Source organism: Geobacillus sp. BK01 (genome assembly GCF_052220245.1).
GTDB lineage: Bacteria > Bacillota > Bacilli > Bacillales > Anoxybacillaceae > Geobacillus.
On record NZ_JBQPTH010000009.1, the window covers coordinates 1 to 56,652 of the forward strand.

56 protein-coding genes, 1 tRNA gene, 1 other RNA gene and 1 pseudogene are annotated in these 56,652 nt (G+C 56.0%); 9 read left to right on the forward strand and 50 right to left on the reverse strand.

The features are described from left to right. The 7 genes from ACTVDO_RS10780 to secG all read right to left on the reverse strand — a co-directional run. On the reverse strand, positions 1 to 279 hold a 279-nt coding region (locus tag ACTVDO_RS10780; RefSeq protein WP_442901495.1), incomplete at its 3' end, for a helix-turn-helix domain-containing protein. Positions 280 to 628: 349 nt separating this feature from the next. Further along, a complete protein-coding gene (locus ACTVDO_RS10785) occupies positions 629 to 2,296 on the reverse strand; it encodes an IS1634 family transposase (protein WP_020961450.1) in 1,668 nt (555 codons plus the stop codon). 1,015 nt (positions 2,297 to 3,311) lie between these two features. Continuing rightward, positions 3,312 to 3,663: a transfer-messenger RNA gene (gene ssrA / locus ACTVDO_RS10790) on the reverse strand. Between the two features lie 223 nt (positions 3,664 to 3,886). Then, the gene (smpB, locus tag ACTVDO_RS10795) at positions 3,887 to 4,354 is read right to left on the reverse strand and encodes an SsrA-binding protein SmpB (protein ID WP_063164804.1); all 468 of its coding nucleotides are present in this window, start codon (positions 4,352 to 4,354) and stop codon (positions 3,887 to 3,889) included. A 79-nt stretch (positions 4,355 to 4,433) separates the two neighbouring features. After that, entirely contained in the window at positions 4,434 to 6,704 is a 2,271-nt protein-coding gene (gene rnr / locus ACTVDO_RS10800; protein WP_442901496.1) for a ribonuclease R, read from the reverse strand. A gap of 23 nt (positions 6,705 to 6,727) precedes the next feature. Then, a complete protein-coding gene (estA, locus tag ACTVDO_RS10805; protein WP_020961177.1) occupies positions 6,728 to 7,468 on the reverse strand; it encodes a carboxylesterase in 741 nt (246 codons plus the stop codon). A gap of 74 nt (positions 7,469 to 7,542) precedes the next feature. Continuing rightward, positions 7,543 to 7,779 (reverse strand): preprotein translocase subunit SecG, encoded by a 237-nt coding sequence (secG, locus tag ACTVDO_RS10810; RefSeq protein WP_020961178.1) that lies wholly within the window; start codon positions 7,777 to 7,779, stop codon positions 7,543 to 7,545. A 204-nt stretch (positions 7,780 to 7,983) separates the two neighbouring features. Here secG and ACTVDO_RS10815 point away from each other — a divergent pair. Then, positions 7,984 to 8,106: pseudogene (locus ACTVDO_RS10815) on the forward strand (oxidoreductase); the annotation flags it as partial. A 303-nt stretch (positions 8,107 to 8,409) separates the two neighbouring features. Then, a complete protein-coding gene (locus ACTVDO_RS10820) occupies positions 8,410 to 8,625 on the forward strand; it encodes a hypothetical protein (RefSeq protein WP_020961180.1) in 216 nt (71 codons plus the stop codon). A gap of 112 nt (positions 8,626 to 8,737) precedes the next feature. Here the strand turns inward: ACTVDO_RS10820 and ACTVDO_RS10825 are convergent, their stop codons facing one another. Continuing rightward, positions 8,738 to 10,237: a carboxylesterase/lipase family protein gene (locus ACTVDO_RS10825; RefSeq protein ID WP_020961181.1), complete on the reverse strand. Its 1,500-nt coding sequence runs from the start codon at positions 10,235 to 10,237 to the stop codon at positions 8,738 to 8,740. 175 nt (positions 10,238 to 10,412) lie between these two features. On the opposite strand from ACTVDO_RS10825, the gene ACTVDO_RS10830 reads away from it, so the two are divergent. The 4 genes from ACTVDO_RS10830 to ACTVDO_RS10845 all read left to right on the forward strand — a co-directional run bounded on the left by ACTVDO_RS10830 (position 10,413) and on the right by ACTVDO_RS10845 (position 13,855). After that, positions 10,413 to 11,405: a sulfonate ABC transporter substrate-binding protein gene (locus tag ACTVDO_RS10830; RefSeq protein ID WP_020961182.1), complete on the forward strand. Its 993-nt coding sequence runs from the start codon at positions 10,413 to 10,415 to the stop codon at positions 11,403 to 11,405. Between the two features lie 16 nt (positions 11,406 to 11,421). Further along, positions 11,422 to 12,204, forward strand: a complete 783-nt coding sequence (gene ssuC / locus ACTVDO_RS10835; protein WP_020961183.1) for an aliphatic sulfonate ABC transporter permease SsuC — start codon at positions 11,422 to 11,424, stop codon at positions 12,202 to 12,204. A gap of 15 nt (positions 12,205 to 12,219) precedes the next feature. Next, positions 12,220 to 12,975 carry an ABC transporter ATP-binding protein gene (locus ACTVDO_RS10840; protein ID WP_020961184.1) on the forward strand — a complete coding sequence of 252 codons (756 nt, stop codon included), beginning with the start codon at positions 12,220 to 12,222 and terminating at the stop codon, positions 12,973 to 12,975. A gap of 223 nt (positions 12,976 to 13,198) precedes the next feature. Continuing rightward, the gene (locus tag ACTVDO_RS10845; protein WP_442901497.1) at positions 13,199 to 13,855 is read left to right on the forward strand and encodes a YitT family protein; all 657 of its coding nucleotides are present in this window, start codon (positions 13,199 to 13,201) and stop codon (positions 13,853 to 13,855) included. A gap of 514 nt (positions 13,856 to 14,369) precedes the next feature. On the opposite strand, the gene ACTVDO_RS10850 is transcribed toward ACTVDO_RS10845, so the two are convergent. The 10 genes from ACTVDO_RS10850 to ACTVDO_RS10895 form a co-directional block, all read right to left on the reverse strand. Further along, a complete protein-coding gene (locus tag ACTVDO_RS10850; protein WP_051391602.1) occupies positions 14,370 to 15,650 on the reverse strand; it encodes an MFS transporter in 1,281 nt (426 codons plus the stop codon). Between the two features lie 150 nt (positions 15,651 to 15,800). Further along, positions 15,801 to 17,093 carry a phosphopyruvate hydratase gene (eno, locus tag ACTVDO_RS10855; RefSeq protein WP_442901498.1) on the reverse strand — a complete coding sequence of 431 codons (1,293 nt, stop codon included), beginning with the start codon at positions 17,091 to 17,093 and terminating at the stop codon, positions 15,801 to 15,803. Between the two features lie 51 nt (positions 17,094 to 17,144). Then, a complete protein-coding gene (gpmI, locus tag ACTVDO_RS10860; RefSeq protein WP_442901499.1) occupies positions 17,145 to 18,680 on the reverse strand; it encodes a 2,3-bisphosphoglycerate-independent phosphoglycerate mutase in 1,536 nt (511 codons plus the stop codon). Then, positions 18,673 to 19,434, reverse strand: coding sequence for a triose-phosphate isomerase (gene tpiA, locus ACTVDO_RS10865; protein ID WP_020961189.1), 762 nt, complete (start codon positions 19,432 to 19,434; stop codon positions 18,673 to 18,675). The genes gpmI and tpiA overlap by 8 nt, the downstream gene beginning before the upstream one ends. 80 nt (positions 19,435 to 19,514) lie before the next feature. Further along, entirely contained in the window at positions 19,515 to 20,699 is a 1,185-nt protein-coding gene (locus tag ACTVDO_RS10870) for a phosphoglycerate kinase (RefSeq protein ID WP_442901500.1), read from the reverse strand. Positions 20,700 to 20,820: 121 nt separating this feature from the next. Then, the gene (gap, locus tag ACTVDO_RS10875; RefSeq protein ID WP_442901501.1) at positions 20,821 to 21,828 is read right to left on the reverse strand and encodes a type I glyceraldehyde-3-phosphate dehydrogenase; all 1,008 of its coding nucleotides are present in this window, start codon (positions 21,826 to 21,828) and stop codon (positions 20,821 to 20,823) included. Between the two features lie 44 nt (positions 21,829 to 21,872). Then, positions 21,873 to 22,892: a sugar-binding transcriptional regulator gene (locus ACTVDO_RS10880; RefSeq protein ID WP_020961192.1), complete on the reverse strand. Its 1,020-nt coding sequence runs from the start codon at positions 22,890 to 22,892 to the stop codon at positions 21,873 to 21,875. Positions 22,893 to 23,015: 123 nt separating this feature from the next. Continuing rightward, a complete protein-coding gene (locus ACTVDO_RS10885) occupies positions 23,016 to 23,261 on the reverse strand; it encodes a glutaredoxin family protein (RefSeq protein WP_020961193.1) in 246 nt (81 codons plus the stop codon). Between the two features lie 59 nt (positions 23,262 to 23,320). Next, positions 23,321 to 24,628, reverse strand: a complete 1,308-nt coding sequence (rpoN, locus tag ACTVDO_RS10890) for an RNA polymerase factor sigma-54 (protein ID WP_442901502.1) — start codon at positions 24,626 to 24,628, stop codon at positions 23,321 to 23,323. A gap of 328 nt (positions 24,629 to 24,956) precedes the next feature. Then, a tRNA-Arg gene (locus ACTVDO_RS10895) sits at positions 24,957 to 25,028 on the reverse strand. 283 nt (positions 25,029 to 25,311) lie between these two features. On the opposite strand from ACTVDO_RS10895, the gene clpP reads away from it, so the two are divergent. Further along, positions 25,312 to 25,953, forward strand: a complete 642-nt coding sequence (gene clpP / locus ACTVDO_RS10900; protein WP_256380465.1) for an ATP-dependent Clp endopeptidase proteolytic subunit ClpP — start codon at positions 25,312 to 25,314, stop codon at positions 25,951 to 25,953. Between the two features lie 95 nt (positions 25,954 to 26,048). On the opposite strand, the gene ACTVDO_RS10905 is transcribed toward clpP, so the two are convergent. The 20 genes from ACTVDO_RS10905 to lgt form a co-directional block, all read right to left on the reverse strand. Next, on the reverse strand, positions 26,049 to 26,306 hold the full coding sequence (locus ACTVDO_RS10905; RefSeq protein WP_020961196.1) for an HPr family phosphocarrier protein: 258 nt from the start codon (positions 26,304 to 26,306) through the stop codon (positions 26,049 to 26,051). 16 nt (positions 26,307 to 26,322) lie between these two features. Further along, positions 26,323 to 27,285, reverse strand: a complete 963-nt coding sequence (gene whiA, locus ACTVDO_RS10910; RefSeq protein WP_020961197.1) for a DNA-binding protein WhiA — start codon at positions 27,283 to 27,285, stop codon at positions 26,323 to 26,325. Between the two features lie 121 nt (positions 27,286 to 27,406). Then, positions 27,407 to 28,360 carry a gluconeogenesis factor YvcK family protein gene (locus ACTVDO_RS10915; RefSeq protein ID WP_020961198.1) on the reverse strand — a complete coding sequence of 318 codons (954 nt, stop codon included), beginning with the start codon at positions 28,358 to 28,360 and terminating at the stop codon, positions 27,407 to 27,409. Beyond that, positions 28,357 to 29,253 carry an RNase adapter RapZ gene (gene rapZ / locus ACTVDO_RS10920; RefSeq protein WP_020961199.1) on the reverse strand — a complete coding sequence of 299 codons (897 nt, stop codon included), beginning with the start codon at positions 29,251 to 29,253 and terminating at the stop codon, positions 28,357 to 28,359. The genes ACTVDO_RS10915 and rapZ overlap by 4 nt, the downstream gene beginning before the upstream one ends. 18 nt (positions 29,254 to 29,271) lie before the next feature. Beyond that, a complete protein-coding gene (locus tag ACTVDO_RS10925; RefSeq protein WP_442901503.1) occupies positions 29,272 to 29,748 on the reverse strand; it encodes an NUDIX hydrolase in 477 nt (158 codons plus the stop codon). Positions 29,749 to 30,005: 257 nt separating this feature from the next. Further along, positions 30,006 to 30,962 carry a thioredoxin-disulfide reductase gene (gene trxB / locus ACTVDO_RS10930; protein ID WP_442901504.1) on the reverse strand — a complete coding sequence of 319 codons (957 nt, stop codon included), beginning with the start codon at positions 30,960 to 30,962 and terminating at the stop codon, positions 30,006 to 30,008. A 75-nt stretch (positions 30,963 to 31,037) separates the two neighbouring features. Continuing rightward, entirely contained in the window at positions 31,038 to 32,510 is a 1,473-nt protein-coding gene (locus tag ACTVDO_RS10935; RefSeq protein ID WP_442901505.1) for a tetratricopeptide repeat protein, read from the reverse strand. 272 nt (positions 32,511 to 32,782) lie between these two features. Further along, the gene (gene hisIE / locus ACTVDO_RS10940) at positions 32,783 to 33,436 is read right to left on the reverse strand and encodes a bifunctional phosphoribosyl-AMP cyclohydrolase/phosphoribosyl-ATP diphosphatase HisIE (protein WP_020961203.1); all 654 of its coding nucleotides are present in this window, start codon (positions 33,434 to 33,436) and stop codon (positions 32,783 to 32,785) included. Continuing rightward, the gene (gene hisF, locus ACTVDO_RS10945; RefSeq protein WP_020961204.1) at positions 33,433 to 34,191 is read right to left on the reverse strand and encodes an imidazole glycerol phosphate synthase subunit HisF; all 759 of its coding nucleotides are present in this window, start codon (positions 34,189 to 34,191) and stop codon (positions 33,433 to 33,435) included. The genes hisIE and hisF overlap by 4 nt, the downstream gene beginning before the upstream one ends. Next, positions 34,188 to 34,922 (reverse strand): 1-(5-phosphoribosyl)-5-[(5-phosphoribosylamino)methylideneamino]imidazole-4-carboxamide isomerase, encoded by a 735-nt coding sequence (hisA, locus tag ACTVDO_RS10950; RefSeq protein WP_020961205.1) that lies wholly within the window; start codon positions 34,920 to 34,922, stop codon positions 34,188 to 34,190. The genes hisF and hisA overlap by 4 nt, the downstream gene beginning before the upstream one ends. Beyond that, positions 34,922 to 35,563 (reverse strand): imidazole glycerol phosphate synthase subunit HisH, encoded by a 642-nt coding sequence (hisH, locus tag ACTVDO_RS10955; protein ID WP_041268006.1) that lies wholly within the window; start codon positions 35,561 to 35,563, stop codon positions 34,922 to 34,924. The genes hisA and hisH overlap by 1 nt, the downstream gene beginning before the upstream one ends. A 131-nt stretch (positions 35,564 to 35,694) precedes the next feature. Then, a complete protein-coding gene (hisB, locus tag ACTVDO_RS10960; protein ID WP_020961207.1) occupies positions 35,695 to 36,282 on the reverse strand; it encodes an imidazoleglycerol-phosphate dehydratase HisB in 588 nt (195 codons plus the stop codon). A 3-nt stretch (positions 36,283 to 36,285) separates the two neighbouring features. Beyond that, a complete protein-coding gene (gene hisD, locus ACTVDO_RS10965) occupies positions 36,286 to 37,560 on the reverse strand; it encodes a histidinol dehydrogenase (RefSeq protein WP_442901554.1) in 1,275 nt (424 codons plus the stop codon). 152 nt (positions 37,561 to 37,712) lie between these two features. Beyond that, entirely contained in the window at positions 37,713 to 38,336 is a 624-nt protein-coding gene (gene hisG, locus ACTVDO_RS10970; protein ID WP_020961209.1) for an ATP phosphoribosyltransferase, read from the reverse strand. Positions 38,337 to 38,561: 225 nt separating this feature from the next. Further along, positions 38,562 to 39,749: an ATP phosphoribosyltransferase regulatory subunit gene (locus ACTVDO_RS10975; RefSeq protein WP_442901506.1), complete on the reverse strand. Its 1,188-nt coding sequence runs from the start codon at positions 39,747 to 39,749 to the stop codon at positions 38,562 to 38,564. A gap of 67 nt (positions 39,750 to 39,816) precedes the next feature. After that, positions 39,817 to 40,029, reverse strand: a complete 213-nt coding sequence (locus ACTVDO_RS10980) for a hypothetical protein (RefSeq protein WP_020961212.1) — start codon at positions 40,027 to 40,029, stop codon at positions 39,817 to 39,819. Between the two features lie 18 nt (positions 40,030 to 40,047). Then, positions 40,048 to 40,545 carry an acyltransferase gene (locus ACTVDO_RS10985; protein ID WP_041268007.1) on the reverse strand — a complete coding sequence of 166 codons (498 nt, stop codon included), beginning with the start codon at positions 40,543 to 40,545 and terminating at the stop codon, positions 40,048 to 40,050. Positions 40,546 to 40,586: 41 nt separating this feature from the next. Continuing rightward, positions 40,587 to 41,231 carry a pyrophosphatase PpaX gene (gene ppaX, locus ACTVDO_RS10990; protein WP_020961214.1) on the reverse strand — a complete coding sequence of 215 codons (645 nt, stop codon included), beginning with the start codon at positions 41,229 to 41,231 and terminating at the stop codon, positions 40,587 to 40,589. Continuing rightward, positions 41,228 to 42,166 (reverse strand): nucleoside recognition domain-containing protein, encoded by a 939-nt coding sequence (locus tag ACTVDO_RS10995; RefSeq protein WP_442901507.1) that lies wholly within the window; start codon positions 42,164 to 42,166, stop codon positions 41,228 to 41,230. The genes ppaX and ACTVDO_RS10995 overlap by 4 nt, the downstream gene beginning before the upstream one ends. A 74-nt stretch (positions 42,167 to 42,240) precedes the next feature. Then, complete coding sequence (gene lgt / locus ACTVDO_RS11000; protein WP_442901508.1) at positions 42,241 to 43,050, reverse strand: prolipoprotein diacylglyceryl transferase; 810 nt, start codon at positions 43,048 to 43,050, stop codon at positions 42,241 to 42,243. A 26-nt stretch (positions 43,051 to 43,076) separates the two neighbouring features. On the opposite strand from lgt, the gene ACTVDO_RS11005 reads away from it, so the two are divergent. After that, complete coding sequence (locus ACTVDO_RS11005; RefSeq protein ID WP_235183437.1) at positions 43,077 to 43,217, forward strand: hypothetical protein; 141 nt, start codon at positions 43,077 to 43,079, stop codon at positions 43,215 to 43,217. Positions 43,218 to 43,283: 66 nt separating this feature from the next. On the opposite strand, the gene hprK is transcribed toward ACTVDO_RS11005, so the two are convergent. From hprK to ACTVDO_RS11040, 7 genes are all read right to left on the reverse strand, one after another. Continuing rightward, positions 43,284 to 44,219 carry an HPr(Ser) kinase/phosphatase gene (gene hprK, locus ACTVDO_RS11010; RefSeq protein ID WP_020961217.1) on the reverse strand — a complete coding sequence of 312 codons (936 nt, stop codon included), beginning with the start codon at positions 44,217 to 44,219 and terminating at the stop codon, positions 43,284 to 43,286. Positions 44,220 to 44,537: 318 nt separating this feature from the next. Further along, entirely contained in the window at positions 44,538 to 44,900 is a 363-nt protein-coding gene (locus ACTVDO_RS11015; protein WP_023817743.1) for a phage holin family protein, read from the reverse strand. Between the two features lie 122 nt (positions 44,901 to 45,022). After that, the gene (locus ACTVDO_RS11020) at positions 45,023 to 45,349 is read right to left on the reverse strand and encodes a DUF4870 domain-containing protein (protein WP_442901509.1); all 327 of its coding nucleotides are present in this window, start codon (positions 45,347 to 45,349) and stop codon (positions 45,023 to 45,025) included. A 461-nt stretch (positions 45,350 to 45,810) separates the two neighbouring features. Continuing rightward, complete coding sequence (uvrA, locus tag ACTVDO_RS11025) at positions 45,811 to 48,678, reverse strand: excinuclease ABC subunit UvrA (RefSeq protein WP_442901510.1); 2,868 nt, start codon at positions 48,676 to 48,678, stop codon at positions 45,811 to 45,813. A 7-nt stretch (positions 48,679 to 48,685) separates the two neighbouring features. Continuing rightward, complete coding sequence (gene uvrB, locus ACTVDO_RS11030) at positions 48,686 to 50,665, reverse strand: excinuclease ABC subunit UvrB (RefSeq protein WP_442901511.1); 1,980 nt, start codon at positions 50,663 to 50,665, stop codon at positions 48,686 to 48,688. A 176-nt stretch (positions 50,666 to 50,841) separates the two neighbouring features. Next, complete coding sequence (locus ACTVDO_RS11035) at positions 50,842 to 51,063, reverse strand: CsbA family protein (protein WP_020961223.1); 222 nt, start codon at positions 51,061 to 51,063, stop codon at positions 50,842 to 50,844. Positions 51,064 to 51,079: 16 nt separating this feature from the next. Next, positions 51,080 to 52,252: a PDZ domain-containing protein gene (locus ACTVDO_RS11040; protein WP_442901512.1), complete on the reverse strand. Its 1,173-nt coding sequence runs from the start codon at positions 52,250 to 52,252 to the stop codon at positions 51,080 to 51,082. A gap of 217 nt (positions 52,253 to 52,469) precedes the next feature. Here ACTVDO_RS11040 and ACTVDO_RS11045 point away from each other — a divergent pair, with 217 nt between their 5' ends. After that, a complete protein-coding gene (locus ACTVDO_RS11045) occupies positions 52,470 to 52,988 on the forward strand; it encodes a MerR family transcriptional regulator (protein WP_020961225.1) in 519 nt (172 codons plus the stop codon). A gap of 82 nt (positions 52,989 to 53,070) precedes the next feature. On the opposite strand, the gene ACTVDO_RS11050 is transcribed toward ACTVDO_RS11045, so the two are convergent. From ACTVDO_RS11050 to ACTVDO_RS11070, 5 genes are all read right to left on the reverse strand, one after another. Further along, complete coding sequence (locus ACTVDO_RS11050) at positions 53,071 to 54,516, reverse strand: S41 family peptidase (RefSeq protein ID WP_442901513.1); 1,446 nt, start codon at positions 54,514 to 54,516, stop codon at positions 53,071 to 53,073. Positions 54,517 to 54,805: 289 nt separating this feature from the next. Then, on the reverse strand, positions 54,806 to 55,516 hold the full coding sequence (locus ACTVDO_RS11055; protein WP_442901514.1) for a pirin family protein: 711 nt from the start codon (positions 55,514 to 55,516) through the stop codon (positions 54,806 to 54,808). 400 nt (positions 55,517 to 55,916) lie between these two features. Continuing rightward, positions 55,917 to 56,180 (reverse strand): hypothetical protein, encoded by a 264-nt coding sequence (locus tag ACTVDO_RS11060; RefSeq protein WP_020961229.1) that lies wholly within the window; start codon positions 56,178 to 56,180, stop codon positions 55,917 to 55,919. Positions 56,181 to 56,218: 38 nt separating this feature from the next. Beyond that, a complete protein-coding gene (locus ACTVDO_RS11065; RefSeq protein WP_081713476.1) occupies positions 56,219 to 56,377 on the reverse strand; it encodes a glutaredoxin family protein in 159 nt (52 codons plus the stop codon). Next, a complete protein-coding gene (locus ACTVDO_RS11070) occupies positions 56,323 to 56,586 on the reverse strand; it encodes a hypothetical protein (RefSeq protein WP_442901515.1) in 264 nt (87 codons plus the stop codon). Before ACTVDO_RS11070 ends, ACTVDO_RS11065 begins: the two co-directional genes overlap by 55 nt. Positions 56,587 to 56,652: the final 66 nt, after the last annotated feature.

Below are 56,652 nucleotides of genomic sequence, written 5' to 3' on the forward strand. Positions count from 1 at the left end.
TTCCTGCTGTTCTTCGGTGAGAAACGGCTCCCGCCCGGGGGCGAAATCCCGATGAAGCAAGAGCTCCAGACCGCCTTCGTTGAACAGCGACACATAATGGGAAACGGTTTGTCGGCACACGTTGACCATGGAGGCCACCTCTTTGCCCAAATAGCCTTCCATGACCAGGCGAACCGCCATCACCCGTTGGCGAAGAAGGGTGTTTTTGATTTTCCGTTCCTGTTTGCGAAGTGTCCGAGGTGTCCATCCGTGATCGTTGGTGATTTTGAGACGTTTCATGCAGAATTCCGCTCCTTTTCCATGCTTTTCCTTAGGAGCAGTATAACCGGAGTGGGAACCACTTATACGAAGGTTAACTTTTCAATGAGCATATATATAGTTATATGACCAAGTCTCAAATAGCTAAAGCAGGTCAGTTTGCCTGGGATGTCACATATGCGGCAAAAGAATATATATTATTGCAAGCAGCAGGGGGAGACCCTATCACATGGTCTGGACTAGTTAACGCTATTTGGAATAAGGCTAAAGGATATCTACCCGAGTTCGACAGTGACTAGGCAAACAAAATGCCTCTCGCCCCTTGATGCAAAAGGGACGAGAGACATTTGGGCACACTTCGGGCGTGTATCTAGGCGCGGGGATGGATGCCTAGGATCTTCGGAGGAGGCTCCAGCCCTAGAGCCGTAAAGAGTTGCGCTTGTTTGGCCGTCAGCTCGGTTCGTTGATAAAGGTCGCCGTTTTTGGAAGAAAAATGTCCAAGCATAAGACGCTCACATTCATCCCTTACTTTCGGCCACGATTCATGAGTCCGGATCTCCACGATCCGAACTAACAAGAGGGCTAGCCAACTGAGCAGCACATGCGCCCGGATGCGGTCTTCCAAGCGATGATACATGGGACGCAGCTCAAGTGTCGATTTCAACGTCCGAAAGGCCTGCTCGATATCCACCAGCTGCTTATACCCAGTGGCGACATCTTCGGCAGACAAGGTGTCATCAGAGGTTCGGATGAGATATTTGCCGTCGTACTTTTCCGCGTCACGAACCGCCTGCTTGTCGATGCGAAGGGTTCCATCCTTCAATTGACGCAAGTATTTTCCGTAGGACGGATGGGAACGCAGCCGGCAGGTGGCCTTATGATGAGTTTCATTAGGGAGTTGGCGAAGCCCCTCCAACTCCTCTTTCAGCGATTCGAGCAGCGTTTCCCGTTCTTTGCGTTGGCGTTCGGCTTCGCTGGGATTGTACACGAGAACATAGCGTTGACGGGCTTCTCCGTCACCCACGATGATTTCTTTGATATGCAAGTTTTCGCGAACTTGTTGGTAGCGCCCGCGGCGGCTCAATGCCTCTTCGACGGCGGCTTTGCCGGACCGCATTTTTTCGCCGACAATGTAGTGTCCGCCGGCCTGTTGCAAGATTCGCAAATTCTCTTCAGAGGAAAAGCCGCGGTCCATGACGCTGATCACACGTCCAAGCTTCCAGCCAATCAAGTCTTGTTTCACCTGTTTGATGACCGTCATGTCCATGGTATTGCCAGGCCATACCCAAGCGCGAATGGGGACTCCTTCCCGGGTGACGGCCAGTCCAATGACGATTTGGACCAAGTCTGGGCGTTTGTCTTTCGAGAATCCTTGTTTTCGAAGTGATTCTCCTTCCGGTGTTTCAGAGGGATCCACTTCGAAGTACGACGAAGTCGTATCGAAGTAAATCAAGTCGACTTCCAAATTCAATAAATCGGCCACGGCATGGAACACTTGGCGCTCCAATTCCGGCTGTACGGCCAGCAGCTCATCCATCGCCCGGTATAACTGGTGGCTGGCGGCTTGAGGAAGGTGAGGGATATACACGTCTTTCTCCACCCACTCCTCCATCGCCAACTTGCTTGACGGATGAAGGGCGCGATTCGCCACCATGGCAAAAATGAGCCGTTCCAACGGAATTTGATGATGTCGGGAGGCAAACAAGGAGTGGAGAATCTCTCCCAACCCCAGTTGTCTCCAGAGCTGATCCAAGAGCCAGACGCCGCCGAGGTGTTTGCATGACTGGAATTGAAAGTCATCGGAGGCTTCTTCTGTCAACCTTTCGACTTCCCAAGCCTGCTCAGGAGAAAGGAATCGCGAAATGCTTTTGGCCAGACGCTCCAAGACGGCGCGATCCACTTCATCTTCGCGCCCGAATGAATAAATCACCTTCGCTTTCGCATATTTGGCCTTTGGATCCCATTCATTGTGAGCAAGCTGGAGATAAGCAACGGTCGTTCCGTCTTTGTTTTTGCGTGTGACTCGTCGTATGTACATGCCTATATTATAACGTATAAACTTTATATTTAAAAGAAAAAATTAATAAATCGTGTGCCTATGAAATTCGGCATTTTTTCCTAGGATCCACATTACGAAACCCTTGATATAACAGCATTTTGGTCATTTCCATTTGCCTAAAATGACCTCAAAACTGTCGAACTCGGGATCTAGAAGGCCGGTGAATTAGTGAAAAGTCGCGAAAAACGGACTCTTCTCAAATTGAGAAGTCCTGTAAAATCAACGCCTCTCTTTCACCCAAAAGCAACGGATTCGGCGAAATCGGTCGTTTTTCACCAGTTCTCTAGGTTTTTTAAAGAAATTAAAGTAAAATACTTTAATTATATAAAGGAGTTGTTATGTTTATCTTATTTGCGGCAAGTATGGTGCTGTTATCGGGGATAGCTCTTCTTTATTGGACAATAAAGCACTTAAATAACGAGATTCATAAACAGAACGAATATATAAATGATCCCACTCCAGAATCTTTTAATAAAGTTGTTATAATGTATTTTTTAAATATAATCCTAAGAATGTTGCCAGTAAACATTATAAAAGGAATATTAGTCATATTTTCGATCGGTTTAATATTTTTGTCAGCATTCTTTTTTTCTCTACTGTAGGTGAGCAAATTAGCTAACATAAATTTACAGCCGAACCAAAAAAGCGACATGGACTCGATTCCTTGGTTAGAATAGACAAGTGCAGCTCTTGGCGGCGCTAGAGTTGAGGCCGCCTCCGAAGATTGTAGGCATCCATCCTCGCGCCTAGATACACGCCGGAAGAATGCCCAAATGCCTCTCGTCCCTTTGGCCTCAAGGGATGAGAGGCATTTTGTTTACTTGGTCACTGTCGAACTTGTATACAATGCAAGGCAAAAAACACGGTGCAAAATCCGCGCAAAATTTTCGCCCATTCGCTGGCTTCTTTCGGATTCTTGAAAAAGCAAAAACGACCGCAAACACGGTCGCATCAAGCGGTTCACCATTTTTCATCCGAAACAGCAACATGTTGGAAATGGAGACGGTGGGAGTCGAACCCACGTCCAGAGGCATCGCCACTTAAGCATCTACGAGCGTAGTCGGTATATTTCGCTTCGCCGTCCGTTCCGCCTACCGACAGGCCTCCCGGCGGCTAGCCTGGTTCGTCTCTTCCCTCATCCTCAGGCGGCGGATTTGGGCGTAGCCCGCTTCATATGAGCCCCTCGAACGCCACGCGGGCGATGGCGGGAGGAGCTAGCTGCAGCAATTAAGCAGCTAAAGCGTAGTTTTGTTTGCCAGTTATCTTTAGGTGACGTTTTTACGAGGACGTCCCCCTCGGCTCGCCGCTTAAGCTCGACCTACCCCTGTCGAATCCGGATCGTCCCCGCGGTGCGAAGAGATCGGAACAGCTTAAGCTCTTGGTAACTGGCTGTTGCACTTTTTATTATACCATGGTTTTGCGCATTTTCAATGGGAATGTTTTCAACGTCGGTGAAAACCAATGGTTTTTTCCAAAAGGATGGAATTCGCTAGGAAAGAAGAGCCGATGTTTCAAGGCTTCCCCACTTGAGAAACATCGGTTTTGACTTTTTTATACGTCGCTTGCTCCCTACAGCTTTTGCCGCTCGCGGAACACCCGCTCGATTTCGCGCTGCGCTTCTTTCCGTTTCATGTCTTCGCGCTTGTCGTATTTTTTCTTCCCTTTGGCGACGCCAAGCTCCACTTTGGCGAAGCCGTTTTTGATGTACAATTTCAGCGGCACGAGCGTATACCCTTGCTCTTTCGTGTAGCCGATCAGCTTGTTGATTTCACGGCGGTGCAGGAGGAGCTTGCGCGTCCGCAGCGGATCATGGTTGTAGCGGTTGCCTTGTTCATACGGGCTGATATGCATATTATGGAGAAATACTTCCCCTTTTTCCACTTTGGCGAACGAATCTTTTAAGTTGACGCGCCCGTTGCGGATCGATTTAATTTCCGTCCCTTGCAAAACGAGACCCGCTTCATACGTTTCTTCAATAAAATAATCATGGCGCGCTTTTTTGTTTTGCGCGATCACTTTTCCTTCCCCTTTTGGCATACACGTCCTCCTCCTCATCGTAGCGCTTTTATTGTACCAAAAACGAAAAAGAAGGAAAAGCCGCCTGCTCGGCTTTCCCTTACCGTTTTTTCTTTTTCTTCTTTTTTGCTTTGGCGCCGCGATTCGTGTTGTGATTCTTTTTCGCTTCTGCTTTTGCTTTCTTTTGCTTTTTCCCTTCGATGACGACCGGAGCGGCTTTCGCTTTCGACGGGCGGCGTCCTTTCATGCCGACGACTTCAAAGTCGACGATCCGCTCGTCTTTGTTGACGTTGATGACGCGGACGGTGATTTCATCGCCGATGCGGTACATTTTCCCCGTCCGCTCGCCGATCATCGCGTAGCTGCGCTCGTCGTAGCGGTAATAATCGTCCGTTAAATAGCTGACGTGCACCAATCCTTCGATCGTGTTCGGCAGCTCAACGAACAAGCCGAAGTTCGTCACCGAGCTGATGATGCCGTCAAATTCCATCCCGATTTTGTCTTCCATAAACTCGGTTTTCTTCAGATCGTCCGTCTCCCGCTCCGCCTCAACGGCGCGCCGCTCCATATCGGAAGCGTGTTCGGCAATTTCAGGCAACTTTTCCGCCCATTTTTGCTGGGTGTCAAGATCCATCTGGCCGTTGATGAGATACGTCCGGATCAACCGATGGACGATCAAATCCGGGTAGCGGCGGATCGGCGACGTAAAATGGGTGTAAAACTCAGTCGACAGACCGTAATGGCCGAGGCTCTCGGCGTCATAGCGCGCCTGCTTCATCGACCGAAGCATGACGGTCGAAATGACCATCTCTTCCGGCTCGCCGCGCACCGCTTCTAAAATTTGCTGGAGGGCGCGCGGATGGATTTGGTTGCCCGTTCCTTTCACGACATAGCCGAAGTTCGTGATGAACTCCAAAAAGCGCTGCAGTTTTTCCGGCTTCGGATCCTCATGGACGCGGTACATAAACGGTACGTTCAGCCAATGGAAATGCTCGGCGACCGTTTCGTTCGCCGCCAGCATAAACTCTTCAATGAGCCGCTCGGCGACCGAACGCTCGCGCAAGACGACATCGTACGGTTTGCCGTTTTCATCGACGAGCACTTTCGCTTCCTTGAAATCAAAATCGATCGCCCCGCGCTTCATCCGCTTCGTGCGCAAAATGTCGGCGAGCTCGGCCATCAGCTCAAACATCGGCACGAGCGGCGCGTATGTTTCCCGCAACGCTTCGTCTTTGTCCACCAAAATTTTATTGACATCGGAATACGTCATCCGCTCCGTCGTGCGGATGACGCTTTGGAAAATGTCGTGGCGGACGACTTCGCCTTGCGGGGTGATTTCCATCTCGCACGACAGCGTCAGCCGGTCGACTTTCGGGTTGAGCGAGCAAATGCCGTTGGACAGCCGGTGCGGAATCATCGGAATGACGCGGTCGACCAAATAGACGCTCGTGCCGCGCTCGTACGCCTCGCGGTCGATCGGCGACCCTTCTTCGACGTAATGGCTCACGTCGGCGATGTGGACGCCGAGTTTATAGTTGCCGTTCTCAAGCTTCGTCACCGTCACCGCATCGTCCAAGTCTTTTGCATCCTCGCCGTCAATCGTGACGATCATCTCGCCGCGCAAATCGCGCCGCCCTTCCAAATCTTGCTCGGTAATCACATCGGGCACGCGGTTCGCATGCTCGATGACGTCATCGGGAAATTGAAGCGGCAGGCCATGCTTATAGATGACCGCCAAAATGTCGACGCCCGGGTCGTTTTTATGGCCGAGAATTTGCACGACTTCCCCTTCGGCGCTCATCCGCCCTTCCGGATACGAGGTGAGCCGGACGACGACTTTATGTCCCTCAACCGCGCCGTTGGCGGCGTTTTTCGGAATGAAAATGTCGTTGACGATTCGCTTGTCATCCGGGATGACGAAGCCGAAATATTTGCTTTCGGTGTATGTACCGACGACTTCTTTCACCCCGCGCTCCAAAATGCGGACGATCGTCCCTTCGCGGCGCGCCCCGGATGAATCGGCCTGGACGCGCACGAGCACGGTGTCGCCGTGCATGGCGTTTTTCAATTCGGACGGCGGGATGAAAATATCGTCCATTCCCGGCTCTTCCGGCGCGACAAAGGCAAATCCTTTCGGGTGGCCAATCACTTTGCCGCGCACGAGGTTCATCCGCTCGGGCACGCCATAGCGGTTGCTGCGCGTCCGGACGATGAGCCCTTCCTCTTCCATGGCGACAAGCGTTTTGACAAATTCCTTAAACCCGTCCGCATCCTCAATCCCAAACGCCTCTTCCAGCTCCTCAACCGTCAGCGGCTTATACGCCTCATCGCGCATAAACGTTAAAATTCGTTCGGCCAATGCGTGATCCATCGGCCATCCCCTCCTTTCCGCCGTTACCAATCCAACGACTCCAAAAACGCATAAACATCTTCGTGCAATTGTTCTTTTTCTTCATCAAGCGTAATGACATGGCCGGATCGTTCGTACCATTTGATTTGTTTCACCGGTGATTCAATTTCGTTATAGATAATGTTGGCGCTGTCCGGGTTGATCATCTTATCGTGGCGCGCTTGCACGACAAACGTCGGGGCGTAAATCAAATCGAGATGGTTGCGCACATCGGCGATCAGCTCTTGCAGCGCCTTTAACGTCTTCATCGGCGTCTGCTTGAACTGCTCCATCTCCTGTTCGATTTGCTCCTCTGCTTTTCCTTCCCGCTTTTTATACTCGCGCGCATACTCGAGCACGCCTTCGTACATCGTTTCCACGCTTTTGATGTACATCGGCGCGCACATCGTCACAATGCCCTCTATAGGTACAGTGTAACCTAATTTCAATGAAAATACGCCTCCGAGCGACAGTCCGGCGACCGCAATTTTTTCATAGCCTTTCCCTTTCAAAAACTGATAGCCGTTCATGACGTCTTGCCACCAGTCATCCGGCCCGGTGTGGACGAGCTCCTCGGGCGGCACACCGTGTCCTTTGTAAATCGGCGCGTGGCATGTGTAGCCTTTCGATTCTAAAAAACGGCCGAGCATCCGGACATCAGCGGAATTACCGGTAAACCCGTGCAAAAGCAGCACCGCCCGCTCCCCGGCTTCAAAGAAAAACGGTTTTGGCGGAACAATTTTCATCATGCGTTCTCCTTCCTCTCTCGCTGAAATAGAAAAGGCAGCCCGTTTCGTTTTGGACCGCCCCCGCGTTTCGCTTATGATGGTTGCACATAGGCGACGACAATCGCCAACACAAAGAACAAAACGGCCAACACGACCGTGACGCGCTGAAACACCGCGTCGAGCCCGCGCGCTTTCTGTTTACCAAACAGCTGTTCGGCGCCGCCGGTAATCGCCCCGGACAGCCCGGCGCTCCGGCCCGACTGCAGCAACACGACCACAATAAGCGCAACCGACACAATGACAAGCAGCGTCACAAGCAAGGCATGCATGCCTGACACCTCCAACGACCAACATTGCAATAGTTTTACTATACCATAGATCGGCGTTGGCGGCAACTGACGAAGCGGGTCAGAGTCAGTCAAGACTGTGTGGAAACTTTTTTGACAAGGCCGTGCTCCAATTCCACACAGAGAAAGCTCTACTCTCTCGACAAATTGGGCCAAAATGAAGGGCGACAGGAGCGAAAGGGGAGAATGATCACGGTTCGATTTGCAACGACCGGCACAAACTGGATCACCGAGTCGTTCATTGATGCCGCGCGGTTGGTCGACTCGTTCGAATTCGCCGCCGTCTACTCGCGAGCTGAGGAAACAGCACATGCCGCTGCATCAACAGACACATAGATTCCTCCAAAGAACGGCTTCGGTCATCGGGGAACAAGCGAGCTGATCGAGTCGCTGCCAACGGTGTTAAAGGAAAGACTGCGTTTCCTGCCTTTGCGAGACAGCTGAATCGAAGGGCGGAGTCCAAAAAATTCCTCCCCCTTTGCCTAGATGAAGGAACGTTTTCTCCTCCGTCTGTTTGACGCTCCCACGCCTCGGGTGCGGGCTGGTCATTGTCGTCCGCCGCTGAAATGCGTTACAATAGAAAGCAAATGAGCAACGACTGGAGGGACTTCAATGGCAAGACCGGACGAACGAGTCGTCATCGCGATTGACGGCTATCAATTCAAGCGGGCGCGCGAGGCGAAGGAAGGGAAAATTTTCGTCACGTCGCCGATCGGGGCGAACTTTACGTTCGATGTCAACGTCATGCGCAAGCTCATCGAGGCCATCGACCGCGACCCGGCGCTGGCGGAACAGTTCGGGCTTCCTTCCCGGGGGGCGAACGAATAACAAAGGAACGGCGCGATGGCCGTTCCTTTTTGTTTTGATGAAGAAACGTCAGAACTCCTTTTTCGATGACGGACATGCTCTCAGACGTTCGCCCCGCCGCTGGCCGGATCGTTCAAACGCGCCCTTGCCACGCCGCCCGCTCGCGGCCGAACGGATCGTCTTCCGCATGGCTTGCGGCCGAAAAGACAAAGGCCGCTTTGCGCTCGCTCGTATACGCCGGCCACGCTTCCGGCAAATGAGCGCCGTTTGGATCGCCGGTGCGGGCGAACGAAAGCCAAGCATAATGCATTTCGTTGGCGATCGCCTCGCGCTCCGGGCGGGCGCCGACGAAATTCGCGACGCCCGGCTGGTGGAGGTTATGAAACACAAACGGCAGCTCGAGCGCGTGGCACGCTTTCAGCCGGCCGCCGAACACCGGCGTTTCATAGTCAAACCGGTACATGTACACATCCGCCCCGTGCGCCGCCTGAGCGTCCGCCGTCCGCAGCATCCCCTCGACAAACACGCGGTACGTCATGATGCGAAGCCATTTCTGCCAGGCGGGCGCCGACGGCTCGGCCGTTTCCGCATAATAGCGGATCGCCGCTTCCGGCACCGGTCCGACTTCCCGGCTGATCCGGTCGAGCAGTTCGCGTTCGCCAAGCTTCGTCCACGACAGATCGGTCAACGTAAACAAGTTGTATTCGTCTTTCGTCACGCCGATCAAAATCGGAACGCCGCCGGCCGCCCCGTCTTGGAGCGCCTCGATCGGATGGCGGCGCAGCACGCGCCCGTCTATGACCGGGCCGTACATGACTCCGGGGCCGAGCGACAGCGCCGCTTGCAGCAGCTCCCCGGCCGGAATCGACAACAGCCGGCCGCGGTCGCCCGGACGGATGCCGGCCCGCTCGAGAATGCGCTCGGTCGCCGCCATCGCCGTCTCCGGCGAACGAAGGAGAAGCGACCCCGAACCGCTTTGCAAAATGGCGCGCTGAAACAGCCCCCTTGCCTCCGGCAGCGACAACAGCACACCGACGCTCGCCGCTCCGGCCGATTCGCCGAAAATCGTCACATTGTCCGGATCGCCGCCAAACGCCGCGATGTTCTCTTTCACCCAGCGCAGCGCCGCCACTTGGTCCAAAATGCCCAGGTTGCCGGATGAAGCGTACTCGCCGCCAAACAAATCCCCAAGATGCAAAAAACCAAACACGTTCATCCGATAGTTGATCGTCACGACGACGACATCGCCGTGTTTCGCGAACGCCGTCCCGTCATACCACGGCGAAGAGCCGGACCCGAACAAAAAGGCGCCGCCATGAATCCAGACGAGCACCGGCCGCTTCTTCTCATCCGCCGCCGGCGACCAAACGTTCAAATACAGCCCGTCCTCGCTCGGCGCCTCATTCATCCGCCCGAGCAATCCGCTGAAAATCGGATCCGACGGCTGCATGACGACAGGGCCAAACGATATCGCCTCCCGCACCCCATCCCACGCCTCGGGCGGTTCCGGCGGCAGAAACCGCCGCTCGCCGACCGGCGCTTTCGCATACGGGATTCCTTTCCAAACGAAAACGCCTTCATTCATTCCCCCGCGCAACCGTCCATACCGCGTCTCGACAATCGTTCGTTCCATTCCCTCACTCCCTATTGTTTTCGAACTATTCAAACATATTATAACCTGCGGGGCGGCGAAGTGGCAAATATTCCCCTGTTTCCCAACCGGTACACGCACGATCTTTTTTGGGCGTCATACACTAGTGAGCAGTGCTGCACCAGCGCATCTTGAACGAAAAAGGGGGTCTTACACAATGCGGGCGAAAGTGCTTTTGTCATTGCTTGGCGCTTGGCTTCTCGTCTGGCTTTCGGCGTGCGGACAGCCATCTCCCTCCAAAAGCGGCGGGTCAAACGGAAAAACGGCGCACGTCATCCGCATCGGCTACCAAAAAAACGGGCCGCTCATTATGTTAAAGGAGCTCGGCACGCTGGAAAAGCGGCTCGAACCGCTCGGCTATCGAGTGGAATGGTCGGAATTTCAAGCCGGGCCGGCGCTTTTGGAAGCGTTGAACGCCGGAAGCATCGATTTCGGGCGGACGGGCGATTCTCCGCCGATTTTCGCCCAGGCGGCCGGCTCATCGTTAGTGTACTTGGCCGCCGGCAATTCGAAAGCGCGCGGGTCCGCCATTTTGGTGAAAGCGGATTCTCCCATCCAAACGATAGCCGATCTGAAAGGGAAAACCGTCGGGTTTGCCAAAGGATCAAGCTCCCATTTTCTTCTCATTCAGGCGCTTGCGAAAGCCGGCTTGTCATATGGCGAGATCAAACCGGCGTTTTTAGCCCCGGGGGACGCGAGAGTCGCCTTTGAACAAGGGGATATTGACGCGTGGGTTGTGTGGGACCCGTTCGCCGCTGATGCCGAACGGTCCGGCGGGGCGCGGGTGTTGACAAATGGAGAAGGATTGACGTCCGACCGCGACTTTTTCCTCGCTTCGGCCTCCTTTGCCCGCGAACACGAAGCGTTGTTGAAAGTCGTTTTGGAAGAAGTGCAAAAGGCGTGCGATTGGGTGAACACCCATCACGATGAAGCCGCCGCCATGCTGACCGAGATCCTCGGCATCGACCAAGAAGCGGTGCGCATGGCGCTTGAGCGGCGCGTATACGGGATCGGGCCGATGACTGATGAGATCATCAACGAGCAGCAGCAAATCGCTGCCACCTTTTACGAACTCGGCATCGTCCCGACGAAAGTGAACATTCAAGAAAACATCTTTGTCTGGAGCGAAAACGTGTTTACTTGGAACTAAAGGGGGATGGTGACAGATGCGCCGTTTGCTTGTGAACCGAAAATGGCTGCCATGGGGACTTCCGGTTCTTTGCCTCATCGCCTGGCAAGTGTTCGCGAAAGCCGGGCTCATTCCGGCCCGCATCCTCCCGGCGCCATCGGACGTTTCGGTTGCCGCGGCGGCTCTCGTCCAATCCGGGGAGCTGTTCCAACACATTTGGGTCAGCCTTTGGCGGGCGTTGGCCGGATTTCTCATCGGCGGGACGATCGGTTTTGTGCTCGGCCTCGTCAATGGGCTGTTCCGCACGACCGAGATGCTGTTTGATACATCGGTGCAGATGCTCCGCAACATTCCGCATTTGGCGCTTATTCCGCTCGTCATTTTGTGGTTTGGCATCGGAGAAAGCGCGAAAATTTTCCTCGTTTCGCTCGGCGTTCTTTTTCCGATTTACATCAATACGTACCACGGCATTAAGTCGGTCGACCGCGGGCTGATCGAAATGGGGAAAATGTACGGGTTAAACGGGCCGGCACTCTTTTTCCACGTCATTTTTCCCGGGGCGCTGTCGTCCATTCTTGTCGGCGTCCGCTTCGCCCTCGGCGTCATGTGGATGACGCTCATCGTCGCCGAAACCATTTCGTCCACCTCCGGCATCGGCTATATGGCCATGACGGCGAGGGAATTCATGCAAATGGATGTCATTGTGCTCAGCATTTTGCTATATGCCTTGTTTGGCAAACTATCCGATGTGATCGCCCGATTTTGCGAGCGCCAATGGCTGCGCTGGCATCCGAACTATCAACCTGACAACCGCCCATAAAAGGAGGAACGCCCAGTGAAACGGAAACCGCTGCACCCGCACGTGCGGCTTGCCAACGTCCGGAAATGCTACGGGACGGCGGCCGTGTTGAACGGACTTGACCTGGACATATACGCCGGGGAATTTCTCGCCATCGTCGGCAAAAGCGGCTGCGGGAAAAGCACGCTGCTCCGCCTCGTATCCGGTCTCGAAACGCCGGATGAAGGGGCCATCGTCATGGACGGCAAACCGCTTGATGGCGTAAACGCGCACGCCCGCATCATGTTTCAAGACGGGCGGCTGCTGCCGTGGAAAACAGTGCTCGACAACGTCTCCCTCGGCCTCGGCCCGGGCGGCCGGGAAGCGGCGGCGGCCGCGCTGCAAAGCGTCGGTCTCGGAGAACGGCTCCACGACTGGCCGGCCAACTTATCGGGTGGACAAAAACAGCGGGTCGCCTTAGCCCGCGCCCTCGTCCATGAGCCGCGCCTCCTTTTACTTGACGAGCCGCTCGGCGCCCTCGATGCGCTGACACGGCTGGAAATGCAGGCGCTGATTGAAGACATATGGATAGAAAAACGAATCACCTCGCTGCTCGTCACGCACGATGTCGAGGAAGCGGTGGCCTTGGCCGACCGCGTCATTTTGCTGCAAAACGGCGGCATCGCCCTTGACCTGCCCGTCCCGCTCCCGCGGCCGCGGGAACGAAGCCATCCGGCGTTTTCCGCCCTTGTCGGCCACCTGCTGCGGCAAATCATGGGCCGCCAAACAGAACAGCCGCTCACGATTTATTAACGCCCCCGGACGCGGGGCGTTTTTTCTGTCTGTTCGCAAACCCGTTGTGCTGAACCGGAACAACAACGACCGGCGTTTTCGCCGCCTTTTTCTGCCTGTTCGCAAGCCATCCTGTCCAAGTGCTAAACAACGGTTGACAAGCATAAGAACATAGTAGCCTTTCCGCTGCCGCCGCATAGGAAAAGCAAAAGGTTTTCAACATTCGGAAACAAGGATGGTCGTTGTGGACAAACAACTCGTCAGCTCCCCATCGTCTGTGGCGTATATTTTAGGCAAAAAATATTTGCTTGTCGTGATCGGAAGCATCATTCAAGGGGCGGCCATGGGGGTGTTCCTCTTTCCCAATGCCATTCCGTCCGGAGGAGCCGGCGGCATCACCGTGTTGTTGAACCACCTGTTCCGTCTGCCGACAAGCATCGGGCTTTGGATCGTGAACGCATCGGCGCTCCTTGTCGCCTTTAGGTATTTAGGTGGCGCCAGCGCCGTCGGCACGGTCATCAGCATCACGGTCACCTCCGTTTCCATCCAGTTTTTTGAGACGCATTGGCATACACCGCTCCCAAACGTCTGGACCGATGCCGCAGCCGGCTCGATCGTTCTTGGCGTTGGAATCGCGATCCTGCTCCGGCAAGGCGTCTCCCACGGCGGCATCGGGATCATCGCCTTGCTCATCGCCCGATCGAAGCACGTCAACCCCGGGCGGCCGCTCTTTTGGATCAACGGCGCCATTTTTCTGCTGATCGGCTACATCATCGACTGGCATCTTGTCCCCCAAGCCATCGGCTGCCAATGGCTGTCCACCCGCGTTGTCGACTGGCTGTACAGCACGCCGATGCCGCGCCGCATTTCAACAGCCGCGCTCGGCTGGCGAAAGCGGTAGGCTTCATTCTGCCCTCCTGGGGCCGGCCGCAGCCATGGACAAGGCGCGGCGGCCGACAAGGCGGGCGTCCCTTCGCCGCAAGCCGGCGACTGACGGAAGGTCGCTAAGGGACACCGCCTCCCCTTTCGGCTACGGGCTGGCGAACGACGGTCTCTAGGGGCGCCGCTCGGTTCGGTCCCGCCTTTGCGAAAACGTCCGGCAAACAACACGAGGCCTCGAGAAGGCACCTCGCCTCATCCGGCCTTTGCGAAAACACCCGGCCGCTTCCGGTGAACTCCGGGGAGCCGCCTCGCCTCATCCCGCCTTGCGAAAACACCCAGCCCTCTCCGAAGGACTACGGAGAGCCCCCCGCTCCACTCCCAAAAGCCGGCCGAACACGCCCGACAAGCCGCAAGGGAGCTCGAAAAGCCCCTTCTCTCCGCCCCGCCTTTGCGAAAACGTCCGGCCACTTGCAGAAGACTCTGGGGAGCGCCCCGCTTCGCCCCCCGCAAGCCGGGCGAAGACATTCGGCGACCTACAGAAGGCCGCCGCCGGAAGGGAGCAGCTCGTTCAAATCATCATCGCCTAAGCGCCGGCCGCGGTTCGGTTTCCCCCCTGGCTGCCGCCCGCTCCCGTCGACGCGAATCATCGTCAACGCCAGCACACCGACAAGCAACGTCAAGGCGGCGACCGACCAAAACATGCCGGCTTTCGACCAATCCATTAGCCGCCCGAAAACCGGCGGGCCGGCGGCGACGCCCAAAAAGCGGACCGAGCCGTACAGCGAAGTGACAAACCCGCGCCGCTCCTTGCCGACTGCGTTGGTGATGAAGCTGTTGATGCACGGGAGAACAAGCCCGGTTCCGATGCCGCCAAGCGCCAAAACAAGCAAAAACGGAACGAGGCGGGACGGAAACACAAGCGCCGCATACGAGGCCGTCATGAGCGAAAAGCCCGTGACGATCAGCGTTTTCATGAGCCGCTGCCGCCGGCCGATTTTCGCTCCGGTCGTGTACGACGTCGTGCACATGGCCAAAAGCGGGATGGCGAGGATCAACCCTTTTTTCACTCCGTCGATGCCGTACTGCTTTTCCAAGACGTCCGACAAATAAAACAGCATGCCAAACAGCGTAAACAAACATACCGCTCCGGCCAAATAGGCGGTCAGCAGCCACCGGCCTTCGCGGTGAAACACAGTTGCCAGCCCATGGACATAGTTCCGAAACGGCGGCGGCTCTTTCCGTTCCTTTTTCTCCTTGATGCACACCCAGACGAGGATAACGGAAAGAAGGCAAAACGCCGGAAAGGCGAAAAAGACGCCATACCAGGCGAGCAAGGCGATGAGCGAGCCGACAATCGGCGACAGCACCTTGCCGAAGCCGTTTGAAGCCTCAACAAGCCCCAACACCCGGCTTTCTTCCTTTCCTTGAAACAAGTCGCCGGTCAGCGCCATGGCGATCGGCGCCGTGCCGGCCGCCCCGATGCCTTGCAGCGCCCGGCCGACGAGCACCCACATGTACGCATGGGCGAACGCGCTCGCCGCCAATCCGGCGAGCAGCCCGCCCGCGCCATACAGAAAGAGAGCCGGAAGCATCACCGCCTTGCGCGAGAAGCGGTCGGACAAGTAGCCGAAAATCGGGATGAAGACAGCCGCTGTCACGGAAAAGACGGTGATCGTCAAGCTCACTTGAAACTGCGACAAATGAAGCGCCGATTTCATCGCCGGCAGCACCGGAATCAACATCGAGTTGCCCAGCGTCATAATGAGCGGAACCGAGCCGATCGCGGCCACCGCCAGCGGAGACGGACGTTGCATGGTGTTTGACAATGGCTTGCACCTTCCCTAAAACGTAATGAGTCCCCATTTAGCATCTCCGCGCGCCATGCCCGCTATCCCCGGCCGCCGCGAAAAAAGGCACCTTTCTTGGCAAACAGCCGAAAGGTGCCTCTCATCTTCCACTGTCGGTTATTGTTTCAAATTGTAAAACGAGCGGATGCCTTGATAAATCGCCGTGCCGCCTAATTCATCTTCAATGCGGAGCAATTGGTTGTATTTCGCGACGCGGTCGGTGCGCGACGGCGCGCCCGTTTTGATTTGGCCGGCGTTCGTGGCGACGGCGATGTCGGCGATCGTGCTGTCTTCCGTTTCGCCGGAACGGTGCGAGACGACAGCCGTATAGCCGGCGCGCTTCGCCATTTCGATGGCGTCAAACGTTTCGGTGAGCGTGCCGATTTGGTTCACTTTGATCAAAATCGAGTTGCCGACGCCTTTTTCAATGCCTTCGGCCAGCTTTTTCGTGTTCGTCACAAACAAGTCGTCGCCGACGAGCTGCACTTTTTTGCCGAGCCGCTCGGTGAGCAGTTTATGCCCTTCCCAGTCGTTTTCATCGAGCCCGTCTTCGATCGAGATGATCGGGTATTTTGAGACGAGTTCTTCATACCAAGCGACCATTTCTTCCGACGTTTTGACGACGCCTTCGCCTTCGAGGTGGTACTTGCCGTCTTCTTTGTTATACAGCTCCGACGACGCCACGTCCATCGCGAGCATCACTTGCTCGCCCGGCTTGTAGCCGGCTTTTTCGATCGCTTCGATGATCGTTTGCAGCGCTTCTTCGTTCGATTTCAAGTTCGGGGCAAAACCGCCTTCGTCACCGACCGCGGTGTTGTAGCCTTTCGCTTTCAATACCGCTTTTAAGCTATGGAAAATTTCCGCCCCCATGCGCAGCGCTTCGCGGAAGCTTTCCGCCCCGACCGGCATGACCATGAATTCTTGAATGTCGACGTTGTTGTCGGCGTGCGCGCCGCCGTTTAAAATGTTCATCATCGGCACCGGCAGCGTTTTGGCGTTAAAGCCGCCCAAGTATTGGTACAGCGGCAAGCCCACTTCATCGGCCGCCGCGCGGGCGACAGCGAGCGATACGCCCAAAATGGCGTTGGCGCCAAGCTTCCCTTTGTTTTCCGTGCCGTCCAATTCAATCAACGTGCGGTCAATCGCCACTTGATCGGTCACTTCCAGACCGATGATTTCCGGCGCGATCACTTCGTTGACGTTCTCAACCGCTTTTAACACCCCTTTGCCGAGGTAGCGGTTTTTGTCGCCGTCGCGCAGCTCGACCGCTTCGTACTCCCCGGTCGACGCGCCGCTCGGCACCAAGGCGCGGCCGAAGCCGCCGTCTTCCGTATACACTTCCACTTCCACCGTCGGGTTGCCGCGCGAATCCAGCACTTCGCGGGCGTAAACATCGATAATGGCAGACATGTGAACCCACTCCTTTTCTTTCCTTTAGTTATCGTTTCGTGCAACCGTTTGTTATTTGACAATCAACGATTTCCCCGTCATTTCTTTCGGCTGCGGCAAGCCGAGCAAATCGAGCATCGTCGGCGCCAAATCGCCTAAAATGCCGTCTTTGCGCAATTCAAGGCCTTTTTTCGTGACAATGACCGGCACCGGATTTGTCGTATGCGCCGTTTGCGGCTCGCCGTCCGGCGTCAGCACTTCATCGGCGTTGCCATGGTCGGCGGTGATGATGGCAATGCCGCCCTTCTCTAAAATGGCGTCGACGACTTTGCCGAGGCATTCATCGACCGCTTCGACCGCCTTGATCGTCGGCTCGAGCTTGCCGGAGTGGCCGACCATATCCGGGTTGGCGTAGTTCAAAATAATCGCGTCGTATTTGTCGGCGGCAATTTCCTTGAGCAGCGCGTCGGTCACTTCATAGGCGCTCATTTCCGGTTTCAAGTCATACGTCGCCACTTTCGGCGAGTTGATCAAAATCCGGTCTTCGCCCGGAAACTTCTCTTCGCGGCCGCCGCTCATGAAAAACGTCACATGCGGGTATTTTTCCGTCTCGGCGATGCGCAGCTGGCGCAAACCGTGCTGTGACAACACTTCACCGATCGTGTTGTCAAGGTTCGTCGGTTTGAAGGCGACATAGCCTTTCACCGTTTCGCTGAAATGCGTCAAGCAGACGAAAAACAAATGGTTCGGATGTTTCGGGCCGCGGTCAAATTCGCGGAAATCTTCGTTCGTAAACGTGTTCGAAATTTGGATCGCCCGGTCGGGGCGGAAGTTGTAGAAAATGATCGCATCGTTGTCTTGAATCGTCGCCACCGGCCGGCCGTCTTCGCGGACGATGACCGACGGCAGGACGAACTCGTCGTAAATGCCGTGTTCATACGAGTCCTCAATGCACTCGAGCGGATCGCGGTACGTCGGGCCTTCGCCGTACACCATCGCCCGGTACGCCTTCTCGACGCGGTCCCACCGTTTGTCGCGGTCCATCGAGTAGTAGCGGCCTGACAAGGTGGTGATTTCGCCGACGCCGTATTCCTTGATTTTTTCTTGCAGCTCTTTGATGTATTGCGGCGCCGTTTGCGGGCCGACGTCGCGGCCGTCCAAAAAGCCGTGGATGTACACCCGCTTCACGCCTTCTTTCGCCGCGAGACGCAACAGGGCGTACAGGTGGTGAATATGGCTGTGCACCCCGCCGTCAGACAGCAGTCCGAACAAATGCAAACTCGTTCCGTGTTGTTTGACATGGTTCATCGCCGCCAAAAACGTTTCGTTCCGCTCAAACTCACCTTCGCGAATGGCGATGTTCACCCTTGTCAAGCTTTGGTACACAATGCGGCCGGCGCCGATGTTCAAATGCCCGACTTCCGAGTTGCCCATCTGCCCTTCCGGCAGCCCGACCGCCTCGCCGCACGCTTTTAGCGTCGCATGCGGATACTCGTTCCAATAGCGGTCAAAGTTTGGCTTATGGGCTTGGGCGACGGCGTTGCCGTACGTCTCTTCGCGCAATGCAAATCCGTCCAAAATGATGAGGGCAACCGGCTGTTTACTCATGGCGCCCCGCCTCCACGAGCTGCAAGAACGAAGCCGGCTCAAGGCTCGCGCCGCCGACTAAGGCGCCGTCAATGTGTTCTTGCGCCAAAAAGTCGCGGATGTTGTCCGGTTTGACGCTGCCGCCGTATTGGATGCGGACCGCTTCCGCCGCATCGCTGCCAAATTGGCGGGCGATGACGGAACGAATATGGCCGCACACTTCGTTCGCATCTTCCGCGGTCGACGACTTGCCGGTGCCGATCGCCCAAATCGGCTCGTAGGCGATGACCGCCTGCTTCACTTGGTCCGGCGTCAAGCCGGAAAGCGCCTTTTCCACTTGCGACGCCACAACCGCATTCGTCTGCCCTGCCTCCCGCTCCTCAAGCGTCTCGCCGCAACAAATGATCGGCACAAGCCCGCGGGTGAAAGCGGCCAACACTTTTTTGTTCACCGTTTCATCCGTTTCGGCGAACATCTGCCGGCGCTCGGAATGGCCGATAATGACGTACGTGACGCCGAGATCTTTAAGCATCACCGGGCTCACTTCGCCGGTGTACGCCCCTTGGTCGGCAAAATGCATGGTTTGCGCCCCGATTTTCAAATCGGTGCCGGTTGTATTTTGCACCAGCCGGTCCAAAAACAAAAACGGTGCGCAAACGACAGACTCCACTTCGTTTGCCGGTGGGACGAGCCGTTTCACTTCTTCCACAAACTGAACGGCTTCCGCCATCGTTTTATGCATTTTCCAGTTGCCTGCAATGATCGGTTTTCTCATCGTTCACCTTTCCTTTCGCTAGGCGGCGGACAACCGCCGTGCGCCGGCCGTTTCCCTAGCACGGCGCCTTTAGGGGCATCTTACTTATCGTTTAACGCCACAACCCCTGGCAGCTGCTTGCCTTCCATAAACTCAAGCGACGCGCCGCCGCCTGTGGAAATATGATCCATTTTGTCCGCCAAGCCGAATTTCTCGACAGCTGCGGCCGAGTCTCCACCGCCGATCACCGAGTATGTATCAGCAGCTTCAGCGAGCGCTTCGGCGACCGCTCTCGTCCCGTGGGCGAATGTGTCCATTTCAAAGACGCCCATCGGGCCGTTCCAGACGACGAGCTTCGATTGGCGAATGACGTCGCGGTACAGTTCGCGCGTTTTCGGACCGATGTCAAGCGCCTCCCAATCGCCCGGAATAGCGTCAATCGGGACGATGTTCGTGTTGGCGTCGTTCGCAAACCGGTCCGCGACGACGACATCGACCGGCATGTAAAAGCGGACGCCTTTTTCTTTCGCCTTCTCCATAAACGATTTCGCCAGCTCGATTTTGTCTTCCTCAAGAAGCGACTTGCCGACGTCATGCCCAAGCGCCTTGACGAACGTGTACGCCAACCCGCCGCCGATGATCAAGTTGTCGACTTTCTCCAACAAGTTGTCAATGACGCCGATTTTGTCTTTCACCTTCGCCCCGCCGATAATCGCCGTAAACGGTCGGTCCGGGTCCGAGAGCGCCTTGCCGAGCACTTCGATTTCTTTTTCCATCAAAAACCCGGCCACCGCCGGCAAGTAGTGGGCGATCCCTTCTGTCGACGCATGGGCGCGGTGGGCGGCGCCGAACGCATCGTTGACGTATAGATCGGCAAGTTCCGCAAACGCTTTGGCGAGCTCAGGATCGTTTTTCTCTTCACCGGGATAAAAGCGGACGTTCTCCAACAGCAGCACATCGCCTTCCTTCAAGTTCGCGACGGCTGCCTTTACCTCATCGCCGACCGCTTCGTCTGTTTTCACAACCGGACGCTCAAGCAGTTCGCCGAGCCGCTTGGCGACGGCATTCAAGCGCAGCTCCTCGACGACTTTTCCTTTCGGGCGGCCGAGATGGCTTGCCAAAATGACTTTCGCCCCGTGTTCGACCAAATAGCGGATCGTCGGGAGTGCGGCGCGAATGCGCGTGTCATCGGTGATGGCGCCATCTTCCATCGGAACGTTAAAATCGACGCGGCAAAACACGCGCTTCCCTCTCACCTCGACGTCGCGGATCGTCTTCTTGTTCATCGTTCCAGCCCCCTTTAGTGACAGTTTTGGCAAAGGAAAAGGAGTGGGGATCATTTCCCCGCTCCCCTCCATTTTCCTATTATAGACTTGAATGAATGGAAAACTCAATGCCAAGCTCGCCTTATAGTCCTTTTGAAGCAATGTAGGCAGCCAAATCGACGACGCGGTGCGAATAGCCGGTTTCGTTGTCATACCACGAAACGACTTTCACCATTTTCCCTTCGATGACCATCGTCGAGAGCGCATCGATCGTCGACGATGCCGGGTTGCCGTTGTAGTCGCGCGAGACGAGCGGCTCTTCGCTGTACGCCAAAATGCCTTTCAACTCGCCTTCCGCCGCCGCTTTCAACGCGGCATTCACTTCTTCGGCCGTCACTTCTTTTTCCAGCTCAGCGACCAAGTCCACGACCGATACGTTCGGCGTCGGCACGCGCATCGCCATGCCGTTCAATTTTCCTTTCAATTCCGGCAAAACAAGCGCGACGGCTTTCGCCGCCCCGGTCGTCGTCGGAATGATCGATTCCGCCGCGGCGCGGGCCCGGCGCAAATCTTTATGCGGCAAGTCTAAAATTTGTTGGTCGTTCGTATACGAGTGAACGGTCGTCATCATGCCGCGGACGATGCCGAATTTTTCATGCAGCACTTTCGCAAACGGCGCCAAGCAGTTCGTCGTGCACGACGCGTTCGAGATCACATGATGGTTTTTCGGATCGTATTTGTCTTGGTTGACGCCCATCACGATCGTAATGTCTTCGTTTTTCGCCGGGGCGGAAATGATGACTTTTTTCGCGCCCGCTTCCAAATGTTTCGCCGCATCTTCGCGTTTCGTGAAGCGGCCGGTCGATTCGACCACGACCTCAACGCCGATCTCGCTCCACGCCAAGTTGGCCGGATCGCGTTCTGCTTTCACGATGATTTCTTTGCCGTTGACGACTAAATTGTTGCCGTTCACCGACACCTCAGCATCAAGCGGGCCGTGAACCGAGTCATATTTCAACAAATGCGCAAGCGTGTTCGCATCCGTTAAATCGTTGACTGCCACGACTTCAATGTCCGGGTTTTTCAATGCGGCGCGAAACACGTTGCGCCCAATACGGCCGAAACCGTTAATCCCAACTTTTACTGTCATCGTGTTTTCCTCCTTACAATGGATGATTGTATCGGCAAGGGATGTCACTCCCCTACTAACGCTTTGGCGGCGCCTTCGTCCGTCACCAACAGCGAACGGGGGGCCTGCTTCATGTAGGCGCGAATGGCCTTCGCTTTTGACGCCCCTCCGGCGACGGCAATGACATGTTCAACGTGCGGGAGGTTTTCGAGCTGAATGCCGACTGTTTTTACTTTGTGGACGACGTCGCCATGTTCGTTGAAATAATAACCGAACGCCTCGGCGACGGCATGGCGGGCGATGATGTTTTCCATCTCCGAAGGCGGCGTCCTCCGCCGTTTCGCCATCGTCACCGCTTCCCCGATGCCATGGACGACCATGCGGCACGATTGAATAAGCTCGAGCACTTCCTTCACCGCCGGCTCTTCGATGAGCGATGTGTACGCCTCGCCGCTCAGCTGGTCGGGCACATGGAGAAGCCGATAACGGCCGGCTGCTTTTTCCGCCATTTTGGCGCAAATCGTGTTCGCCTGGTTTTCGACATCCTCACCAAGCCCGCCGCGCGCCGGGACGAACAACACATCACCGAGCTTGGGATCCGGCGTCATCATTTCCGCCACCGCCGCCATCGTCGTCCCGCCGGCCACCGCGACAATATCTCCAGGTCGGAGCCGTTCTTTCATGCAGGCGACACACGCTCTTCCCATTTCTTTTTTTACCCAAGGAGAATGGTCGCTATCCCCGGCGACTACCACCACGTGCTCCACATTCAACAGCTGTTTCAGCGCCGTTTCCAGTTCCTTAAGCCCAAGCGCTTCCCGCATCACGTCATTGAGCGTGTGAAGCAGCGTTCGGCCTTCTTCCGTTAACCGCATGCCTGACACATCGGCGGAAAGCAAGTTTTGTTCTTTTAAAAATTGCGTTTCCGACCGAAGCACCCGCTCGCTCATGCCGAGGCTCGCGGCCAGCACCCGCCGCCCGATCGGCGCCATAAGCGAAATGGAGTGCAAAATTTGATATCGCTTTTGCATAACGTCGAGCAAGTCCGGCGATAATTTTTTTAATGCCTCTAATAACGGTTGCATCGATCCTTTCTCCCTGACCGAACTTAGGGACATTATATGTCCCGGCGTGACATATTGTGTCCCGCCAATCGATAAAAAATTCCTCCCGCGCCATTTTCATTATAGCAGGAGGAGGATTGCCGTTCAACCGTTTCGCGCCTGCCGCAACCGCTTTCTTACCACTTCTTTTTCAATCATCCCGTAGCCGATTTCTTCCCCGTCCAATTCGACGACCGGAATCATTAACTGGTATTGCTCAAGCAACGCGTCATCTTGATAAATATCGATCTCTTCCATCGTAAACCGATAGTCTGCCTGCAGCTCCGTTAAAATTGCTTTCGCTTTGTCACAAAGCGGGCAGTTCATTTTTGTATACAAACGGATGTGCATCGGTTTCTTCCTTTCTTTCTCACAGCGTTTGCCGTTCGTTTCTTCCCTTTTGACCGCCTTTACAGCAGGCCTGTATATTGTTTCCGTTTCGCTGATGACGGAATGCGCAGCTGTTCACGGTATTTGGCGACCGTGCGGCGGGAGATGGCAATGCCATGCCGTTCGCGAAGCAAATCGGCCAGCTGCTGGTCGGAAAACGGCGCCCGCCGGTTTTCAGCGGAAATGAGCGCCCGAATGATCTCTTTCACTTGAACGGAAGAGACTTCCTCCTCTGCCCCGGCCGTCGCCGCACTCGAGAAAAAGCGGCGCAGTTCGATCGTGCCGAACGGCGTTTGCGCATATTTATGGCGCACCGCACGGCTCACCGTCGATTCGTGCACCCCCAGTTCCTCGGCCACCTCGCGCATCGTCATCGGTTTGAGCGCGGAAAGCCCGAATTCCAAGCACGGGCGCTGGCGTTCCACGATGACCGCCATTAGCTGAAGCAGCGTCTGCTTGCGCTGTTCAAGGCTTTTCGCAAGCCACGCAAACTGCCGGTATTTTTCTTTGATAAACTGTTCGGCCTGCCGGTCGCCGGATGCGGCAATGCGCTGCTCGTACCCCCGGTTCCAACCAAGCTCCGGATAGATGTCATCATTGTAAACGACCATCCAGTCCCCATCCGCCCCCCTGGCGACGATCACATCCGGCACCACCAAAGGCGGTGTTTCGCTCGAATAGTGAATGCCTGGCCGCGGCTCGAGTGTGCGAATGAGCTCGAAGACGCGTTGCAGTTCGCCGAGACTGACGCCGAGTTGCTTGGCGAGCGCCTTCCACGACTTTTCGGCAAACGGAAGAAAATGATCGCGGACGATCATCTCCGCCAGCTCGTCACGCTCAGGAAGACGTTCAAGTTGCAGCAAGAGGCATTCCGCCAAATCGCGGGCGCCGACTCCCGGCGGGTCGAGCGATTGTACGAAACGCAGCCCGCGCTCAACCTCCTGTTCCGTTACGGAGAAACGCGCCGCCAGCTCGGCAAGCGGCACACGCAAATAGCCGTCCTCATCAAGCGCCGCGATCATATGACGAACAATGCGCTCTTCCTTCCCCGACAACATCAGCCCGGGCAGCTGCGCAAGCAAGTGGCTGGCCAGCGTCTCCGTCCGGGCGCTGATGTTCTCGAGCCATTGCTTTCGGTCTTTGTCCGTCCGGCCTGGTCGCTGCCGCGTTCGATCACGGCGGATTTCCAAAAACGGGTTTTCCAGCGACTGTTCATATAAAAACGCTTCCAAATCAAGCGCCGAATATTGCAGCAGTTCAATCGCCTGCACAAGCTCTTTGGTCAGCGACAACTGCAGCCGCTGCTCTTGCCATAACTCCGCCCTCATCGTCACGCCCCCTTTCTTTTATTGTACACGACAGAGGCGGGAGGGGGTAGGAGAAATTTTTGTCGACTGCCTGCAGGCAAAACAAAAAGCATCCGATCATTGCGGATGCTTTCCTGATCTCCTTGCAGCGAACATCACTGCGCCTTACACCGTCTGTTTTCATGTCCAGGCGGGGAGTCGAGCGTGCTTCTTGATGATGGCTGTATGGCTACGGATTCTCCCAACCTTAAGAGGCGGCTTGCTTGGCCAATTCAGCCCTCATTTCGCGGCATGGCGGCGCCATTGCCGAAAATGAAAAACGGCTGCTAACGCAACCGTTCTGTCGAAACGCCCTCGGCAGGATTCGAACCCACGCTAAGAGAACCGGAATCTCTCGTGCTATCCACTACACTACGAGGGCATATTATGTTGTTTCGTTCCCGTCGCATGTTCTATTATAGCAGGATCGAAAAAAAATGCAAGGGAAAAATGCAATAAAAAAAGAGGAAAAATTGGGCGCTCATTCCGCACCTGATTTCCTGCGCCGGCGGCGCGGTTCTTCGTCCCGTTGCAGAAGCGGCGGAAAACCGTGGTTTAAAAAATGAAAAAGCGGTTATGATGAAAAGAGGGATGTTCGCTGTTGTTCGCGAATATATATAAATGGGCGGGAAGAGGGCATTTCGTTTGACCTTCATTGACCATTCATGTATGATGAAGGCGTACATATTTATGAAAGGGAAAAGGAGGCGTTTTCCATGCATTTAATTCCAACGGTCATCGAGCAGACGAACCGCGGGGAGCGCGCGTATGACATTTATTCGCGGTTGTTGAAAGACCGGATTATTTTCCTTGGCAGTGCCATCGACGACCAAGTTGCCAACTCGATCGTGTCGCAGCTGCTGTTTTTGGCAGCGGAAGACCCGGAAAAAGACATTTCCCTGTACATCAACAGCCCGGGCGGCTCGATCACGGCCGGCTTGGCGATTTACGACACGATGCAGTTCATCAAACCGGATGTGTCAACGATTTGCATCGGCATGGCCGCATCGATGGGAGCGTTTCTGCTGGCGGCCGGCGCCAAAGGAAAACGGTTTGCTCTTCCGAACAGTGAAGTAATGATTCACCAGCCGCTCGGCGGCGCCCAAGGGCAGGCGACGGAAATCGAAATCGCCGCGAAGCGCATTTTGTTCTTGCGCGACAAACTGAACCGCATTTTGGCGGAAAACACCGGCCAGCCGATCGAAGTGATCGAACGCGATACGGACCGCGACAACTTTATGACCGCAGAAAAGGCGCAACAATATGGCATTATCGACCGGGTGCTGACGCGCTCAGACGAGAAGTAAAAGCAAAGGCTGCTTCCGCAACAAACGGAGCAGCCTTCTTTGCTGTTCGCCTTCCTCCGGTGAAACCGCGCGCATCGTCCGCGCAGACGCACCGCTCACTTTTCTTTTTGCACATAGGCGCTGAGCTTTTCAACCGCTTCCCGCTCATCCGGCCCGTCGGCGATCAACGTGATGACCGCGCCATGGCCGACCGCCAGGCTCATCAAGCCCATAATGCTTTTCGCGTTCACCCGTTTGCCGTCTTTCTCTAAAAAGACGTCCGCCGAAAACCGGTTCGCTTCTTGAACGAACAGCGCCGCCGGACGCGCTTGCAGTCCGGTTTTTAGCTTCACTTCGACTTGTTTTTCGACCATTCCCCATCTCCCCCCTTTACAGCGATTTGTGGAAATCGACCGGCTTTCCGGCCCGCAGCCGTTCGGCGATTTCGTCGATTTTGCGCAGGCGGTGGTTGATGCCAGATTTGCTGATTTTTCCACCGGTGACCATCTCGCCGAGTTCCTTTAACGTGACATCTTGATGCTCGATGCGGAGCCTGGCAATTTCCCGCAGTTTCGCCGGCAATGAATCCAGACCGATCGTTTCATCGATGTAGCGAATGTTTTCCACTTGGCGGAGCGCGGCACCGATCGTCTTGTTTAAATTGGCGGTTTCACAGTTGACAAGCCGGTTGACCGAATTGCGCATGTCGCGGACGATGCGAATGTCTTCAAAGCGGAGCAGCGCCTGATGGGCGCCGATGATGTTCAAAAACTCCGCAATTTTTTCCGCCTCTTTTAAATACGTAATAAACCCCTTTTTCCGTTCCAACGTTTTCGCATTTAAAAAAAAGTGACTGTTCATTAATTCACATAACGACCGATTATGTTCCTCGTACAGCGAAAAAATCTCCAAATGGTACGAGGACGTCTCCGGATTGTTGACCGAACCGCCCGCCAAAAAGGCGCCGCGCAAATACGAGCGCTTGCAACACTTTTTCTTGATGAGCTCCGGAGAAATATCGTGGACGAACGAAAAATCGCCGTTCCAAATATGAAGCTCGCGCAGCAACGGGGCGGCACCGTCGGTAATACGGACGATATACACGTTATTTTTCTTTAAACGCATTTTTTTGCGGACAAACAGCTCAACGGCGACATCATACCCTTTTTTCAACAATGTATAAATACGCCGGGCGATCGCTGCGTTTTCCGTCTGAACATCGACCGTCATCCGCCCTCCGGAAAACGACAGCGAACCGTTCATGCGCAATAGCGCCGACAGCTCCGCCCGCAGGCAACAACGCTTGACTTCTAAATGGGTCAGTTCTTTTTTCGTTTCTGACGCAAAAGACACGATCGCTCCACCTCCATTCGTTCCCCGCATCGGCCGGTTGGAGATGTCCCAAAACCTCGGTGCGGCCACTTGCCGCCTCATTCCGGCGCTTCATAACCATGCCTGACCGCCCGGCGCCTGCCTAGCGGCGGGGAAGCAGCCCGAGAAGAAGGGCGGCGACTTTCGCTGTATTATGACGAATGACCCCATCTTCATACGTAACAATGTCGTCGTGAATGACTTGGACGCTGAGTCCGCTGCTGTCGTCCCGCACCGGTTCGGCCCGCTCCTCCTCGTAACGGCGGCGGATGACTTCCGGAATCGCCCCGCTGTTGACGATCACCGCATCCAAAAACGGACCGCCAAGATGGCGGTGAAGCGCCTTCACATGGTCGCTCACCGTATAGTGCGGCGTCTCGCCGGCTTGGGTCATAATGTTGCATATATAGATTTTTTTCGCCTTCGCCTTGCATACTTCCTGCCCGATTTTCGGCACGAGCAAATTCGGCAAAATGCTCGTATATAGGCTTCCCGGCCCGATGACGATCAAATCGGCTCGGCGGATGGCGGCAATCGTTTCCGGCAGCGGTTCAATATCTTCCGGGGTTAAAAACACCCTCTTAATTTTTTTGCCCGCATTCGGAATTTTGGACTCGCCAGAAACAATGGAACCATCTTCCATTTCCGCATGCAACACGACGCTTTTGTTCGCTGCCGGCAACACTTGACCGTGCACGTTCAATACTTTGCTCATCTCGCGAATCGCTTTCACAAAATCGCCGGTGATCGATGTGAGCGCCGCCAAAATCAAGTTGCCAAGCGAATGGCCGGATAAGCCGTTGCCGTTTTGAAACCGATGCTGAAACAGCTCGACAATGAGCGGTTCGACATCAGACAGCGCGGCGAGCACATTGCGTACATCCCCGGGCGGCGGGATGCGCAGCTCATCCCGCAGCCGCCCGGAACTCCCCCCGTCATCGGCGACGGTGACAATGGCAGTCAAGTCGAGCTCATATTGCTTAAGCCCCCGCAACAAGACGGGCAACCCGGTGCCGCCGCCGATGACGACGATTTTTGCTGCTTGTTCGTCTCTCATCGATGCGCTTCCTTTCTCCTCTCCATGTCCCGGTGCGAGACAGCCGTTTTGTAATCAGCGGAAAAATGGCGGGCGATATACTCCGCCAGCGCCACCGAGCGGTGTTGCCCGCCCGTGCAGCCGATGGCGATCACCAGCTGGCTTTTCCCCTCGCGCTGGTAATACGGCAACATAAACGTCAACAAGTCAAGCAACTTTTCTAAAAATTTTTGTGTTTCTCCCCATTTTAACACATACGATGATACTTCGTCATCCAGTCCGGTTTTCGGGCGCATATGCTCAATATAATGCGGATTCGGCAAGAAGCGGACATCAAACACTAAATCAGCATCAATCGGAATGCCGTACTTAAAGCCGAACGACATGACGTTGACTGTAAACCCGGACTGGGTGTGCGACGAAAACTGGCGGACGATTTTTTCCCGCAGTTCGCGCGGCTTAAGTCCGGTCGTATCGTAAATGATTTGCGCCCGCCCTTTAATCTCCTCGAGCAGTTTCCGCTCCAGGCGAATCCCTTCAAGCGGCGGCTCGTTCGGCGCGAGCGGGTGCGTCCGACGCGTTTCTTTGTAGCGCGCAACAAGCGTGGAGTCTTGCGCGTCTAAAAACAAAATTTGCGGCACAATCCATGCCTGCTCGGACAATTCGTCGAGCGCCGCGAACAAATGGTCAAAAAAGTCGCGGCTGCGCAAGTCCATGACGAGCGCGACTTTATTCATTTTATTCCCGGACTCTTTCACCAGCTCCAAAAACTTTGGCAACAACGTCGGCGGCAAATTGTCAACGCAAAAAAAACCGAGGTCTTCAAAACTTTGGATCGCCACCGTTTTCCCCGCCCCGGACATGCCGGTAATAATGACGAGCTGGATCGGCTGCACCGTCCCGTTTTGCCCCATCTTCTTCTCTCCTCTCCGTTAACTCGGATCAAGGCGATACGAAAGCAGCTCAAATTCCTCCGTATACACAAATGCTCCGTACAAGATTCCTCGGCCTTTTAAAGCGTAGTCTAAAATATGGTAGTCGCCAGGGGCCATCGGCAGCGTCGAAAGCGTCTCAACCTCATGCCAGGCGAGTGTCCCTTCTTCGGAAGACGGCACGTTTTCGCCGATGAAGTCGTCGGCGAAAAACGTAAACATCATCCACTCCGACACCGTTTCATCCCCATTTTTCATCACGATCGTAAAAACGCCTTTCAACTCCGGATTTTTTAAATAAATGCCCGTCTCTTCCCGGTATTCGCGAATGCAAGCTTCGCGCACCGTCTCTCCGGGCTCCATTTTGCCGCCCGGGGCGACCCACCACCCGCGTTTTGGCTTTTGCAAAAGCAGCACCCGGCCGTCTTTATATAGTACGCAATTCGTTACCCGTTGCAATTCGTTCACCCCAAACATGGCCCAAACCTAGCCATCGTCATCTTCATTTTACCATAAATAGTTAAGCCGCTCCAACCTACAAACCGTTGGAAACAAAACCGCCGTCGCGCGGCAGTCATCAAAAAAAAGGCGCGGACAAACGCCCGCGCCGCTCCATAAAAGGTCTATATAAAAGGGGGTCAATTACTTATCTATAGCATACAAAATCTTTATTGCATTCATGTTACATCTGGATTAAATAACCATTACGGTTCGGTTGCGGTTTGGTTACCGGCTTAGCTGACCCCTTGCGTATTTAATTTTTCTTTCAGTTCTTCAACATAATGTTGGGCGCTTTGGGCGGCGATGCTGCCGTCGCCGGTCGCCGTGACGATTTGCCGGAGCGTTTTTTCGCGCACATCGCCGGCGGCGAAAATGCCCGGCACTTTCGTTTCCATCTGCTCGTTCGTCACAATATAGCCGTTTTCGTTTGTAATGCCAAGGCTCGCAAACGGTTTCGAGAGCGGCACCATCCCGATGTAAATGAAGACGCCGTCGCACGGGAATTCACGCTCTTCCCCTGTTTGCGTATGCACAAGCGTCACACTGCCGACTTTTCCGTCCTTTTCATTGATTTGTTTCACTGTATGGTTCCAGATGAAATCGATTTTCTCGTTGGCAAACGCCCGGTCTTGCAAAATTTTTTGCGCCCGCAGCTGGTCGCGGCGGTGAACGATCGTCACTTTATTGGCAAAGCGCGTCAAATACACCCCTTCTTCGACCGCCGAGTCGCCGCCGCCGACAACAACCAACTCTTTTCCTTTAAAAAACGCCCCGTCGCATACGGCGCAGTACGAAACGCCGCGGCCGCCGAGCTCCGCTTCCCCCGGCACGCCGAGCTTTTTGTATTCGGCTCCGGTGGCGATGATGACCGCGCGGGCCTTGTACTCTTTGTCGCCGACGATGACCGTTTTGTACGCCTCGCCATCGATGATTTCTTTCACATCGCCGTAAGCGTATTCCGCCCCAAACTTTTTCGCATGTTCAAACATTTTGGTGGCTAATTCGGGTCCTAAAATCGTCTCAAAGCCCGGATAGTTTTCCACTTCTTCGGTATTCACCATCTGCCCGCCCGGGACGCCGCGCTCGATCATCAAGGTCGACAAATTGGCGCGCGATGTATAGACAGCCGCCGTCAGCCCTGCCGGCCCGGCCCCGGCAATAATCACGTCATAAATTTTCTCGTCCGCCACAACGTCCACTCCTTCGCTCCAAAATGATTCCATCTCCATCGTATAAAAGTCGGCGCACGGCGTCTATTGATTTGCTCACGGCCATAGCCGACGCACTTTTCGCACGTACTTTTGCACCGTCGTCACGGAAACGCCGTATTTGGCGGCCAGCGCTTTTTGCGTCACATGTTCCCCTTGCCGCTGGCGCCAAACGTATTCAATCGCGGCCGCCCACGCCGCTCCGTTCGCAAACCGTTCGCCCTCGGCCAACGGATGGACGGCAGTCGCGAACGCAAAGCGGCAAAGCGCCTCCTTTTCCTCATTATTTGCCGAAAGGGCATCGACCATGCGGCCGATATTCGCCGCCTGGGCGGACGAGCCGGCGGTTAAGCCAAATAAAAACGAGTCGATGAACGGACGCAAGCGCGGATCAGCCGGCAGCAAGCGGGAGACGGCCAACGACAGCGCCTGCTCCTCCGCTTGCTTCGAACGGCTGAACAAATACAGCCCGTATAGCCGGTCGACAAGCTCCTCCCCTTCAAACAGCTGAACAATGTGGAGAATTGTTTCATCCAACAGCATAGGGGCAGTCCACGGCTCTTCGCCGCGCTTTTCCGGGTGAAGGGCGGTGAGCGTTTCCCACACTTGCCGCGCCAACGATTCGTGCCCGGTATAGTACGCGGCGTAAGCGAGCCAGTAATAAAACGGCCCGTCGCCCTCAAAACCGTTCTTATACAGGCGATACAACCAGCGAAACGCCGAGTCGAACCGCCCGACAAGGGCAAAGGTGGCCCCGAGCTTGTATTGGTGCTCGCGGAAAAGCGGGTAAAGAGCCGCCAACGTCTCGCAAAGAGCGGCGACCTGTTCTTGGTCGTGCAAATAATAGGCGAAGACGAGCGCATTGCAAAGCGCATGCAAGTTGCCGGGGTCGCGCTTCAGCACATCCAACAGCTTCTGTTTCGCCTTTTCAACGTCCCCGCTGTAAAAATAGGCAAGCGCCAAGTTGTTGTGCGCCGACCAAAATTCCGGGTACCGGGAAACGATCGCCTCTAACGCCTCGATCGCCTCCGCAAACTGCTCCTGCTCAAGCAAATACCGGGCCCGCTCCTGCATGGTGATCAGCTGTTCTTGCTCCTCGCTGACATCATGCCGGTCGAGCTTGAGCAGTTCCAACAAATCGGCCGCATCGTCAGCAAACTCCCCGTCCGGCTCATGCGCCAAATACTGTTCCGCATATTGTCCTGCCTCACGGAACAAACCGAGACAGGCGAAATTGTTCGCCAAAAAATACAAACAGTCGTCCATCGTTTCGTCGAGATCATGAATAATTTTGAACAGCCATTGGTTCGAAAACTGGTATTCGCCAAGCTCGGACAATACAAGCGCCAGCTGCAGGGCAAACGACGCATCGCGCTCATCCAAACGGACGGCGCGCTCGAAATATTTTCTCGCCTTATGCAAATCGCCCCGCTCGTATGCTTTCATCCCTTTTTTGAAAAAATACTCTCCGTTCTGGATAAACGGTACAATCGTCGCCTTTCGTGATGATCGCTTCAGTTGTTTTCCCATTCTGTCCTCCGTCGTCCGTAAAATTCGTCGAACAACAGTATATCATATTGGCCGCTGAAACAGACAACAAAACTCGGCCAAAAAAGATGGCAGCCGCACCATCGCCGTCCGCCAAGCTTCGGAGACGTCAAAAAAGGATGCCCCACCCTCCGGCTGCCTCCGCGGTTCGCTCACGCGAGCCACGAGCCCCGCAGCCTGAGTGGCGGGCATCCCGTTTTCCCATTTCTCCGTTTCCAATCGTTCCCGTGAGCAGGCCTTCGCCGCCCATCAGCTTACGATTGGGGTTGTTCCGCCGCTTCCGTTTTTTGCGCGTGCCGCTCGGCAAGCGTCGCAAGCACGGCGTCAAGCGGCAGCTTTTGTTCGCGCAGCAAAACAAGCAAATGGTACAACAAATCCGCCGCTTCCCATTTCAGCTCGTCATGGCTCCGGTTTTTTGCCGCGATGATGACTTCCGCCGCTTCTTCGCCGACTTTTTTCAAGATTTTGTCGACGCCTTTTTCAAACAAATACGTCGTGTACGCCCCTTCCGGCCGTTCGGCGTCGCGCTTGGCGATGATCCGCTCCAGCTCGTTCAAAATCGCAAACCGGTCGGCCGCCGGCGTGCGCGCCGCGCCGTCAAGCGAGCGGGAAAAGCACGAGTACGCCCCCGTATGGCACGCCGGACCGGCCGGCTCAACGAGCACGAGCAGCGCGTCGGCATCGCAGTCGTAGCGGATGTCGACAACGCGCTGCACGTTCCCGGACGTCGCCCCTTTATGCCACAACTCTTGGCGCGAGCGGCTGTAAAACCACGTTTCCCCCGTCTCGAGTGTTTTTTTGAGCGACTCTTTATTCATATAAGCAAGCGTGAGCACTTCTTTGCTTTGCGCATCTTGAACGATCGCAGGCACAAGCCCGTTGCCGTCAAACCGGATGTCCGCTGTCACCGCACGTTCACCCCTTTTTCTTTTAAGTACGCTTTCACTTGCCCGACCGACGTCTCTTTGTAGTGGAAAATGGAGGCCGCGAGCGCCGCGTCTGCTTTCCCTTCCACAAACGCTTCGAGAAAATGCTCCGCCTTGCCGGCGCCGCCTGAGGCGATGACCGGAACCGACACCGCTTCGCTCACCCGCCGCGTCAAGGCAATGTCAAAGCCGTTTTTGCCGCCATCGGCATCCATGCTCGTCAGCAAAATCTCCCCGGCGCCCAAACGGACCGCTTCCTGCGCCCAAGCGACCACTTCCCACTCGGTCGCGTTGCGGCCGCCGTGCGTATAGACGCGCCAGGAGCCAATCGTTTCATCGTATTTCGCGTCAATGGCAACGACGATGCATTGCGAACCGAAAAAGTCCGCCCCTTCGGTCACCAATGACGGATGGAGCACCGCAGCGGTGTTGAGCGACACTTTATCGGCGCCGGCGCGCAACATGCGCTTCATGTCGTCAAGCGAGTGGATGCCGCCGCCGACCGTAAACGGAATCGCCAGCTCGGCAGCGACGCGCTCGACGACATCGACCATCGTTTTCCGCCCTTCGTGGGAAGCGGAAATGTCCAAAAACACGAGCTCGTCCGCCCCTTGTTCATCGTACGCCTTCGCAAGCTCGACCGGGTCGCCGGCATCGCGCAGCTGGACAAACTGCACCCCTTTCACGACGCGGCCGTCTTTCACGTCAAGGCACGGGATGATGCGTTTCGTGATCATCGCCCGCTCACCGCCTTTAACGCTTCCGCAAGCGTAAACTGGTTCGTATAAAGCGCCTTGCCGACGATCGCCCCGCCGATGCCTTGTCCGGCATATTCGCAGAGCGCGCGCAAATCGTCAAGCGAGCTGACGCCGCCAGAGGCGATCACTTCTTTTCCCGTCGCCGCGGCGAGACGGACGGAAGCGGCGATGTTCGGACCCGACAGCGTGCCGTCGGTCGCAATATCGGTGAAAATAAACGTCTCCGCCCCGGCCTCGGCGAGCATTTGCCCAAGTTCTTCCGCTTTCACGTTCGACGTCGAAAGCCATCCTTCCGTCGCCACGAAGCCGTCGCGGGCGTCAATGCCGATCACGATGCGGCGGCCGTATGTTTTCAACATCTGTTTCACAAACGGCGGGTCGGAAATCGCCGCGCTTCCCAAAATGACGCGGGCGACGCCATGTTCCAAATAGTAGGCGACATCGGCTTCCGTGCGGATGCCGCCGCCGACTTGCACGTTGACGCCCAAACGGGCCGCCTCAATGACAAACCGGTCGTTCACCCGCCGCCCTTCTTTCGCCCCGTCCAAATCGACCATATGAATCCACTTCGCCCCTTGGGCCGCAAACTGCTCGGCCATCGCCACCGGCGAGTCGCCGTACACCGTTTCTTTGTTGTAATCGCCTTGCAGCAGGCGGACGCATTTGCCGCCGCGCATATCGATCGCCGGATACACCGTAAACGCCGCCATCAGCCATTCCCCCTTCCCGCGACAATGCCGACATAGTTGCGCAATATGCTCATGCCGACCGCGCCGCTTTTTTCCGGGTGAAACTGCGCACCCCATACGTTGCCGCGCCCGACAACCGCCGGGACGTCCACGTCATACTCGCTGCTTGCCAACACGACGTCCTCATCGCCCGGAACGACGTAATACGAATGAACAAAATACACGTGCCCTTCCCTAACGCCATGCAGAAGCGGCGACGGGCGATGAAAACGGAGCCGGTTCCAGCCCATATGCGGCACTTTATACCGTTCGCCCGTTTTCGTGACGCCCGAAAAGCGGACGACGCGGCCGCGCAGCAAGCCAAGCCCTTCGGTCGGCCCGTTTTCCTCACTTTCGTCAAACAACAGCTGCATCCCTAAACAAATGCCGAGCAGCGGCGTGCCGCCCCGGGCCGCTTCACGAATGAAATCGGCGAGGCCTGTCTCGTTCAAAATGTGCATCGCGTCGCGAAACGAGCCGACCCCAGGCAAAAGAAGCCCATCCGCCCGCCGCAATTCGCCTTGGTCGCCGCTGACGATATACGGGCAGCCGAGCCGCTCAAGCGCTTTGCGGACGCTGTATAAGTTGCCCATGCCATAATCGATGATGCCGATCATCGTCATCCCACCCTTTTCATTGCCATCATGTTCCCGCCAATGGGCGCGCCGATTTCGCCGGCGCGCGAATTCGTCAAGCCGCCGCCCCGTGGGACGGCGGGCCATCCCGCTTTCGCCGCTCCCGGCGCCCATGGACTTTACAGCATCCCTTTCGTCGATGGGACGCCTTTGACGCGCGGGTCGATCATCGTCGCTTCATCGAGCGCCCGCCCGAGCGCCTTAAACACCGCCTCGATCATATGGTGCGTATTGCGTCCGTAATGGACGATGACGTGCAAATTCATGCGCGCCTCAAGCGCCAGCTTCCATAAAAACTCATGGACGAGTTCGACATCGAACGCACCGACTTTCGCTGACGGAAACTCGCCGCGAAACTCAAAATGCGGACGGTTGCTCAAGTCGATCACCACTTGGGCCAAGGCGTCATCCATCGGCACAAACGCATTGCCATACCGCTTGATCCCCTTTTTGTCGCCAAGCGCCTCTTTGATCGCCTGCCCGAGGCAAATGCCGATGTCTTCCGTCGTATGGTGGTCGTCAATGTGCGTGTCGCCTTTGGCGGCAATGCGCAAATCGAACTGGCCGTGCTTCGCAAACAAATCGAGCATATGGGTCAAAAACGGCACGCCCGTTTCCAGTTCGGCTTTTCCTTCGCCGTCAATCGCCAAACGCAGCTCAATGCTCGTCTCGTTCGTCGTCCTCGCGATCGTCGCTTCCCTTGCCATCGTTCATTCCCCTTTCTTCAGCCGCATCTCAACGGCGCGCGCGTGCGCCTCCAGCCCCTCGAGGCGGGCGAAGGCGGCGATGTTTTCGCCATGTTGTGTCAATGCCGCTTCACTGTAAACGATCACGCTTGATTTTTTCACAAACTCATCGACGCTCAAGCCGCTTGAAAACCTTGCCGTCCCGTTCGTCGGCAGCACGTGGTTCGGCCCGGCGAAATAGTCGCCGACCGGTTCGGAGCTGAAGCGGCCGAAAAACATCGCCCCCGCATGGCGGAGCCGGCCGAGCAAGGCGAGCGGTTCGGCCGTCATCACTTCCAAATGCTCCGGCGCCAGCTCGTTCACTGCCTCGACCGCTTCCTCAAGCGTCTCGGTCACATAAATGGCGCCATACTTCTCAAGCGCCGCCCGGGCGATGTCGCGGCGCGGCAGCGTCTCGAGCTGCCGTTCGATTTCGCTCGCCACCGAAAGCGCCAGCTTCATCGACGGCGTCAGCAAAATGGCCGACGCCCGCGCGTCATGTTCAGCCTGTGACAACAAATCGGCGGCAATCTCATCCGGGCGCGCCGTTTCATCGGCGAGCACGACAATTTCGCTCGGCCCGGCGATCATGTCGATCGCCACATGCCCGAACACTTCCCGCTTCGCCAACGCGACATAAATATTGCCCGGCCCGAAAATTTTATCGACCGGCCGGATCGTTTCCGTCCCATACGCCAATGCGGCGATCGCCTGCGCGCCGCCGACTTTGTAAATTTCGGTCACCCCAAGTTCATACGCCGCCGCCAACACGCCGTCCGGCAGCGTGCCGTCTTCATTCGGCGGCGAGGTGATGACAATCCGCTTCACCCCCGCCACTTGCGCGGGAATGACGTTCATGAGCACCGATGACGGGTAGGCGGCCGTCCCCCCCGGCACGTACAACCCGACCGCATCAAGCGGCGTCACTTTTTGCCCGAGAATCGTCCCGTCTTCGTTCGTCATCCACCATGATTCGCGTTTTTGCCGTTTGTGGTAGTCGCGAATGTTGGCCGCCGCTTCGCGAATGATCTGAAGCATGTCCGCGTCCATCGCCGCATGCGCCCGCTCCAGTTCCGCTTCCGTCACCTTGAGCGCATCCAACCGGACGCCGTCAAACCGTTCCGTGTATTCTTTCAGCGCTTCATCGCCGCGGGCGCGCACGGCGGCGATGATATCAAGCACCGCACGCCGCTGCTCCTCCGTTCCGCTTTCAATCGTCCGCCTTAGCGACACGCTGCCTTGCACCCGTTCGATTTTCATCGTTCGCTCCCCTTTCTGTGTCGCCATCGATTTTCATCCACTGGCCATCGCTTCGGCGTGGCGAACGCCGCTTCTCCAGTTGGCAACGCCAAGTCGAGCCTTCACCAAACCATCCGTGGGAAACCACGTTCCGCTCCGTCGCACTTTTTTTCCTACGGCTGCGGGATCACCGCCGCCAACCGGTCGACCAACCGTTCAATCATCCCGCCATTCAGCCGGTAGCTCGCCGGATTGACGATAAGGCGCGATGTCACCTCGGCGATGCGCTCCAGTTCAACCAGCCCGTTTTCCCGGAGCGTCTGTCCGGTCGAAACAATATCGACGATCCGGTCGGCGAGTCCAATGAGCGGGGCGAGCTCAATCGATCCGTTCAAACGGATGATTTCCACTTGCTCACCTTGTTCGCGAAAATACGTCGACGCAATATTGGGGTATTTCGTCGCCACCCGCGGCGCGATTTCGTTCATCTTCCCATCCGGCAGCCCGGCCACCGCCAAATGGCAGCGGCTGATTTGCAAATCCAATAGCTCGTATACGTTCCGCTCTTCTTCCATTAACACATCCTTGCCGGCAATGCCCAAATCGGCGACCCCATGCTCCACATATGTGACGACATCCATCGGTTTCGCCAAAATAAAGCGCAGCTGCTCCTCCGCCACCTCGATCACAAGCTTGCGCGACTCTTCAAACTCCGGCGGCAGCCGGTAATCGGCCTGGCGGAGAAGCTCAAGCGCTTCGTCGAAAATGCGCCCTTTTGGCATCGCAATCGTCAGCATCGTTCTTCCTCCTTGCTCCTCATCATGTCAAACGCCGCGCCTCGCCGCGGCGTTTTGCGGCCCGCGGCCTCATCCGCTTCCGCCATCCCCTTCCGGCCTCAGAAAGCGCGGATCGCCTCTTTCATTGCATGGCCTTTTCGTCTCTTTTGCCCTATGCGCTCCTTCGTATCATTCCCATCCGCCGCTCCCCTGCTTCATCCGCTGCAGGTTTCGTGTCTCCGGCGTTCATGGTTCGTTATGCCCGCCGCCGCGGCCGAGCAAATACACAATCGACCGGTAGCGCTGGCTGTAGGCGTCAATATCGCGAATGCCGGCGATGTGCTGCAAGACGACGCGCTGGCCTTCCGCCCGTTTCGCTTCCGCCAACTCCACCGCTTCCGCCAGCCGCTCTTGGCTGAAGACGATGCACTCGATGTCACCGCGCACATCCGTTTCCCCGATCGCCTCAATCAACCGGTCAACGCGCAACCCAAACCCCGTCGCCGGCGCCGGACGGGAAAACTTCGCCAACAAATCATCGTACCGCCCGCCGTTGCCGATCGGGAATCCGACCTGCTCGGCGTACACGTCAAACAAAATGCCGGTGTAGTAGCTCATATGGCTGACAAGCGCCATATCAAGCTTCACCGCCTCGGCCACTCCGTACGTCCGAAGCGCCGCCATAAGCGCGGACAACTCGTCGGCCGCCCGCCGCCCTTCGTCGCTTGTGACGAGCGTTTTCGCCTCGTCTATCACGTCCGTTCCGCCGCGCAGCGAAAGAAGATCCAACAGCCGCTTTTGATCGATCGATGAGAGCGGCCATGACTTCACATGTTCACGGTAGCCGACGTAGTTTTTCTCATATAAGAAACGGCGCAATACGCTCGCCCGCTCTTCATTCCCTAAAATTTCCAAAAACAGCGCATTCACATACCCGATATGGCCGATGGCCACCGAAAAGCGACCGAGCCCTGCCCGTTTCAGCAGCGCGACCATCAAACTGATCACCTCGGCATCGGCGGTCACCGTGCCGTCGCCAACCAGCTCCACACCGATCTGCTCAAACTCCGCCGGCCGCCCGCCTTCGCGCTGTTGGGCGCGGAACACGTTGGCGTTGTACGCCAAGCGGAGCGGATTGCCGTCGTCATACAACCGCGACGCCGCCACCCGGGCGATCGGCGCCGTCATATCGGGCCGAAGCACGAGCGTATGCCCTTGCTGGTCGAGGAGCTTAAACAGCCGGTGATCGGCGATCGCCGACGCCGCCCCGACCGTTTCATAATACTCCAACGTCGGCGTTTCGATAAACTCATACCCCCACCGTTCAATCTCCTCGGCCATCACCGAGCGCACTTGCTTTTTCAACTCATATAAAAACGGCAGCGTATCGCGCATGCCTAACGGTTTTTCAAACATGAACAACCTTTTCGCCATGTCCCCACGCCCTTTATCAAAATACTTTAGTTTGCTAATATGGTAGAGAAATGAAGTTATAAGTAGTTTACTCCTTTGCGGCCACAGCGTCAAGAGGGAACGCGCCATCCACAACAAAACGGACAAGACCGCTTCCAAAACGGGAAGCACTTGTCCGTTTCATTCCGCACCGTATAGGCGACCGCCTCCGCCCCATGATCGCGATCAAGAAAATCACCATCGTCAATTTGACCACTTTGTGATCGAAAAACTGCAACACTCGATCTTCCAGATTTTCCACACAAAAACCCGCCCCCGTTCAATCGGAAGGCGCGTCATTCCGGCGGACGATGCGCATCGGGCAGCCGGCGACCATCGCTCCAGGCGGGACGTCTTGATGGACGACGGTGCCGGCGGCGACGACAGCGCGGTCGCCGATCACCACACCGGGCAAAATGGTCGAGTTCGCGCCGACCATCACCTCATCGCCGATCACGACATCCCCGAGGCGGTATTCGTCAATCAAATATTCGTGGGCGAGAATGGTCGTATTGTAGCCGATGACGCAGTTGCGGCCGATATGGATTTTTTCCGGGAAGAGAATGTCCGGCATGACCATAAAGGCGAGGGCGGTCTGCTCGCCGATGTTCATGCCGAGAAACGTGCGGTACAGCCAGCGTTTCAGCGGCAAAAACGGCGTGTAGCGCCCGATTTGGATGATGATGACGTTTTTCAGCACTTTCCAAAACGATACGGTGCGATACAATTGCCAGAGCGAGTTCGCCCCTTGAACGGGGTATTTGGTCGTCCGTCTCATTAGGGGCGCCGCCCCCGGAATGCGGGAGCGGCTTCCTCCTTTCATTCGTGTACGCCGACAATATCCAACAAATCACTCATTTTTTCCAGCATATAGTCCGGTTCATATTGTGCCAAATATTCGCGCCCTTTAATCGCCCAGGCGACGCCGGCTGTTTTCACTCCGGCGTTTTTGCCGGCCAAAATGTCGTGGTAGTTGTCCCCGACCATGAGCGCTTCGTCCGGCGTTGACTGCAACATGCCAAGCGCTTTATGAATCGGCTCGGGATCGGGCTTTGGCCGCGTGACGTCATCAAGGCCGATGACGCACGAGAAAAACGGTTCCAACCGCGTTTTTCTCAGCCCCATCAAGGCGGTGTCATGAATTTTCGTCGTCACAACGCCCAAGCGGAATCCGTGGCGGTGGAGCGTTTCGATCGTTTCATACACCGTCTCAAACTCGCGGATCAGCTCGTCATGGCGGGCATGATTGAACGTGCGGTACGTTTTCACCATTTCTTCCATCCGTTCCGGATCGAGCGAGCCGAACGTTTCATAAAGCGACGGGCCGATAAACGGCAAGACGTCCTCGCGCCCGTAGCGGCCCGGGTAGTATTGTTCCAACGTATGCAAAAACGACTGGATGATGAGCTCATTCGTATCAATCAACGTGCCGTCAAGGTCAAACAAAATGGTGCGAATCGTCATGAAGCGGCTTCCTTTCTAGTCGATTGTTCAAAGCGGCGCCAAATGAACGCCACGGCCATCGTCAGAAGCACCGCCGTCAGCAGGCGGATCAAAAGCAGCGGCCAGACGGGAATGCCAAGCGGGACGAAAATGAGCGTATCCTCGACGACCGCATGGCAAGATACGAGAAAAATAAACGCCAGCGTCAAATCGCGCTTCGAGACGCCGTCTTCTTTCGCCGCCTGAATCATCACCCCCGCCCCGTACGCCAGGCCGAACACAAAGCCGGCGGCGAGCGTGAGCGACGTGTTTGGGCTCATGCCCAGCATCTTCGTCGCCGGCGCCATCCAGCGCGAAACCGTCTCGATCCAGTGGCGTTCTTTTAATATTTGAATGACCGTCATAAGCGGGATGACGATCGCGACGAGCTGCACGATGCCGGCAACCGCTTTTTTCAGCGCCGCCAAGATGATCGCTCCCCAGCCGGACGGCGGCGCGGCTTCATGCGTGACAAACCCATATTGGGCGATCTCCTGTCCCCCGTCCCATAGATGGGCGATCAACAGCCCGGATACCAACGCGAGCCCGATGCGCACGACGATCATCAGCCAGACGCTCATCCCGGTGCGCGAGGCGACCGATGACTCAACGATCAAGTTATGGGAGAAGGAAAGCATGACCGCGAGAATGAACACTTCTTTCACCGTAAACTCGATCGTCAGCATCGCCCCGATCGCCGCGTACAGCCCAAGCAACTTGCCGAGCACAAGCGGCACGGCCGCATCGCCGGATAAGCCGAACCATTTCATCAGCGGCGCGACCCCCTCAATGATCCACGAAAAAAGCGGCGTCGGTTGCAGCAACGCCAAAACGAGCGTCACGGGGAAAATGATTTTCCCGAGCGCCCACGATGTCTTCAGCCCGGCGAGCACGCCGCGTTGCAACGTTCCTGTCATGTTCTCCTCTCTCCTTTGCTAGTCTTGCCCGTGCATGATGGCTTTTGAATCGCCCCAGCGGAACAGGGCCTTTGCTAGTCTTGATACCGCTCCTTGGCCCAGCCTTTTGCCCGGCGCACAATCCAAAGCGTCACAGACAAAACGATGAGCGTCACGGACATCACTTGCGCCGCCCGCAAACCGCCGGCCAGCATCAAGCTGTCGGTGCGCATCCCTTCAATCCAAAAGCGGCCGACGGAATACCAAATCAAATACGACAAAAACAGCTCGCCGCGCCGCAAGTTGACGCGCCGGAGCCAAAGCAAAAGACAAAAGCCCGCGATGTTCCAAAGCGATTCGTACAAAAACGTCGGATGCCAATAGCGGCCGTCAATGTACATTTGGTTGATGATCCAATCCGGCAAATGCAAGTTTTCCAGAAATTCGCGCGACACCGGGCCGCCGTGCGCCTCTTGGTTCATGAAATTGCCCCAGCGCCCGATCGCCTGGCCTAAAATGATGCTCGGTGCGGCAATATCGGCAAGCTTCCAAAACGACAGCCCGCGCACGCGGGCAAACACGACAGCGGTCGCCACCGCCCCGATCAAGCCGCCGTGAATGGCAAGGCCGCCTTGCCAAATTTGCGGAATCTCCGCCAAATGTTTGGAATAGTAGTCCCACTCAAACAGCACGTAATACGCCCGCGCGCAGACAATGGCGATCGGCACGGCAAACAGCACCAAATCGACAAACGTCTCTTTCGGCAAGCCGCGCCGCACCGCCTCGCGGGTGGCGAGCCACAGCCCGATCAAGACGCCCGTGCCGATAATGACGCCGTACCAATAAATTGTAATCGGACCAAGCTGCAAAAACACGCGGTCCAGTGGCTCGATTGCCGGTTCCATGTTGAACGCCTCCTTTGCGGTGATTGATGGTCGCCGCAGCTTCTGTTCATTTGACCGTCATCGTCATATCTTCCGCCAACAGTCATTCTTACCGGAACTTCCTTGTTCATTTTCAAGGGTGGGGGATTGAGCCGGAAATCGTGCTCCACTATGAAGAAGCGGCATAAAAGTGCTGTTTCTCTATTGCCCAAGAACGAGCGATGGAAGGAACAGCGCTGTTTTCCAGACGATTGCTATGTTTCGTCATGTTCCCCTTCTTCAATGGCATCGCTCAGCCGCGCCGAAAATTCCTCGGCCGCATTGACCCCCATCCGTTTCAGCCGGAAATTCATCGCCGCCACCTCGACGATGACCGCCAAGTTGCGCCCCGGGCGAACCGGAATCGTCAGTTTGGGCAATTCGGTGTCCAAAATTTTTACCCTTTCTTCTTCCAAACCGAGCCGGTCGTATTGCTTCTGTGGGTCCCACAGCTCTAAATCAATGACCAAGGAAATGCGCTTATGCGGCAGCACCGCCCCGGCGCCGAACAAGGTCATCATATTAATAATGCCAAGTCCGCGAATTTCAAGCAAATGTTCAATCAGCTCCGGCGCGCTGCCGATCAACGTATCCTCGTCCTCTTGGCGGATTTCGACACAGTCATCGGCGACCAGCCGATGGCCGCGCTTGACAAGCTCGAGCGCCGTCTCGCTTTTGCCGACGCCGCTTTTGCCTGTAATCAATACGCCGACACCGTACACATCGACGAGGACACCGTGCACCGCCGTTGTCGGGGCAAGCTTGCTTTCTAAATAGTTTGTCAACCGGCTTGACAACCGGGTCGTTTTCATCGTCGAGCGCATGACCGGCACCGACTGGCGCTCGGACGCTGCGATCAACTCCGGCGGCACATCCAAGCCGCGCGAGACGATAATCCCGGGCGTAATATCGGTACAAAGCCGCTCCATCCGCGCCTGCTTTTCTCCCGGCGTCAACGTTTCATAAAACGACAGCTCCGTCCGCCCGAGCAGCTGCAGGCGCTCCGCCGGATAGTAGGCGAAATAACCGGCCATTTCAATCCCCGGCCGCGACAAATCACTTGTCGTAATCGGACGGTAAATGCCTTCGGCGCCGCTGACGAGCTCGAGCTGGAACTGTTCGATGATGTCTTTTGTCCGCACTTTTGGCATAATCGGCCTTTCTCTCCTTTCTTCGTCTTTTTCCATTGTAGCACGTTTCGTTTCACCGTTGAATGGAAAACATCGGGGGAAACAAAACGAGGACGCCTAAAGTGGCGCCCATGGAGACAAAAAGCCGCTTTCGTCGTAAAACAGAGAGACTCCGGTCTAAGCATAGCGAGGCGGAATTGTTTTACAACTATATGCATCAATACGAAAAAGGGGTATGTTGACACCCTTTTTCACCCCGACCGAAACACCGAGCCGATTCGTCATGTTGTATGTCGTATTTCACTGAGAGACAGGCGGCCGTTTGCGTCAGCTTCCTTATTACGACCGATTGCGCAGCGGCTCCACAATCCCTTTTTGCACAAGCAAGTGGAAAAATGACAAGACGATCGAAGCGAGCAACGCTGTGCCAAAACCGCCAATCTGGAAGGCATCGCCCATCAATCCGGCCGTCATCATCAACGTGATGGCGTTAATGACAAACAAAAACAAGCCGAGCGTCAACACCGTCACCGGCAGCGTCAACAAAATAAGCACCGGGCGGACAACGGCATTGAGCACCGCCAAAATCAAGCTCGCCAAAAACGCCGCTCCCATGCCGCTGAAATGAATGTCGGCAAAATAGCCGTCAATCGCCATAAGCAGCACCGTATTAATAAAAACTCCAATCAGCCAATTGAGCATCACATCACCATCTTTGCTTGTGGTCTTCTTCGGGTCGCCGCTTCCCATGCGGGCTTTTGTTCTATCTTGCCTCGAACCGGCAGCCAGCAATCATCATTTTCCGTTGGCGGCGCTGTTATCTTTTATTTTAACACTTGAATGCCTTTCACGACATTCCAAATCACGACAACGAGGTTCACCGCTCCGGCGGCGAGAAAGCCAAGCCAAACGAGGCCACCGCTAAAAAGAAACGATTCGCCCCCCCAATGGCCGAGCAAGACAGGAAACGCCGACAACGCGATAAACAAGCCGACCGTCAAAACCGGAATCAAGTGCGACACGAGCGACCGCTTCGCATGGCGTTTCACGTCCATATCCTCAACGACAAAATAGACGACAATCGGCAAAAGGAACGGCGCGAAAAAGACGCTGAAATAACAAAGCGCGGACAACACTTTGTTCGTCGACAACCCTCTATCCCCTTTCCTTCGTCACTCTATCTGTATATACGCTGCCTGGCAAAAAAAGTTTCCGCTTTCAGCGCCTTCATTAGAACAGCTTGCGTGTGAACTGCCGGCCGCTTCACATCCTAACGGATCTTTGACGCGGGGGCTTCTCGGGTCACCCCTTTTCGTTTCAAGAGTTGATCTCCCACTTTCTTACTGGAACGCCCCTTGAAGTGGAAGACTTCTTTCGGAAATCTGTTCATGGGAGGAGATGGTTCAAATCTTCGCCTTGCAGCGGGCTGTCCGCTAAGCCATCCCATGCGCCCCAGTCTGCGCAAAACCGCAAACGCGTGAAAAATAGAGCGCTCTAAACGCCCGCCATTGGCATCGCTGCAACGGCATTCCCCGCGTTCCTGCGCAAAAAGAAGCGGCAAAGGCGCTGCGCCTTTGCCGCTTCGGTCGATCCGTCAAGTTCCGCCGGCCCATCACGCCTGCGCCGCCTCATAGCGCGCCTGCATGCGCGCCCGGTCGCGCTCGAGAATCGGTCGTAAGTAGCGGCCGGTGTGCGATGCCTCGACCCCGGCCACCTCTTCCGGCGTGCCGGCGGCGACGATTTGCCCGCCGCGGTCGCCGCCTTCCGGACCTAAGTCAATGATATAGTCAGCCGTTTTGATCACGTCTAAGTTATGCTCGATGACGAGCACCGTGTCGCCGTTATCGACGAGCCGATGAAGCACGTCAAGCAGCCGGGAAATGTCATCGACATGCAGCCCGGTCGTCGGCTCATCCAAGATGTAGAGCGTCCGGCCGTTCGAGCGCCGGTGCAGCTCCGCGGCAAGCTTGACGCGCTGCGCCTCGCCGCCCGAAAGCGTCGTCGCCGGCTGGCCGAGTTTCATATAGCCGAGGCCGACATCATAGAGCGTCTCAAGCTTGCGCTTAATTTTCGGAATCGAGGCGAAAAAGTCAAGCGCATCTTCGACCGTCATGTCAAGCACATCGGCGATCGTTTTCCCTTTGTACGTCACTTCCAGCGTCTCGCGGTTGTACCGTTTGCCGTGGCACACTTCGCACGGGACGTATACATCGGGCAAAAAGTGCATCTCAATTTTGATGATCCCGTCGCCATGGCACGCCTCGCAGCGCCCGCCTTTGACGTTGAAGCTGAAGCGCCCTTTTTTGTAGCCGCGCACTTTCGCTTCGTTCGTCGAGGCAAACACCTCGCGGATGTCGTCAAACACCCCGGTGTACGTCGCCGGGTTCGATCTTGGGGTGCGGCCGATCGGCGACTGGTCGATGTCAATCACTTTATCGAGATGCTCGAGCCCGCGAATGTCGCGATGCTCGCCCGGTTTGGCTTTCGCCCGGTTGAGCTTTTGCGCGAGCGCCTTGTAGAGCACTTCGTTGACGAGCGTGCTTTTGCCCGAACCCGACACCCCGGTAACAGCGACAAACGTGCCGAGCGGGATGTTCACCGATACGTTTTTCAAATTGTGCTCCCGCGCGCCGATGACCTCAATCCAGCGCCCGTCCGGCCGGCGCCGCTCAGCCGGAATCGGGATGAACTTTTTCCCGGATAAATATTGGCCGGTGAGCGAGTTCGGGTCGTTCATCACCTCTTCCGGCGTGCCGGCGGCGACGACTTCGCCGCCGTGAATGCCCGCCCCCGGGCCGATGTCGATCAAATAATCGGCCGCCAACATCGTATCCTCGTCATGTTCCACGACAATGAGCGTATTGCCGAGGTCGCGCATGCTTTTCAGCGTCGCGATCAAACGGTCGTTGTCGCGCTGATGAAGGCCGATCGACGGCTCATCGAGCACGTACAACACGCCGGTCAGTCGCGAGCCGATTTGCGTCGCCAGGCGGATGCGCTGCGCCTCGCCGCCGGAGAGCGTCCCGGCCGAGCGGCTGAGCGTCAAGTAGTCGAGGCCGACGTTTTGCAAAAAACCGAGCCGGTCGCGAATTTCCCGCAAAATGAGGCGGGCGATTTGCGTTTCTTTTTCCGTCAGTTCGAGCCCGTCAAAGAATGCGAGCGCCTCGGTCACCGACATGGCGGTGACTTCGCCGATATGCTTGCCCCCAACCAAAACGGCGAGACTTTCTTTTTTCAGCCGGTATCCTTTACACGTCGGACAAGCTTGTTCGGCCATATATTTTTCCATCTGCTCGCGGATGTAATCAGAGCTTGTCTCCCGGTAGCGGCGCTCGACGTTCGGGACGACGCCTTCAAACGGGACGTATTGCTCGCGCACTTGGCCGAAATCGGTCGTATAGCGAAAATGAATCGGCTCCCCGCCGCTGCCGTACAAAAGCTTGTCCAGCTGCTCTTTCGGCAAATCTTTCACCGGCACGTCCATCGGAATGCCGTAATGGCGGCATACGGCCTCCAGCAGCTGCGGGTAATATTGCGAGCTTTGCGGCTCCCACGGGGCGATGGCGTGCTCTTTTAACGTCAGCTCCTCGTTTGGGATGACTAAATCGAGATCGACTTCAAGCTTCGCCCCGAGCCCGTCGCAGTCCGGGCAGGCGCCGTACGGGCTGTTGAACGAAAACAGCCGCGGCTCGAGCTCGCCAATCGAAAAGCCGCAATACGGGCAGGCGTGCTTTTCGCTAAACAGCAGCTCGCCTTCGCCGATCACATCGACGATGACTTTGCCGTCCGCGAGCTTTAGCGCCGTCTCCAACGAATCGGCAAGCCTGGCCGCGATGCCGTCTTTCATCACAACCCGGTCGACGACGACCTCAATCGAATGCTTTTTATTTTTCTCAAGCTCAATGTCTTCCGTCACCTCGCGCATCTCGCCGTCAATGCGGACGCGCACATACCCTTGCTTGCGGATGTCATCGAGCGTTTTCGCGTGCGTCCCTTTCCGTCCGGAGACGACCGGCGCCAAAATTTGCATTTTCGTCCGCTCCGGGTAGGCGAGCAGCCGGTCAACCATTTGCTCGATCGTCTGCGATTGGATCTCAATGCCGTGCGTCGGACAAACCGGGCGGCCGATGCGGGCAAACAGCAGCCGCAAATAGTCGTAAATTTCCGTCACCGTGCCGACCGTTGAACGCGGGTTGCGGCTCGTCGTTTTTTGGTCGATCGAAATGGCGGGCGACAACCCTTCAATCGCATCGACATCCGGCTTTTCCATTTGCCCTAAAAACTGGCGGGCGTACGCCGACAGCGATTCGACGTAGCGCCGCTGCCCTTCGGCGTAAATCGTATCAAACGCGAGTGACGATTTCCCCGACCCGGACAGCCCGGTCAAAACGACGAGCTTGCCGCGCGGGATTTCGACGTCAATGTTTTTCAAGTTATGGGCGCGCGCCCCTTTGACAATGATTTTCTCCGTTCCGTTCACCCGGCCATCATCCTTCCGCTTTCAACTCGAAAATGACATCGCGCAGCTGGGCGGCCCGCTCGAAGTCAAGCGCTTTGGCCGCTTCTTTCATCTCCGCTTCGAGCTTGCGAATCAGCTCTTCCCGGTCTTGTTTCGTCATGTTGGCAGCCGCCGGCTTCGCCTCGTACGTTTCCGTCTCCTCGGCCGCGTATGTTGCGCGGATGACATCGCGAATGTCTTTTTGGATCGTCCGCGGCACGATGCCATGTTTCCGGTTGTATTCTTCTTGAATCGCCCGGCGCCGCTTCGTTTCTTGAATGGCGATTTCCATCGATTTCGTGACCGTATCGGCGTACATGATCACATGGCCGTTCGCGTTGCGCGCCGCACGGCCGATCGTCTGAATGAGCGAACGCTCCGAGCGCAAAAGCCCTTCTTTGTCAGCGTCCAAAATGGCGACCAGCGACACCTCGGGAATATCGAGCCCTTCCCGCAGCAAGTTGATGCCGACCAACACATCGTATTTGCCAAGACGCAAATCGCGGATGATTTCAATGCGCTCAAGCGTCTTAATTTCCGAATGCAAATAGGCGACTTTGATGCCCGCTTCTTTCAAATAATCGGTCAAATCTTCGGCCATCTTTTTCGTCAGCGTCGTGACCAACGTCCGCTCGTTCCGCTCGACGCGTTCGCGGATTTCCCCGATCAAATCGTCAATTTGCCCTTCGATCGGACGGACGTCAATCGTTGGATCCAACAGCCCGGTCGGGCGGATGATTTGTTCAACGACTCCCGGGCTATGTTCGAGCTCGTACGGCCCCGGCGTCGCCGAGACGTAAATGATTTGATTGATTTTTTGCTCGAACTCTTCAAACGTGAGCGGACGGTTGTCCAGCGCCGACGGCAGGCGGAAGCCGTGGTCGACGAGCACTTGCTTGCGCGCCCGGTCGCCGTTGTACATGCCGCGCAGCTGCGGCAAGGTGACGTGCGACTCATCAATGATGATCAAAAAATCGTCCGGAAAGTAGTCAAGCAGCGTATACGGCGTCGACCCCGGCGGCCGGAGCGCCAAATGGCGCGAATAGTTTTCAATCCCGGAACAAAAGCCCATCTCGCGCATCATTTCCAAATCATAGCGCGTCCGCTGCTCCAGCCGCTGCGCCTCCAAAAGCTTCCCTTGTCCGCGCAGCTCGGCGAGCCGCTCTTCCAGCTCTTTTTCAATGTTCTCGATCGCAATCCGCATTTTCTCCTCGCGCGTGACGAAGTGCGACGCCGGAAAAATGGCGACATGCTCGCGCTCGCCGAGCACTTCGCCGGTGAACGCGTCCACCTCGCGGATGCGCTCAATTTCATCGCCGAAAAACTCGATGCGAATGCAATGTTCATCGCGCGACGCCGGGAAAATTTCCACCACATCGCCGCGGACGCGAAACGTGCCGCGCCGAAAGTCGATGTCATTGCGGTCGTACTGAATGTCAACGAGCCGCCGCAGCAGCACGTTGCGCTCGATTTCCATCCCGACGCGCAATGAAACGACAAGCTCGCGGTATTCTTCCGGCGACCCTAAGCCGTAAATGCAGGAGACGCTGGCGACGATAATGACGTCCCGACGCTCAAACAAGGCTGATGTCGCCGAGTGCCGCAATTTGTCGATTTCATCGTTGATTTTCGCATCCTTTTCAATATACGTATCCGTCTGCGGCACGTACGCTTCCGGCTGATAGTAATCGTAATAGCTGACAAAATATTCGACGGCGTTATGCGGGAAAAACTCTTTCAGCTCGCTGTACAATTGACCGGCGAGCGTTTTGTTGTGGGCGATGACGAGCGTCGGCTTGTTCACTTGGGCGATCACGTTCGAGATCGTAAACGTTTTGCCCGTCCCCGTCGCCCCCAGCAACGTTTGGTGCTTCACCCCGCCCTTGACGCCTTCGACTAGTTTCTCAATCGCTTGCGGCTGATCGCCTTGCGGTTTGTATGGTGACACTAATTGAAAACGGTTGTCCACCGTTTCTCCTCCTTCTTCAATCCATCTTTCCCCATTGTATCATATCCTCTGCGCAGATGCACAAAAAATGCGAACTGGTATTCGTTCCAATCCGCACAGCGATTTCCATTCCGTCAGGCCGCTTCCAGCTGCATAGGCGAAAAAGCGGACCGCTGCAGATGGGGTCCGCTTCTCCGTTATTTCTTTAAGTTGTCCAGCATGCGCCCCGCCAACAGAAAGCCGGCAATCGTTGACGCAATATCGGCGACGATTTCGTGCAGCTCATCCGTATACCCTTTGGCATACGAAGCGACAAGCAAGGCAACGGTCAACAACAACGCAATGTAACGGTTGTACGTCACCCGCGCAAACAGCAACATCAGAAGGCACGGGATGACAAGGGCAGCGAGAAACCACATACGCGTCTAGTCTCCTTTACGACACAGCTTCGGACGCCGAAGCGCCCCGGTGATGGACGAACAGCAGGCCAAGTTCATGGTGGCCGTCTTCATACACCGCTCCTTGGACGAAGCGGATCTCGCCGTTATGGCTGATGACTTCCAGCTTGCAAAACGCGCGGTTGCGCTGGAGCGCCTCGTAAAACTCGGCCTCCGTCTGCACGGGAACACCGTTTGCCTTCACAACCACTTCCCCGATGCGCAGTCCCATTTTTTCCGCTTTGGAATTCGGAAGCACCCCGACGATCACCACACCTTGCGCATGGCGGGCAAACCGGGGCGGGCGGGCGCGGTCGGCGCGGTGACCGGAAAAGGCGATCCACTCCCGCCCGATGATGGCTGCAGCTCCTGCAGCGGCCGCCAGCAACGGATGCCAGATCCCCGGAACAGCCAGCACGGCGGCAACCCAAGCGAGGCGAAGCACGCGCCGCCCCTCTTCCCGGGCTGCTTCCGCCGGCAGCACGTGCTGCCGGCGCTGTGAAAAGCCGAGAAGAAACGGCACAAGCCAAAACGAATAGCCGTCCCCGGCCGGAATAAGCGGCCACCACGCACCCGGCGGCAACGCGCCGTCGGAGACCGGCAGCACGACCGGCACAAACCAAAACCGCTGCGTCCACTGCATGCCGACGATCATCCCGCGCTTGCTTCTCGCAAGCTGCGGCGAGACCGCCCCGTTTTGCGAACGGAGGATGAGCCATCCTTCCGCCAACAGCAGCAACACAAGCAGGGCGGCAAGCGCCCCTCCATCCGCCGCGCCGTCCGGCAACAGCCGGGCGGCAAGCCCGCTTGACCCTGCCAAGCCGAGCAAGACGAGCGCTCCGCCCACCGTATAGGCCGGTGAAAGGAGGCGCGCCTCCATCGTCAAGCCGAGCAGGATCGTCAACCCCGTCACCGCCCACACCGCACCCGGCGGCAACGCGAGCCCGATGCCGGACGCAACGGCGGACAGCACAGCGCCCGCTGCCCATCCCCACGTCCAAAGCCCGCGCCATTCTTGCCCCATCCGATGAACGCGCACATGAAAATCACGACGCTCCCGCTTTACTCGTCGCCATCCGGCGGCAAGGGCTAAAAGAATACCATAATAAAGGAGCGGCTGCCGCCATACGCCCGCAATCCCTTCCAGCCATTCCAACCCCCATGTTGCCATCCGCTTCCCCCCGCTTCGTTCATCAGTCTATATCTTTTATTCTACCAAACGGCCGGAACAAATCCCATGCCTGCCGCCATCTTTTTTGTCCGGATGGCGAATTTGTGCCGTTTTCCACTTTCTTTGCCGAATGAGCACTAGTTTTGTCGGTCAGGCAGGATTTTCGATGAACATAGAAAAAGGATATAACAGAAGATGAAAAAGGAGGAGTGGAACGATGGAATTAAAAACGCCTGACGTTGCCGCCCGTCTCGGAGTGTCGCCCAAAACGGTTCAGCGCTGGGTGCGGAAATACAATATTCCGCTGCAGAAAAATGAAGCCGGTCACTACTTGTTTGACGAAAAAACGGTCGCCCTGCTTGAGCGGGTCAAATTTGAACAAGGCGCGGCACTCGAAGCGCCCCCGGCTTCCGACCGTCCCTCGACACCGCCGCCGAACGTTCCCATTCACACTTTATTCCAAGGATATGTCGAACCAGAAATCGAACGCGTATCCTCACGCCTTGAGCAACTCGAACGACAACTGGAACAAAAAGCCGATGACGTTGTTTCGATCCAATTGCTTCATCATCGCCAAGAAATGGAAGAAATCACCGCCCGCCTCACCGCCCTCGAACAGCTTGTCGCCCGTCTTGAACAGCAGCTGAACAAACAGCCGCCTTCTTCCCATGACACACCGAATGAACCAAAGCGGAAGCGGCGCGGCCTCGGGCGGGTGATGGGTTTGTTCGTTTGACGGTCCGTGCGCGCTCTGCCCCGTGCAGGGCGTTTTTTTTTGCACCAAAAAGGGCCCCCATTGTCGGGAGCCCGGCTATGGTTTATGGGAATAGGACGTTTAACGCCGCTTTCAGCTGCACATCATGCTGCGGATCACGGATGGCTTCCATAATTTTTGCCTGCAGCACATCGGCTGTCTGTTCGTCGATGCGACCATTGGCTGGCAGCTTATTCGCTTGTTGAAAGGCTTTTACCGCTGTTTCCGTCTGTTTGCTGAAGTAGCCGTCAGTGCGGCCTGGATCAAAGCCAAGCCCTTTTAACATTTTTTGCGCATTGGCGATTTGCTCGTTGTTCATATCATACTGGAGCGGTTTTTCGACATGAAGCGGAGCAACGTGGAAATAATCCGGCTGAGCTACTACCACATCCGGCTTAATCCCTTTTTCGTGAACCCAATGACCATCGGGCGTCAACCATTTATACAGCGTCAACTTAATGTTGCTGCCGTCGCCCATCGGAATCGCTTGCTGCACCGTCCCCTTGCCGAACGTCGCCTCACCGACGAGCTTGTAGCCGCCCGCTTCTTTCATCGCCCCGGCTAAAATTTCTGACGCCGACGCGCTTCCGTTGTCAATAAGCACGACGATCGGGTACGGCTTTTTCGCCGTCAAGTCGGAGTAAAACTTTTGCCTGTCACCGTCGCGCTCCTCAATTTGCACGTACGGTTTTCCTTTCGGAACGAGCTGCTTTAAAATTTCTTCCACGCTTTGCAAATAGCCGCCCGGATTGCCGCGCACATCGATGATCAAACCGTCAATCTGCTCAGCTTCAAGCTCGGCCAGTTTCTTTTTGAAATCGGCGGCCGTATTTTCCGAGAACGACGTAATTTGCAAATACCCGGCCTTTTTGCCATCATACGTTTTGATCGACTCATATACCGTCTGAATCGGAATTTCGTCGCGGACAACTTTCACTTTCATCACATTTTTCGCGCCCGGCCGCAAAATCTCAAGTTCTACTGTCGTCCCTTTTTTGCCGCGGATTTTCAGTACCGCTTCATACAAATCAAGCCCTTCCAGGCTTTCCCCGTTGACGCGCAAAATTTGATCATTCGGCTTCAACCCCGCTTTTTCCGCGGGCGAATTTTTAATCGGCGCCACGATCGTTACTTTGCCGTCAATCATGCTCACTTCAGCGCCGATCCCTTCAAACGATGAATCGAGCGATTCGTTGAACTGCTCGGTCGTCTCTGCATCCATATAGACGGAATACGGGTCATCCAGCGTGCCGATCATCCCTTGAATGGCGCCTTCCGTCAATGTTTTCTCATCGACTTTTTCCACGTACCGGTTTTTGATGAGTTCATACGCCTGGCGAATTTTTTTCATTTCTTCATGATCGCCGGCCGTCTTGGACAGTTCCTCGGAAATGGCCACCGGCATCGGTCCGTCTTCCGCTCCTCCGGCCAACTGCAAGCCGACATACGTCCCGCCGGCCCCGATCAGCATCGAGATGACCATCAGTACGGCCGTTGTCGTTTTTTTCACGTTTCTTTCCTCCTCACCCTATGCGTAAAAGGAAAAGCACCGCCCGAACGCCGTGCCATGCCTTTATCTCCATCATATGTCAGGCTTGTACGGAGTATGCTTCCGCGCGTTTCTGCCATTGGCGAAACGCCGCTCATCCCTGCTACTAGTTTACACGCTGCGTTTTGATTTCTCAACTCATACGGGCGCGGAAAAAAGAGGCACCCCCGCCGTTTTGGCGAACGATGCCTCTTCTCTTCCTTTCTTGTATCCCCAGAAAAACTCTCCCTTCAAGCAAAACGGGAGTCGTTTACTGTTTCGGTAAATCAATGAGCATGAACCGCGCTCCCCCATTCGTCGCCAGGCGAAGCGCCGGCGTGTCCGCAATGCGGGCCGCGTCGCGCCGTTCGAGATGGGCCTCGCCGTTTAACGTCAAATCCCCCTCAATGACAAAGATGAAGATGTTTCGCCCTTCAGGCTGAGTGAACGTCAGCTCATGCCCAACTTCCAAATCGGAAAGATAAATCGTCAAATCTTGATGAATGTGAGCAATCCCCGGGGAAGACGGATGTTTCGTCACAACCGGCAACAGCGCGTTTTTCATCTTCTCCACCGGGAATTCGGTCCGCTCGTACGACGGCGTGAGCCCGTGCTCTTCCGGCAAAAACCATAGCTGCAAAAAGTTCACTTCCTCCGTCGCTGACGGATTCACTTCCGAATGGACGATGCCGGTGCCGGCCGACATCCGCTGCACGCCGCCAAACGTCGTCACCGCTTTATGCCCGGTGCTGTCTTCATGTTGCAAATACCCTTTTAACACGATCGACACAATTTCCATCTCCCGGTGCGGATGGGCGCCAAACCCCGCAAGCGGCGCGACGAAATCGTCGTTTAACACCCTTAACGGCCCGAATTGAACGTTGTTCGGGTCGTAATACTCGCCAAACGAAAAACTATGGTACGTTTTCAGCCAACCGTAATCAGCATGATATCGGGACGACGCCCGGTCAATGCGAATCATTCTTTTCCACTCCTTCATTGTGAGAAATGATCGGCCCTTAAGCGCGTGCTGTTCTGAACCAGCAAGCGCCATCACCACCACGGCCTACGATATTGATTCCCGTTTTGCGTTGTCTCATCCCCGTTGGGCGCAACCATTTCTCTTTATTCAATAAATCTCGAATTCGAGATAATTATATAAAACCCGCCTTCGCTTGTCAATCGGGAAACAGGCGACAAAACCGTTGAGCAAACAAACAGCTGCCCCCACTAGCCGGGAACCCGGCTAATGAGAGCAGCTTTATTTTGATTGGGGCTTCCCGCCGCCTATTTCCTGATTCCCGTTGCCGCGACGCCCCAGGGAATGGCCCATGTGTTTCCTATGGCGCTGCCGAAAGCTGCCGGCGCCTCCCATCGCCCGTTTATTTCCATCGTTTATTGGGGACAATATCCCGCATCCAAAACCACATATCATCAACCTTGCTGAACAAGGAAACCGGACAATGCAAGGTAAGGCATCGAAAGTAATCTGCCCGTTCGATGACCAAGTTCCAACTATCGTTGTGCAAAACGTTTCTCATCTCTTCTTCGTCTATTGGCACCCCTGCAGCAGCGCATTTCGGGCAAATCTCCTTGTTCTCAATGAGATCTCGCCAATTTGGAGGCAAACTGCAACACCCGGCCATACCTCACTCCTCCATGCTTTCACATCTTTATGTGATCCTCAGTCTGCCTGAAGCGCCTTTTCCACTTTACTCCGATTCCAGCCAACCATCACTTCGTTTCCGATGATGATCACCGGGGTCGTGACCGCCCCTGAAATCCGGATCATTTCATCCATGGCCTGCGGATCAGAAAGGACGTCAATTTCTTCACATTCGATCCCCCGGTCCCGGAAAAACTGTACAGCTCCTTTGCATGAGGCGCTGGTGTCTCGTCATCGATGTTGACTGTGTTTCCCTCGATATCTTTCACACGAATGTGGATGGCATCCCCTTCTTTTGCCGCCTTGTTTCCCCCCAACCATCCTACCGCCAAAACTGCCATGAGAAGGAAAACCCCGGCAAACCAATAATATCGCGTATTTCGCATTCCCGTTCCCCCCTTCCATGTGGCCCGTTGTTCTGCCTCTCTCCAGGAGGCCGGTGATTTAAGGGG

What these genes read in the sequence shown, in the direction of transcription:
- tpiA (WP_020961189.1), bottom strand. Translation starts at nt 19,434, where the DNA reads ATGAGAAAACCGATCATTGCAGGCAACTGGAAAATGCATAAAACGATG.
- ACTVDO_RS10985 (WP_041268007.1), bottom strand. Translation starts at nt 40,545, where the DNA reads ATGAGACGGACGACCAAATACCCCGTTCAAGGGGCGAACTCGCTCTGG.
- ACTVDO_RS10885 (WP_020961193.1), bottom strand. Translation starts at nt 23,261, where the DNA reads ATGCACATCCGTTTGTATACAAAAATGAACTGCCCGCTTTGTGACAAA.
- ACTVDO_RS10935 (WP_442901505.1), bottom strand. Translation starts at nt 32,510, where the DNA reads ATGGGAAAACAACTGAAGCGATCATCACGAAAGGCGACGATTGTACCG.
- ACTVDO_RS11060 (WP_020961229.1), bottom strand. Translation starts at nt 56,180, where the DNA reads ATGGCCGGGTGTTGCAGTTTGCCTCCAAATTGGCGAGATCTCATTGAG.
- ssuC (WP_020961183.1), top strand. Translation starts at nt 11,422, where the DNA reads ATGCGCCGTTTGCTTGTGAACCGAAAATGGCTGCCATGGGGACTTCCG.
- hisG (WP_020961209.1), bottom strand. Translation starts at nt 38,336, where the DNA reads ATGCTGACGATTGCGATGCCAAAAGGGCGCATTTTCGACGAAGCGCTT.
- clpP (WP_256380465.1), top strand. Translation starts at nt 25,312, where the DNA reads ATGTATGATGAAGGCGTACATATTTATGAAAGGGAAAAGGAGGCGTTT.
- lgt (WP_442901508.1), bottom strand. Translation starts at nt 43,050, where the DNA reads ATGGAACCGGCAATCGAGCCACTGGACCGCGTGTTTTTGCAGCTTGGT.
- secG (WP_020961178.1), bottom strand. Translation starts at nt 7,779, where the DNA reads ATGCATGCCTTGCTTGTGACGCTGCTTGTCATTGTGTCGGTTGCGCTT.
- gpmI (WP_442901499.1), bottom strand. Translation starts at nt 18,680, where the DNA reads ATGAGTAAACAGCCGGTTGCCCTCATCATTTTGGACGGATTTGCATTG.
- ACTVDO_RS11035 (WP_020961223.1), bottom strand. Translation starts at nt 51,063, where the DNA reads ATGTGGTTTCTCGCTGCCCTTGTCATCCCGTGCCTTCTGATGTTGCTG.
- hisD (WP_442901554.1), bottom strand. Translation starts at nt 37,560, where the DNA reads ATGAAAATCGAACGGGTGCAAGGCAGCGTGTCGCTAAGGCGGACGATT.
- ppaX (WP_020961214.1), bottom strand. Translation starts at nt 41,231, where the DNA reads ATGACGATTCGCACCATTTTGTTTGACCTTGACGGCACGTTGATTGAT.
- ACTVDO_RS10825 (WP_020961181.1), bottom strand. Translation starts at nt 10,237, where the DNA reads ATGGAACGAACGATTGTCGAGACGCGGTATGGACGGTTGCGCGGGGGA.
- ACTVDO_RS11045 (WP_020961225.1), top strand. Translation starts at nt 52,470, where the DNA reads ATGGAATTAAAAACGCCTGACGTTGCCGCCCGTCTCGGAGTGTCGCCC.
- ACTVDO_RS11070 (WP_442901515.1), bottom strand. Translation starts at nt 56,586, where the DNA reads ATGCGAAATACGCGATATTATTGGTTTGCCGGGGTTTTCCTTCTCATG.
- ACTVDO_RS10870 (WP_442901500.1), bottom strand. Translation starts at nt 20,699, where the DNA reads ATGAACAAGAAGACGATCCGCGACGTCGAGGTGAGAGGGAAGCGCGTG.
- ACTVDO_RS10850 (WP_051391602.1), bottom strand. Translation starts at nt 15,650, where the DNA reads ATGCAACGTCCGTCTCCGCTGGCGGTGGCCGCGATCGGCTCGGTTCCG.
- ACTVDO_RS10995 (WP_442901507.1), bottom strand. Translation starts at nt 42,166, where the DNA reads ATGACAGGAACGTTGCAACGCGGCGTGCTCGCCGGGCTGAAGACATCG.
- rpoN (WP_442901502.1), bottom strand. Translation starts at nt 24,628, where the DNA reads ATGAGGGCGGAGTTATGGCAAGAGCAGCGGCTGCAGTTGTCGCTGACC.
- gap (WP_442901501.1), bottom strand. Translation starts at nt 21,828, where the DNA reads ATGACAGTAAAAGTTGGGATTAACGGTTTCGGCCGTATTGGGCGCAAC.
- ACTVDO_RS11040 (WP_442901512.1), bottom strand. Translation starts at nt 52,252, where the DNA reads ATGGCAACATGGGGGTTGGAATGGCTGGAAGGGATTGCGGGCGTATGG.
- ACTVDO_RS10785 (WP_020961450.1), bottom strand. Translation starts at nt 2,296, where the DNA reads ATGTACATACGACGAGTCACACGCAAAAACAAAGACGGAACGACCGTT.
- ACTVDO_RS10905 (WP_020961196.1), bottom strand. Translation starts at nt 26,306, where the DNA reads ATGGTCGAAAAACAAGTCGAAGTGAAGCTAAAAACCGGACTGCAAGCG.
- smpB (WP_063164804.1), bottom strand. Translation starts at nt 4,354, where the DNA reads ATGCCAAAAGGGGAAGGAAAAGTGATCGCGCAAAACAAAAAAGCGCGC.
- hprK (WP_020961217.1), bottom strand. Translation starts at nt 44,219, where the DNA reads ATGCCAAAAGTGCGGACAAAAGACATCATCGAACAGTTCCAGCTCGAG.
- hisH (WP_041268006.1), bottom strand. Translation starts at nt 35,563, where the DNA reads ATGACGATGATCGGCATCATCGATTATGGCATGGGCAACTTATACAGC.
- hisA (WP_020961205.1), bottom strand. Translation starts at nt 34,922, where the DNA reads ATGGCGGCGTTTACGGTGTATCCGGCGATCGATATGCGCGGCGGCAAA.
- eno (WP_442901498.1), bottom strand. Translation starts at nt 17,093, where the DNA reads ATGTCTGCCATTATCGATGTTTACGCCCGCGAAGTGCTGGATTCGCGC.
- rapZ (WP_020961199.1), bottom strand. Translation starts at nt 29,253, where the DNA reads ATGGGGCAAAACGGGACGGTGCAGCCGATCCAGCTCGTCATTATTACC.
- ACTVDO_RS10820 (WP_020961180.1), top strand. Translation starts at nt 8,410, where the DNA reads ATGGCAAGACCGGACGAACGAGTCGTCATCGCGATTGACGGCTATCAA.
- hisB (WP_020961207.1), bottom strand. Translation starts at nt 36,282, where the DNA reads ATGGCAAGGGAAGCGACGATCGCGAGGACGACGAACGAGACGAGCATT.
- estA (WP_020961177.1), bottom strand. Translation starts at nt 7,468, where the DNA reads ATGAAAATTGTTCCGCCAAAACCGTTTTTCTTTGAAGCCGGGGAGCGG.
- ACTVDO_RS10915 (WP_020961198.1), bottom strand. Translation starts at nt 28,360, where the DNA reads ATGAGAGACGAACAAGCAGCAAAAATCGTCGTCATCGGCGGCGGCACC.
- hisF (WP_020961204.1), bottom strand. Translation starts at nt 34,191, where the DNA reads ATGATCACGAAACGCATCATCCCGTGCCTTGACGTGAAAGACGGCCGC.
- ACTVDO_RS10830 (WP_020961182.1), top strand. Translation starts at nt 10,413, where the DNA reads ATGCGGGCGAAAGTGCTTTTGTCATTGCTTGGCGCTTGGCTTCTCGTC.
- ACTVDO_RS10925 (WP_442901503.1), bottom strand. Translation starts at nt 29,748, where the DNA reads ATGTTTGGGGTGAACGAATTGCAACGGGTAACGAATTGCGTACTATAT.
- rnr (WP_442901496.1), bottom strand. Translation starts at nt 6,704, where the DNA reads ATGGATCACGCATTGGCCGAACGAATTTTAACGTTTATGCGCGATGAG.
- ACTVDO_RS11055 (WP_442901514.1), bottom strand. Translation starts at nt 55,516, where the DNA reads ATGATTCGCATTGACCGGGCGTCGTCCCGATATCATGCTGATTACGGT.
- ACTVDO_RS11005 (WP_235183437.1), top strand. Translation starts at nt 43,077, where the DNA reads ATGGTCGCCGCAGCTTCTGTTCATTTGACCGTCATCGTCATATCTTCC.
- ACTVDO_RS10975 (WP_442901506.1), bottom strand. Translation starts at nt 39,749, where the DNA reads ATGGCGAAAAGGTTGTTCATGTTTGAAAAACCGTTAGGCATGCGCGAT.
- ACTVDO_RS11015 (WP_023817743.1), bottom strand. Translation starts at nt 44,900, where the DNA reads ATGCTCAATTGGCTGATTGGAGTTTTTATTAATACGGTGCTGCTTATG.
- ACTVDO_RS10880 (WP_020961192.1), bottom strand. Translation starts at nt 22,892, where the DNA reads ATGCAACCGTTATTAGAGGCATTAAAAAAATTATCGCCGGACTTGCTC.